We start from the raw sequence: 57671 nt of genomic DNA, 5'->3' as shown, positions 1-57671 counted from the left end.
CCTTGAGCCCCAGCATGGTCGCGACGCCCGCCGCCCCGCCGATCAACGTCGCGCTGGGCGATGCCTCATGCTTGACCTGCGGCAGGATTTCGGTCGCTGCCGCCGCGAACACGACGCCGGCAGCGAGATGCTGTAGGCCCGCCACGAGGCCAGGTTTCAACTTGGTGCGGCTCGCGACAATCGCGCCGAGCACGACCGCCAGCACAGGCGCAAGCGTATAGAGCAGTGCCTGCATTTCCTAGGACTCCTCCGGGGTTCGGTGGCAGACGCGGATCTTCCCGCGTCGCGTGAACGCGATCGATCCGCCCGCCACGACAGCCCGCGAATGGTCGCCGCGAAACTCGTCACCGGTTCGCTGCGCGCGCAGGATCTCGGTCCTGCCCTTCGGCAGCCAGGTGACGGCCATTTTCAAGCCGTCATCGATGAAGTCGACATCGGCGCGTGTGCCGTCGTCGCAGTACATGATGCGCTGCGCGATTAGTTTCGACGTCAGATGCTTTTCATGCGCCGGCTCGGTAGGCTGGGTCGGCGCTGGATTACACGCCCCTATAACCGCCCCGGAGACGAGAACGACGCCGAGGCGCGCGATCGCCAGACCGGCCCGATTCAGGCCGCACAAGGTTGTCACATTTGAAATCGACGTGTCAGACATCGGTCTCTTCCGACGAAGCGCCCTGTGGCGTTCGAAGGCAGGGCAGTTCATCGCGTGCCTTCCTGCTCGCAGATCCGGGTACGGCCATCGCCTTCCACGATGGTGAGCTGCGACCCCTTGAAGGTCGCGGTGGCTGTTTCGCCGACATATTGCAGGCCCTGCGCTGGCGCGGTCAGCATCATCGGCGGTCCCCCGTTGGAGCGCCGCAAATCGATCTGCAGGCCGTTGTCCTTGTAATCGACGAACAGCGGTTCCCCGTCGGAACAGCGATATCTATGCCGCCCCATTTCCCCGGTCGCCACGGCGCTGTCGGACGAATGGATCTGCTGCTCCGTTGGCGGGGCTGGCGGCTTTCTTTCCGAGCACGCCGCGAGCCCGACAACGAGGATGACGGCGGGCAGCACCCGCTTACAGTGCATCATCATCGCGCCTTCCTCCTGCAGCGGAAGGGGACGCGCTGACGATTGATAGCCCGGGCAGGCTGACCTACCCGCCAGCGGAGATAGGTTGCGAGGCGATCGTCAGATTCGACCATCAGGGATCGCAGGCGGCGCAACATCATCGCCGCGAACGGCAGGGAGAGCGCCCCGCGCAGCGTGCAGCTATGCGTTAGCCTGGTGCCGCCATCGTCCCCCGCCAGCTCGTACCGCTCTTCGAGCGTGAACAGATAGGGGATGCCGCAGGACCAAGCGAAGGCGTGCGGTTTATCGAATCGATCAATCCGTGCTGGCGTCCGAATTGGCCGGGTGATGCCCTGGATCGCAAAGGTGCATTCTGTGTCGCCGAGCCGGGACGGATCATCGAGAAATACGAGCGGACTCCACGCCCGGCGATGATCCGGATCGGTGAGTGCCGACCAGATGCGCAGTGGCCCGCCGTGAAGCATCGAGCTGGTTATGGTGCGAGGCATATCCCCATCTCCCAGAGATGGGCGGGGCGATCGCGGATCGCCCCGCCCATCCATCAGGCCAAGTTGTTCACGAAGGTCTGACCGTGGTCGTCCCCTTCATGCTCCTCATTGTAGTGCTCGGGTTTCTCGATCACTTTCTGCCCGAACCGGGCATAGAGTGTCGGCAGCACGAACAGCGTAAGAAGCGTCGCCGAGATCAGACCGCCGATGACGACCGTCGCCAAAGGCTTTTGAACCTCTGCGCCGGCGCCTTCGCCCAGCGCCATCGGCACGAAGCCGAGGCTGGCGACTAGCGCGGTCATGATGACGGGTCGCAGACGCTGCATCGCGCCAACATGCGCGGCTTCCTCGCGGCTCATCCCTGATCGGATCAGATCTTGGATCGAGCTGACCATGACGAGGCCGTTGAGGACCGCGATGCCCGAGAGGGCGATGAAGCCCACTGCCGCCGAGATCGAGAAGTCCATGCCCCGCAGGAACAGCAACAGGACGCCGCCCACCAGCGCGAAAGGCACGCCGGTGAACACGATCGCGGCGTCGCGGACCGATCCCAACGCCCCGTAGAGGAGCAGCAGGATCAAAATGAAGCAAGCCGGAATGACCAGCTTCAGCCGTTCGCTTGCCGATTGGAGGTTCTCGAACTGGCCGCCCCATTCGAGATAGGTGCCGGCAGGCAGCCGGAGTTGGCTGCCGATCGCCGCCTGCGCATCCGCCACGACGGATCCGACGTCGCGGCCACGCACGTTGGCTTGCACCACCACGCGCCGCTTGCCGTTCTCGCGGCTGATCTGGTTCGGACCATCGACCACCTTGATCTCGGCGACGCTGGACAGCGGTACATAGCCGCCGCCTGCCACCGGCACCTGCACCTGTTGGAGCAGGCCGATGTCGGCACGCTGCGCCTCCGACAGGCGGATCACCACGGGGAAGCGACGGTCGCCCTCGAAGATCTGGCCCGATGTTCGCCCGCCGATCGTCGCAGTCACGGTGTCCTGCACATCCTGAGCCGTAACGCCCAACCGCGCCATCGCGTCGCGGTTGACGCGAATGTCGAGCATGGGAAGACCGGTCGTCTGCTCCACCTTCACGTCCGCTGCGCCTTGCGTTCTGCGCAGCACCGCCGCGATTTGCTCGGCCGTCCGGTTCATCTGGTTGAAGTCGTCCCCGAACACCTTCACCGCGATGTCGCCGCGCACGCCGGCGATCAGCTCGTTGAAGCGCATCTGGATGGGCTGGGTGATCTCGTAGGCATTTCCCGGAATCTTCGCGAGATTACCCTCGATCCGGCTGACCAGCTCCTCCTTGGGAAGCTCAGGATCCGGCCAATCCTTGCGCGGCTTCAGGATGACGAACATGTCGGTCGCGTTCGGCGGCATCGGGTCGGCCGCCAGCTCGGCGGTGCCCGTCTTGGAATAGACGAATTGCACCTCCGGCTGCTTCGACATCATCCGCTCGATCGGCACCTGCATCGCCTGGCTCTGCTGGACCGACGTTGCCGGAATGCGGAGCGACTGGATCAGCAAATCGCCTTCGTCGAGCTGCGGCAGGAACACCGAGCCGAGCGTAGTGAAAGCAAGCGCCGCCACCACAAGGCTTCCCACACCCGCACCGATCGTCAGCGTCGGGCGCTTCATGGCCCGGTCGAGACCGGGTTCGTAGCGCTTCTTCAGCCACGTGATGATGCGGCCGTCCTTCTCCTCGACCTTCTTCGACAGCCAGATCGCAATCATCGCCGGCACGAAGGTGAGAGAGAGGATGAAGGCGAAGGCGAGCGCGATGATGACGGTCAGCGCCATCGGTCCGAACGTTTTACCCTCCACGCCGGTCAGCGTGAGCAGCGGTACGTAGACGAGGATGATGATTGCCTGCCCGTACACAGAGGGACGGATCATCTCACGCGCAGCGGCTGCCACGGTCGCGAGCCGTTCCTTGACGCTGAGCAATCGGCCTTCATGATGCTGTTGCTCGGCAAGCCGGCGCAGCGCGTTTTCGACAATGATGACGGCGCCGTCGACGATCAGACCGAAGTCCAAAGCCCCAAGGCTCATCAGATTGGCCGAGACCCCAGCGCGCAGCATACCAAAGCCTGTCAGCATCATGGTGATCGGGATGACCAACGCCGCGATCAGGGCCGCACGGAAGTTGCCGAGCAGCAGGAAGAGCACGACGATGACCAGCACCGCGCCTTCGGACAGGTTTTTCGCGACCGTCTTGATCGTCGAATTGACCAGCTCGGTGCGGTTCAGCACCGGCTGAATTACGACGTCAGGAGGCAGCGAAGCGTTGATCGTCTTCAGTTTCTCAGCGACCGCGGTCGACACGATGCGGCTGTTCTCGCCGATCCGCATGATCGCCGTGCCGACGACGACTTCGGTACCGTTCTCCGATGCCGAACCCATGCGGATCGCCTGACCCGTCTTCACAGTCGCAACTTGTTCGACCGTGATCGGCACGCCGTTACGTGTCGCGATCACGGTCCTGGCCAACTCGCTGGCATTGCGAACGAGCGCATCCGAGCGAACAGCCAGACCTTCGCCATTGCGATTGACGAAGCCACCGCCGACGCTGGTGTTATTGCGCTCCAGCGCATTTCCCAGGTCCGTCAGCGTGATGCCGAGCGAGGCCAGCTTCTGCACGTCGGGCACGACGAGGAACTGCTTGGCGTAACCGCCAATCGAGTCGACACCGGCGAGGCCCGGTGTGGTCTTCAGAAGCGGCGTCACGATCCAGTCCTGCGCGGTGCGCAGGTAGGTCGCCTTGTCCTCTTCGGTCGTCAGTCGCTCGCCCTCTGGCGTGATGTAGCTGCCATCGGGCTGTTGGCCCGGTTCACCGGGCTTGTGCTTGTCGTCCTCGCGATGATCGAGACGAACGGTGTACATGTACACCTCGCCCAGGCCTGTCGCGATCGGACCCATTTCAGGGTTCACGCCGTCGGGCAGATTCTCTTGCACGCCCCGCAGACGCTCGCCCACCTGCTGGCGGGCGAAATAGATGTCCGTCGCGTCCGAAAAGACCGCCGTGATCTGCGCGAAGCCGTTGCGGCTCAACGAGCGCGTATATTCCAGGCCGGGGGTGCCGGCGAGCGCGGTTTCGATTGGAAACGACACCTGCTTCTCGACCAGCTCGGGCGAGAGGGCAGGCGCGCGGACGTTGATCTGGACCTGATTGTTGGTGATGTCCGGCACCGCGTCGATCGGTAGCCGGTAGAGGGAAAAGGCGCCGATGGCGGCGACGATGACGGTGAGGAGCAGGACTAGCCAGCGCTTCTCGACCGCCCAGGTTACGATACGGGCGATCATGGCTTAATCCTCGTGGCTCGCTTCGCCCTTGCCGATCTCGGCCTTGAGCGTGAAACTTCCGGTGGTGGCGATCTGTTCGTTGCCGGTCAGGCCCGACCGGACGATCACCGTGTCGCCCGACGCATCGCCGAGCTGGACCGGGGTCGCCTTGAAGCCGGTGGGCGTGCGCACGAACACGACCGACTTGCCCTCGAAACTCTGGACCGCCGTCGTCGGCACGCGGACCGCCCCGCTCCCGCCGCTGCCCGTGAGCTGCACGGCTGCCGTCACAGGCTCGCCGACCCGCCATTCGCCACCGCGATTGTCGAGGGTGGCGAGCGCAGGCACGAGCCGCGTCTGCGGATCAAGCGCCGGCGACACGAAGGTCACGCGGGCGGTCGCCTGACGGCCTGCCGCCTTCACCAGCACCGTATTGCCGGGACGCACCCGGCCCGCATCCTCGGGCTTGAGATTAAGCGCGATCGACACCTGGCTCAGGTTGGCGATGCGATAGAGTTCGGCATCCGCCGCGACCGTTTGTCCCAGCGTCACGGGGCGCGCAATGATCTGGCCCGAGATCGGCGCGGCAATGCCGAGCCGGTTGAGCCCGCCGCCGCCGACACCCGCCGCCGAAACCATGCTCTGCGCCTGCGTCAGGGCGATCCGCGCCTCCGTCGCCGCTGTGCGGGCGGCGATCAGATCCTGTTCAGGGGAGACTCTCTGCGCGAACAGCCGCTGTTCGCGCGCGAGGTTCGAATTAGCGAGCTGAAGCCGCGCCCGCGCCGCCTCGACCTCGCCCTTGATCTGCGCCGCCTCGCGGCTTTCGATGACCGCAATGGTCTGGCCGCGTCCGACCGATTGGCCGAGGTTACGGGTGAGCGCGACCACGCGTCCCGCAATTGCGGCCGAGACGACCTGCGTTCCCTGTGGGTCGCCCTCGATGATCGCGGGCAGCTCGATCGTCCCGGCCCCGCCGATGATCGGCCGTCCGACCTGGACGCCCGCTGTGGCGATCTGGTCGGCACCCAATGTGACGACGCCTTCACCGGCATGACCGCCTTCAGCACCGCCCTTTTCCGTGCCCGCTGCCGTCTCATTGGCAGCTGCGCCTTCGGCAGTTGCCTCGTTTCCGCCATCCTTGCCGCCGCAGGCAGCCAAGAGCAGGGCGAGCGACGCCGCGCCCGCGAGATAAAAGCTCTTCATCACTGATTCCCCCCATTGGGCGCACGAGCGGTCAGTCGCTCCACTTGCGCGCGGGCATTCTGGTAATTGGCAAGCGCGTCGATCGCGGCGACCCGCGTTTCGGCGAGCGTGCGTTCAGCATCGAGCAATTCGAGCTGGCCGAACTTGCCCTCGCGATAGCCGATCCGCGCGATGCGGGCGGCCTCCTGTGCAGCCGCCAGCGCCGGCCCCGACGCCGCACGAGCCGTCGTTGCGGCATTGGCCGCCTGCGCCTGCGCGTCCGTGATCGCCTGTTCGATGTCGAGCGCGGTCACGCGGCGCTGCGCATCCGCCTGGGTCCGCTGCGCGGTCGCCTGCGCAATCGCGGCGCGACCATTGTTGAACACCGGGATCGGGATCGACACGCTGAACACCGCCGCCATGTCGTTGGTCGCTTCCAGGCGGCGGATCGACGGCCCGACGTTCAGGTCAGGCACGCGATTGGCGCGCGCGAGCCGCACGCCGGCTTCGGCAATGGAGAAATCCGCGTTGGCTGCCGCCAGCGCGAGTGTGCCGGTCGTGTTGACCGGTGCCAACGGCCCATAGACGTTCACATCGGGAAGGCGATCGAGCAGCGTGTCATCGAGCAGGCCGTCGATCGGCCGTCCGATCCGACGCGCCAGATTGGCGCGGGCCGCCTCGGCCAAGCGAAGCTGCCGCTCCACATTGGCGTCGGCATTGATACGCGCGACATCCGCGCGCTGTTGCTCGAGTGGCGATGCCCGCCCTGCCTGCACGCGAACGCTCGCGGCCCGCAGCGCATCGCTGGCGATCCGGGCCTGATCGCGGGCTGTCATTACCCGGCGATCGGCCGCGACCGCTTCGACATAGAGCTGCGTTACCTGAAGCCGGACATCCGCCGCGATGATCGCGGCCTGGATCTCGGCCCGGGACAATTGCGCATTGGCGACCGCGACGCGGGCGCCGCGCTTGCCGCCTAGCTCGATCGGGATCGCAAAGCCGACCGTGGTTTCCGCGCTGCGGACCCCCCGATACGGCCCGGAGCCGATGACATTCTCGACTTGGCCTTGAACCACCGGATTGGGCCGCAAGCCGGCGACTGTGCGACCTGCACGGGCCGCGTCGATTCCAGCTGTCGCCGCTTCCGCAGCAGGGGCCGAACCGCCCGCTGCACTGACCGCTTGGTCAAGCGTGTAGACCGGCGCATCCTGCGCAACAGGCGCGGACGGTCCGACCTGCGCCTGCGCCATCGTGGCGCAAGACGCTGCGGCCAGCATGGCCGCGAGGATACGATTCATGAAAATAGGACTCCTGACGATGATCGACAGGGGCGCGCCAACGCACGCCCAAATCGGACGTCAGGCTTGGGGGGGCCTCAAATGGACCATGCCGGTGCGGCCGTCGAGCGACGCAGAGGCGGAGATTGTCGGCTTGGGCACTGTGAGGACGGGGGTATATTCCATCGTCGTGCGCGCAGGCGCGCCGACGTCGTGTCCGTGACAATAATTGTGATGATGCGGGACATTCTTGTCCGAGTCCGATGGCACCTGATCGATGTCACCGGCGGTATGGACCGTGAACTCAACGCCCGCGATGCTTCCCCCCGCCAGATCGGCGGCATGGGCCATGCCGGAGAAGCTGGTCAGGACCAGCATCAGGCATGTCAGGAAAGGCAAAAAGGCTCGCACTAGCTTGCCTCTATCACGGAAGGGTTTTCATGTCATTGCACTAATTCGAACCAAGGGTCACTGAGCCGGAACCCGAGCGGGATCGGTCGCGCCCGTTCCAGGCGAACCCGACCGCAATGGCGACCGCCATCAGGAGTTGCGCCAGCACCGATTGCCAAGTGGGAAACACGCCGAGCATCGACAGCCGTGGCACGTCCGCGAGCGGTGCGATGTTGATAAGGCCGGCTTCCTGGAGCGCGGCGACGCCTTTACCCGCCAGCACGACGGTCAGGACCGCCATGAGCCAGGAGCTATAGCGGAAGAACTGCGCGATCGGCAGCTTGCGACTGTAGCGAAGCATGGCCCAAGCGATCAGGCTGAGCAGTCCAATCGCCGACCCGGCCCCCGCGAGAAGCATCCCGTTGTCACCTTGCGCCGAAAGCGCGGCATAGAACAGGATCGTCTCGAAGACCTCGCGATAAACTACGACGAACGCCAGCCCGAACAGGAACCAGCCCGACCCGCCCGAGAGCGCCCGCGACATCTTCTCGCGAATATAGCGCTGCCACTGATCGGCCTGCGCCTTGCCGTGCATCCAAATCCCGACCGAGAGCAGCACGACCGCGGCGAACAGCGAGCCAAACCCTTCCGTCAGCTCCCGGCTCGCACCGCTGATCCCGATCGCATAGGTGGCGACCGCCCAGGTGATCCCGCCCGCGATGATCGCGCTGACCCAGCCGCCATGCACGTACCGCAGCGCCTCGCCGCGCTCGGCTTTACGCAGGAACGCGATCATGGCGACAACGATGAGCAGGGCTTCGAGCCCTTCACGCAGCAGGATCGTGAACGCGCCCAGGAACGTGGACGCTTCGGTGGCGGCATCAGGCGCGAGCGCCGCTTCCGCATCGTCGAAAAGGCCGCCCAGTACTGCGACCTTCTCCGCGAGATCATCGGGCGACGCGCCCCGGTCGATCGAGGCGCGGAACTCCCCCATCGCGCCCTCGATTCGACCCATCAGCGTCGCGTCGCGCGCGGTGAGTGTTGGCTCGATCGGCTCGAACCCATCGAGATAGGCCGACAGCGCCAGCTCTTTCGCCATGCGCGCATCGCCGCGCCGCGCAGCCGCCACGCTTTCGGCGAGTTTGGCGCGGGCGACCGCGAGCGAGCCGGGAGCCTGTTGTATCACCTGTTCGGGATGACGACGCAGGAACGCGAGCACTGGGTCAGCCTTGGCGTCGCCGATCGCCGCGCCGAGCGCGGCCGGGGTGAGCGCGACCAGGGTTTTCAGGTCCGGAATGCGCCGGCGAAGGGTCGGGTCGGATTTCCAAAGCCGCTCGCCTTCGCGCGCCTGCGCATCCGTGAAGGCGAAGCTCCCGGCTCGGAATGCTAACGCCCAGCGCTGATCGTTGGGCAGATCGGCGAAGCTCTGCATCGCGGTCCCGTCGATGCCTTGCGTCACCACCTGATAGAGCGCGAACACGCTGCGCTGGCGCGCGCGCTCGGCATCGGTGAAAGCAATCGGGGGCGTAGCGAGCTTGGCGGCGTCAGGGCCACGGCCGTTGCCCGTCATCCCGTGGCAGGACGCGCAGGATTGTCGGAACAGTGCATCGCTGGAGACGAGGTTCGGAGCCTTATCGGGCGCGAGCGGCACCGGGTAGGCGCGCAACAGATCGGCCGCGAGCCCGTGCGCCAATGTTGCCACCTGTTCAGTCGGTCCCTTTTCCGCGATCACCGCCTGGAGGTTGGCAGCCCGCTGGATGAGGGCTTGACGCTCCGGCTTCGCCGGCAGGCCCTGAAGCCGTGTCGAGACCGACGCGGCGAACTCCGTCATCTCGGCATATTCCGACGTGCTCTTGATCCGACCGTTGGCGACCGCGCCGCCATAATCGACGGCCATATAGTCGAGCAGCCGCCATGCGGTTTGCACGTCGCCGGGTTCGGCGATTGCCGCAGCAGGGATCAGCAGCGCCGCGAGCGCGGAGAGCAGCCGCAACGAGAGCATTGCCCGGATCAACGCGAGCAGACGCACTACCGCTCTCCCAATTCGCGCCGAGCGCCAGTGACGATTTCATAAGCGGAGTGGAGGAACAGGAGGGCGATGAGGCCGGCGACGGCGAGGTCCGGCCAGGCGCTTCCTGTCCACGCCACCAGACCGGCCGCGGCGATCACCGCCACGTTGGCGAGCGCGTCGTTGCGGCTGAACAGCCAGATCGCGCGAACATTGGCGTCCCCTTCCCGGAAACGCGCAAGCACCAAGGCGGACACGACATTGATCGCGAGCGCGACAACGCCGATTGTGCCCATCAGTTCGGCATCGGGCGCGGTTGCGTTCAGGGCGCGCCAAATCGCGAAACCGATTACGCCCACGCCAAGCGCACCGAGAAACAACCCCTGCGTCAGCGCGACCTTTGCCCTCGCCCGTGCGGACCAGGCAAGCGCGAGAAGACCGATAAGGCTGATCGACCCGTCCCCGAGAAAATCGAGGGAATCCGCTTTCAGCGCTTGGCTATCGGCGATGAACCCGCCGAACAGCTCGGCGACTCCGAAGCCGAGGTTGAGCACCACGACGGTCAGCAGCGCACGGCGATAGGCCGGATCGGTTTGCGCGCGCGCGGGCTCCCCGTGGCACCCGCAGCTTTCGGTAGAAGCATTCATGCGGCCTTCCTTACCACCTCCAGTCGCTGTAGAAGCAAGCGAAATGTGCGACACGTTCGCATAAGCAAGGATGGCATGATGAAGCCGGTGATGATTGGGCAGCTCGCCAGCGAGACCTCGACGAAGGTGACGACGATCCGCTTTTATGAGTCGATCGGGTTGCTCCGATCCGCCCCTCGCACGGCGTCGGGTCGCAGAACCTACGATGCCAGTGACATTGAGCGTTTGCACTTCATCCGCAACGGTCGCCGGCTTGGCTTCTCCGTCGACGAGATCCGTTCGTTGATGGGGCTGGCGCAGAACCCGGACCAGGATTGTGGTGCCGCCTCAGCTATCGCTGCTCAGCACCTCAAGGATGTGGAGGAGAGACTGGCGCAACTCGCGGTGTTGCGGGATGAGTTGGCAATGCTCAGCCAGAGCTGCACCAAGGCGCGCATGGCCGATTGTCGGATCATGAAGGCGATCGGCAAAGGCCACCCTCAAGCCGATCAATAATAATCGGCCAGCCTGAGCTCGCGCACATCACCCGAGGCCATCGTCAGCTTTACGAGGGTGCCAGCAGGCCGGGAGCGCACTTGCCAGAGCTCCCCACGCGTATAGTTCGCATCGATCGAATGGCCGTTCACCGCCACGATCCGGTCGCCGACCGCCCAGCCAGCCTTTTCCGCGGGACTGTTCGCCGCCACATGAACAACGGTGAGCGCCGTTGGTGAGGCTGCGAGGCCAAGGCCGCTACGGTCCTTCAGCATCGGCAGGCGACGACGAGGACCGAGTGGCCGGAGCCACACGAATCCGGCGGTCACGTCGAACACCACGTCGAATTGAGCGATCAGCGGTAGGCCGACATTGCCAACCGTGCTGGTGGAGAGCCAAGCTCTCATCCCGAGTGTGGGGACGTTCGAGACGCCAAGCCCTTCGATGTTGATGTTCTGGATCGTGAAAGCATCGTTGATACGCACACCATCGACGCCGCCGATCGCCGCGGTCGAGACGAGCTTCCCGTTCAACAGCCCTTGATCGCGGGCATAGGCCGACGAGAGCATCAGCGCGGCCGAGCTGCCAAGATCGATCATCAAGGGCACGGGAGGCAAACCCGAGACGGAAGCTCGAATGAACAGCTCCTGCTTGGCACCGCGCCCGAGCGCGACAGCGCGCCAGTCGGGACCGGCGAGAAACGTGCCTGACTTGACGACCGCCATACGCCTTTTCGCGAAATCGAGCGCGATGCAGCTACCCGTGAACATATCGGCACCGAGGAGGATATCGATCGGTCGTCCGAAGGCCGCCGACACTGAACTCAGATCACCAACGACGGCAAAGGGTAAGCGACGGGTTTCGCGGGCGAGCTGTACGTCGATGTCGCGGACCAGCAGCACCGGGGCCTTGGCGCTCAGCCCGCTAATCATGCGCCGCTCACCATCGTTCAAGCCGAGCTTCGCCGCGAGCGCCGTGCTCATGATCGACGCGCCGCTGCCACTGTCGAGCACCGCCCGCACCGGCACTCCGCGCACTTGTGCCGAAACAAGGAGGGTATCACCCGTGCCGACTTCCAGCGGCTCCCATTCGAGGTGAGCCGCACCGAAGTTCCACGAGCCCGCAGACCGGGAAGTCTGTCGCGCGAGCGTTGGAGAACCGAGCACCAAGCCGGTTCCACAGGCCACCAGCCGCGCCACTAATGAGCGTCGAGACATACCGATTGCTTCAACACGGGCCGTCAAAAAGCCACCTCCAGCCCCCCGTCCGCAGGAGAGCAAATTGCGGTTACATGCTCCAGCCACTGGAGGAGCAAGTGCTTTTGGTGCGCCCGAAAATCCTCAGAAGCGCTTGGAGAACTTTAGATGAAGGATGGTGCAGACCGCTTAGATGCCTTCCCGATAACGAACGGTTCCGGGGGACGCTGGGCCGATCGGGACCGCGAACGGTGTAAACGCTCGCGCTAAGTGGCGGCATTCTGATCGCGCTATTTGTCGGCGAGCGTCGCTACGCGGCTACCGGCTTGGTCTCGGCCGATCGCACATAGGCGTAGAGTTTTGGCTTGGAGATGCCGAGCATCGAGCAAATCTTGGCGATCGGCATCGTGTTCTCGTGGTAGAGCCTGACGGGCAGGTCGCGCTTGTCCTTGCCGAGTGCGGCCGGCCGGCCACCCTTCTTGCCGCGAGCGCGGGCTGCGGTGAGACCGGCCTGGGTCCGCTCGCGGATCAGGTTGCGCTCGAACTCCGCCAATGCCCCGAACAGGTGGAAGGTAAGCTTGCCCGACGTGGTGGTCGTGTCGATCGCCTCGTGCAGGCTCAGCAGCCCGACCTTTTCCTCGTCGAGGTAGGTCATCCATCCGATCAGATCACGGAGCGAGCGGCCGAGCCTGTCGAGGCGCCAGACCACCAGTGTGTCGCCGGCGCGAAGCAGCTCCTTCACCTTTTCCAATCCAGGGCGAGCGGCAGTCGCCCCGGAGGCCTTGTCGGTGATGACCTTCTCGCAGCCGGCAGCCTTCAGCGCATCACGCTGGAGGTCCAGGTTCTGCTCGGCGGTCGATACGCGGGCGTAACCGATTTTCATGCGTAGGGCCGGTGGCGCCCCGATCGGGCGCGGTTTGGGAAGAAAGTCGTCATCGGCAGGTCTATGTTGCCCTAGTTTTCTTTACCGGGTAGATTTACGTCGAACAGGCCGGTTTGGCAACGCGAGCGGACTCGCATGGCGATGGGCAGGCAAATCTCCGTTTTCCTTACCTGCGACACGGACCGTCGGCGGTGACGCATCCGGCGCTTGTCCCGCCGCTGGCGATCGAGCGCTACCGCGTCCTTGAACCGCACCTCGCCGATGGCATCCCGCTCGCGGACCTCGCCCGCACCGGCACGCTGAGCGAGCGGACGTTGCAGCGCTGGCTCGGGCGCTACCGTGCCGAAGGACTTGCCGGTCTCGCGCGTCTGCCGCGCAACGATCGGGGCAGGCTGCACCTGCCGGAACATCTGGTCGAACTGACCCGCACTCTCGCCACCAAGCGCCCGCGACCCCCGGTCGCCGCCATTCACCGAAAGGTGCAGGAACTCGCCATCGCGCATGGACACCGAACCCCCAGCTATGCGGCCGTCGCGCGTGTCGTCAGGGCGATACCGGCAAGCCAGATCGCCGCAGCCTCCGATCCGGCCGTCTACCGCGACCAGTGATCTGCCCCCCGCTGAGTGGCCCAGAGACTATGATAGTCTGGACCACGAAAGGGATGACGAATGCCAAGCAAGAAGCACAAGCCGGAAGAGATTATCGGGAAGCTGCGTGAAGTTGAGATCGTGCTGGCCCAGGGGGCCTCGACGGCGGAGGCGTGTCGCCGGATCGCAGTCAGCGAACAGACTTACTATCGCTGGCGCAAGGAGTATGGCGGCCTAAAGACTGACCAGGCGCGGCGGATGAAGGATCTGGAGAAAGAGAACCAGCGGCTTCGCCGGGCGATCTCGGACCTGACGCTGGACAAGCTGATATTGCAGGAAGCTGCACGGGGAAACTTCTGAGCCCCGCGCGGCGAAGGCGCTGCATCGATCATATACGACGGGATTTGCCAGTCCGGCTATCCGAGCGACGGATATGCCGGGTTCTGGGGCAGCATCGATCGACACAGCGTAAAGTGCCGCGTGGGGCGGATGACGAACAGGCGCTGACGGAGGACATCATCGCCTTGGCAAAGCAATATGGTCGTTACGGCTACCGCCGGGTCACGGCGTTGCTGCGCCATGCGGGGTGGACGGTGAACCATAAACGGGTCGAGCGGATATGGCGGCGCGAAGGGCTCAAGGTGCCGCAGCGCCAGCCCAAACGCGGGCGTCTATGGCTCAACGACGGATCATGCATCCGCCTGCGGCCTGAGTATCCTGGGCATGTGTGGGCCTACGACTTCGTCGAGGGGCGCACGCATGACGGCCGCAAGTTCCGCATCCTGACGATCATCGACGAGGCCAGCAGGGAATGTCTGGCGCTTATCGTTGCGCGACAGCTCAAACATGAGGATGTGCTGGCGGCCTTGGCGGACCTGTTCATCTCGCGCGGCCCGCCTGCACATATACGGTCAGATAATGGCGCCGAATTTATCGCCAATGCCGTCCAGCAATGGCTGCGGCAGATCGGCGTGAAGACGCTCTACATCGCGCCGGGATCGCCATGGGAGAATGGCTATAATGAAAGCTTCAATGGGTCGCTGCGCGACGAACTGCTCAATGGTGAAATCTTCTACAGCCTCGCCGAGGCCAGGGTGCTGATCGAAGCCTGGCGGCGGCATTACAATCCTGCTTCATAACACCCATCTGTCTATGTGGTTGAAGAAAATAGGGTTTGTTGATCGGGATGCGATCCCGTGGGGTATTTTGGATTTTGCCGCGCTCGTTTTGCAAGGTGATGGGCGGCTGATCCGTCGAGTTCGGTGCGACAGAATATCCATGGGCCTTCCGGCAGAGGGTGGATGCCTTTGATCTCGCCGGCTTCGGCGGCGATCCGGAGAGTTTTGGATGCCACGCCGATGTGGCGGGCAGCCTGGCTCAGGTTGAGCCACGGCGCGGGACCGTCAGCGACCGTGCGGAAGACGGGAATCCGGTGATGTGATCGAAGCGCGGTGACCCGCTCGCGAGTCCAGCGGTTGCCGTGCCCCGTCACCAGCCCGTTGCGGTTTAGGATGCCGGCGATCAGATCGTCATTGGCGATGAGAACCAGTTCGCGCACGGCGGCAATGATGTCGGCGGAGGTGCTGTTGCGCTGTCCTTTGCGGCGCCTCGGCAGCCGCAAATCGGTGTGAACACCGCCGACCCAGTGGATCAGCAGCACGATCTCGGATGCGTCGTGATCAATGTCGGCGACCACCTCCTGGATGAGAGTGCGCACGATGCGCTTCTTCAGCCGCGCATCGGACTGCGGGGCGTTCCACACTGCTTCGAGATCGCTGGCAAGACCATCAATATCCTTGAGCGACGGTAAGGCCGGATGTGCTGTCGAGGCATCGTGCGCGACAATCCTGGCTTCCACCTCGCCGGCACGCGTGAGGGCGCGGTTCCATCGCGTTTCCAGTTCGGCTGCCACCAATCGGTTCTGCGGATCGGCGGCATCATATTGCCGGAAAGCCCGGTCGGCTGCGTAGCGTGCCGCCTCGAGATCACGCATCAACACATCACGGACTTGATCGCGGCGATCGGCCGCTTGTGCTTCGGCCTCAACCGAGGCGGCGATCGCTCCGGGTTCAAGAACCTGCAATAGAGCCCGCTCGATCGCATCGTCGACCCGCAATCCGCCGAACGCGATGCAGCGCGGCTCGCCGTTATCGAGCAGGCCCCGCCAACAGGAATAACGTGGGATATCATGCTTGGCGCCGGTGTAGCGCACCGTCAGCTTGCGTCCGCAGCGTCGGCAACGGATGAGCCCAGCAAGCAATGCGTCGCCGTGCTTGGGCGCTCCATGATGCTGACTGGTGGGAACATTATCGCTCACCATCTTCCGGATATCCTCCGAGCGCTCCCAGCTGACGTAGCCTTCGTGCGAGCCGGGGATGAGTGCCAGCCACTCATCCCGCGCCTTACGACGGCTCCTCGACCGCATGGCGGTGCCATCATATCCGGTCGCGGCACGGCTCTTACCATAGGCATAAGCTCCACCGTAGATCGGGTTCTCGATCATTCGGTGAATGGTAGCATAGCTCGGCCTGCGCCATACGACATCACCGTTGTTGCGCTTTGCGGGCAAATCCAGCCCATGTTCGATGAACCAGAGCAGCGCCTGCCGCGCACTGCCGAGTTCGGCCACCTTGTCGAACACAAGGGCAATGGCTTCCTGGACGCGTCGGTCAGGATCCTTCTCGATCCGGTCGCCGGCCTTCACGAAGCCCACGGGGGCGGCAACGACCAGTTCGCCGCGCCGGGCCTTCTCGTAACGGGCCGAGAGCGAACGCTGGCGCAGGAGATCCAACTCATACTCGTTGAGGCTGCCCTTCAGGCCGAGTAGCAACCGGTCATTACCCTGGCGCGGGGCATACACGGTCTCCTGGTCGATCAGCACCGTATCGACCACGCGGCACATCTCGATGAGCTGCTGCCAGTCGCGGCTATTACGGGCGAAGCGGGAGACTTCCCGCGCCGCGACGGCGCCGACCTTGCCCAGGCAAACCTCTGCGACCATGCGGTCGAAACCGGCGCGCGTCACACCGCCCGCCGCGGATCGACCAAGATCGTCGTCGATTGTCTCGATGTGCGACCAGCCCATTGCTGTGAGGCGGCCGCGCATGGCGTATTGCAGGGTGCTGCTCTCACGGTTGTGGAGGACCTGATGGACCGAGGACTGCCGCACATACAGGATTGCCTTGCGCTCGAGATGCTGCGGCCCGATCTTCTCAGAGATCATCTTGCACCTCCCGCAGCTCCGCAACGGGATCGTCGAAGTGCTCGAGCAACAGGCGCACCATCAACGACGTCAACGTCTGGCGTGTCTGCGCTGGCAGGGTGTCCCACCGTGGTGTCTTGGATATCTCGAAATCGCGTGGGCAGGAGAACAGGTCGAGTTGCAACGTCTTGGACTTGCGCGGCATTGAGACCTCCCGAATGTGAGTCGTGAGGGCCCGATGCTGCGCTCGAATCCGACAATGCTGAAACCGGCGCTGCGGCTCGCAATAACTTGACCAAGGCGCTCAGCGCGCCGACATCGACTTGGGGGGACGCACCCATCCGTGCCAGGGCGCACGCAGCAGGGTCGAACATCCACGCCGGAATCTCGAGCCACCGGTCCGAAGTCGCTCCCGTCTTGCTACAGCGCAGATTAACCGAACCGGCTCGTTCGACCTGCTCATGGATGTGGACATGCCAGCCAGCCCAGGGATGCCAGCGATAGAGAACTTCTCGAACTTCGGTCCCGTGGGCGTTGCGTCGCCGTGTTGTACAACCACGTCCGCCCGCACAGCAGTCTTGGCTATCGGCCACCGGCACCAGAAACGGCGACACCGCCATATCCGGCCTCCGGTTCCGCTTCGCTCCACCTCCGTCCGGATATGGCGGCGATGAGCTTAATGCACTAACAAACCAATCGGTCCACTCGGTGGGGGCAGATCATCCTATGCGCACGAGCCTCGATCATCTGCCGCCCGCAAAGCAGCGCGAGCTTGAGCGCGTCGTCGAAATCCTGTTCGAGGAGTTCAATGACGTCCTCGCGCTCGCCAGCACCAGTGGAAGAAGAAGGGCCGCATCACCAAGGTCATTCTCTACGGCAGCTACGCACGCGGCGGCTGGGTCGACGAACCGCACACCGCCAAGGGCTACAAGTCCGACTTCGACCTCCTCGTCATCGTCAACGACAAGCGGCTCACCGACTATGTGAAATACTGGGCGAAGGCCGAGGAGCGTTTCCACCGCGAGTACGGCATCACGAAGAGCATCAAAACCCCAGTCAACTTCATCGTGCACACGCTGCAGGAGGTGAACGACGGCCTTGCCCATGGCCGGTATTTCTTCATGGACGTCGCCAAGGACGGCATCGCGCTCTACCAGAGCGACGACAGCGTGCTCCATACGCCAAAGCCCAAGACGCCGAAGGATGCGCTAAAAATGGCGCGGGAATACTTCGATGAGTGGTTTCCTTCGGCGATGAAGCGCTACAATATCGCCAAGTTTGACGTCGGGCAGGGCTACCTAAGAGATGCGGCCTTCGATTTTCATCAGGCAACCGAGCGACTCTACCACTGCGTGCTTCTGGTCTGCACGTTCTATACTCCACACGTTCACAACCTCGGTTTCTTACGGTCACAGGCCAACCTCATCGACCGGCGCCTGATGTATGTCTGGCCCGAGGACAACCGCAAGCAGCGCGTGATGTTCGAGAAGCTCAAGCAGGCCTATGTGAAGGCGCGCTACTCGAAGCATTACCGCATCAGCGAGGAAGAACTCACGTGGCTCGGCGAGCAGGTCGAGGAGCTCGGCCGCGTCGTCCACGCTGTGTGAAGCGAGCGGATCGCCGAGCCTGAAGTGGCCGCCAAGGGCTGATTTAGGCCGATAGCGACAGGTACGGTCTCTCGCAGTGCAGCGTGACAGCGGCGATAGCCGCCGACAAAACGGTCGTTCCGCCACCAAAAACCGAGATTTGTTAGCTGCCTTTGTTTCATGCGCGAATGCCGGCTTCCGAAAACGTCGAGAAGCCGGTGAGGGATCAAATTTCGGTCCGTTCGGACAGCGTGAGAGGATCATCGACATCTACGCCGAGGTATCTGATTGTATTCTCGATGTTGGTATGGCTGAGCAGGATTTGTACGGCGCGGAGATAGCCTGTGGCTTTGTAAATCAGCGAAGGCTTCGTTCTTCGCATCGAGTGCGTGCCACATTCCCGACTGTCGAGACCAATCGTTAACACCCATTTGTCGACGAGACGTGCATATTGCCTTGCGCTCGAGTGACCGAGACAATCGATCCTGCTTGGGAATACAAAATCACGGGTCGTTCCGCTACGCCGCTCAAGCCATGCGTTTAGGCTCTTGCGTGCCTTTCCCGAGTTTCATGCACTGTTCTCGGCTGTGCAGACGGAACCTAGCAGGTGAGAGCGTGGCGGTCACTTGCAATCCCGTGCGCGGTCATCGCAGGAGCTCATCCGGAAGGTCAGCAAAAAGCGCGGCGGTGCGACGGACATGCGCTCGCATTCGCTGTTCGGCGGCCTCACCGTCACCTTTCAGAATGGTGTTGAGGATGCCGATGTGATCTTCGCGCGAGTGGCGCCATATGGTCGGCGACATTAGCCTGAAGAATATCGAGCTCAGCTCGGGAAGCTGCATTTGTACCAGTACGCGCTCGATGACGGGGCTTTCCGCCGCGTCGACGACAAGTTGGTGCAGATGCTCGTTTGCCTCCATCAGGATAAGGCCGCTGTCGTCGACATTCCGCAGCGATTCCTCGTCAAGCGCGCGCTCTATTGATTCGAGGTGAGGCGAGGTGGCCGCACGCAGCGCCGCGCGGCGCGCCGCAAGACCTTCCAGAAGTTCGCGAACTTCGAAAACCTCGACCATCATCGCCTTCGAGGCTCGCGCCACGACAGCACCTTTGTTGCGCTCGATCGCAACCAGACCTTCAGCGGCCAGCAAGCGCAGCGCTTCGCGTACAGGCCCTCGGCCAAGGCCCGTGAGGCTGCTGAGCTCGCTTTCCACAAGGCGCTGGCCGGGCGCGAATCGTGCTTCGAGAATCGCACCGCGGATGAAAGCTGCAGCCCGGTGTGCCGGCGATTCTTCCTTGTCGAGCGAAGTCATGGTCGTTGAAATCATGCGCCAATTTTCTCCTAGCCACCCACAAATAAAAGTGGGTTGACGATTGTTTTGAAGATTGTTAGCAATCTCGTCAACAATAACGTTGGGATTTTATAGGACGTGGCTAACCAACCATCAATCGCCGAGCGCAGAACCAAGGTTTGGGAGCCTTATATCCGTGCGAAACTCGGGTTCCGAAACCATTGGTATCCCGTTCGCCTCGCGAGCGAAATCGCCGAAGGTACTCCCGTTCCCGTCAAGCTCCTGGGAGAGAAGATTCTGCTCAATCGCGTGGGCGGCAAGGTCTATGCGATCCAGGACAGGTGCCTGCATCGCGGTGTAACGCTTTCCGACCGGGTCGAGTGCTATTCCAAGAACACCATATCCTGCTGGTATCACGGCTGGACATATCGCTGGGACGATGGCCGCCTCGTCGATATCCTCACAAACCCCGGCAGTGTGCAGATCGGCCGGCGCGCTTTGAAGACGTTCCCGGTTGAAGAGGCCAAAGGTCTTATCTTCGTTTACGTAGGCGACGGCGAACCAACGCCGCTTATCGAAGATGTGCCGCCCGGCTTCCTTGATGAAAACCGCGCCATTCACGGCCAACATCGGCTCGTGGCCTCGAACTGGCGCTTGGGTGCGGAAAACGGCTTTGATGCGGGGCACGTCTTCATTCACAAGAATTCGATCCTGGTGAAGGGCAACGATATCATTCTGCCGCTTGGCTTTGCGCCTGGCGATCCCGACCAGCTTACGCGTTCCGAGGTTGCTGCGGGCAAGCCCAAAGGTGTTTACGATCTGCTTGGCGAGCATTCGGTGCCGGTTTTCGAAGGCATGATCGAAGGCAAACCTGCAATCCATGGCAACATTGGCAGCAAGCGCGTCGCCATCAGCATATCGATCTGGCTGCCGGGCGTACTCAAGGTCGAACCGTGGCCGGATCCCGAGCTCACGCAGTTCGAATGGTACGTGCCGGTCGATGAGACCAGCCACCTCTACTTCCAGACGCTGGGCAAAGTCGTGACGTCAAAGGAAGCGGCAGACTCCTTCGAGCGAGAATTCCACGAAAAATGGGTAGGCCTCGCGCTTAACGGCTTCAATGATGACGACATCATGGCACGTGAATCGATGGAGCCGTTCTACGCTGATGATCGCGGTTGGTCCGAAGAAATCCTGTTCGAGCCGGACCGCGCAATCATCGAGTGGCGGGGGCTTGCCAGTCAGCACAATCGCGGCATTCAGGAAGCACGTTGATGGGCACGACCGCCTCCTATCCAGTAAACCGGCTGATGCAGGAGCTCTTTACAAACCCCGGCAATGTCGAATTGTTCAGGGCGGACAGAGAGGCGCTATACGAGCGCTATGGTCTTTCGAGCGCACAACGCGCAGCGCTTGACGAGGGCGGATTTGGCGCTCTCACCGCAGTCGGTCTTCATCCGGTTTTGCAGATGCATCATTTCATGCTGACAAATCCGATGGCGCCAGACTTCGTCAGCGTTAAGGCGTACCGGAAAATGGTCGATCGCAATGGCTGAAATCGTTGGAGTATTCGCCACCTCGCATGTTCTATTCGGTTCGCCCGATGGAGATGCCCAGGCGCTTCGTGTCGTCGAGGGCATGAACGAGATCGGCAGGCGTGTTCGCCTCTTGCGGCCAGACCTGCTGATCGTCATCGGCTCGGACCATCTTTTCAACATCACGACGCGTCTTCAGCCGCCCTTCACGGTTGGTGTTTCGGATACGTTCACTCCGCTGGGCGATATGGACATTGAGCAGCGGCCTTTTGCCGGAAACCGGGCCTTCGCGGAATCGCTGTGCGCGCGAGCGGCCGATCGCTTCGACCTCGCGCAGGGCGAAGAGCTTCGCCCGGATCATGGCGTGATGGTGCCGTTAATGTTCATCGACCCCGATGGCAGGATTCCGGTCGTCCCAATCTACGTCAACGCCAACATGACGCCGCCGCCGACTGCAGCGCGCGCGGCACAGCTTGGTGATATCGTCGCCGAAGCAGTCGGGCTCGACCTGCCTTCGCATCTGCGCGTTGTCGTGGTTGCAACAGGCGGTCTCAGCCATTGGATCAACATCCCGGGACATGGTGAAGTCAACGCGGAGTTCGACCGCCGCGTTATCGCCGCGTTCCAATCGGGCGATATGCGCTGGCTCAGGGCTATCGATACTGAAACGTTGCTCAAAAACGCGGGTAACGGCGGTCTGGAAATCGTCAACTGGGTGATGGCAGCGGCCACCTTGCCGGGCCGGAGGGCTGAGAAAATCTATTACGAACCGATGCCTCAATGGATGACGGGGATGGGCGGAATAGCAATCGTTTAGGCGTTTGGCGGCGGGTTCGCGCGCCTCAAGGGAGACAAGAACATGGTTTTGGCTGCAACAGCCGGACGGTCGGTGACCGTTCGCGGCATGGAGACGTATTACCACGAGCAAGGCAGCGGCGATGTCGTGGTGCTGGTTCATGGCGGCGGCGCTGGTGCCGACAGTATGGGCAACTGGCGCGGCGTTATGCCGGTCCTGGCGGATCGCTATCGCGTGATTGCGGTCGACATGCTTGGATTTGGACGCACTGCGAAACCCGCCGATCCATTCGTTTTTTCACAAGCGGCGCGAACCGATCACCTTGCAGGCTTTCTCGATGCGCTCGGGCTTTCAAATGTCGCGCTTGTCGGCAATTCGATGGGTGGCGCATCGGCGCTCGGCGTCGCGGTCGAACGGCCGGGACTCGTTCGCAAACTCGTCCTGATGGGCAGCGCCGGTCTGGTGTCGAAAATCGATCCTGCGCTCGAACCCGTGCTTGGATATGATTTCACGCGCGAAGGCATGATCCGTCTCGTCCGTGCACTAACGACCGACAATTTCCAGATCGACGATGCGATGATCGACTACAGGTATGCACTGTCGGTAGATCCGGAAACGCGCCGCGCTTACAGCGCCACGATGCAGTGGATCCGCGACCAGGGCGGCCTCTACTACGAAGACGATTATATCCGGCGCATCACCGCGCCGACTCTCATCGTAAACGGCAAGCTCGACAAGGTTGTTCCGCTCGCCAACGCATACAAGTTCCTTGAGCTAATTGGTCCGAGCTGGGGCTACATCATGCCCGACTGCGGGCACTGGGCGATGATCGAACATCCGGTCGATTTCGCGCGCACGACGGCCGCATTCATCGAGGCTGCGCAGTGATTGGCGGAAACGTCGGCGTTCCGGCGAAGGAGGTGACGCAATGACCGCAAAGGTCCGCGTGATCTTCCGCGCAGCCGGCGGCTTCGAGCATCTGGTCGAAACCGAAGCGGGAGTATCGCTCATGGAAGCGGCCGTTCTGAACGGCGTGGACGGTATCGAAGCCGTTTGCGGGGGCGCCTGTGCCTGCGCCACGTGCCACGTTTACGTTGGCCCCGAGTGGCTAGATGCGCTGAAACCGCCGAGTGAGACCGAAGACGAAATGCTCGATTGCGTAGCGGAACGTGCGCCGCATTCGCGGCTGTCCTGCCAGATCCGCCTTACCGACCTGCTCGACGGCCTGACCCTGGAACTGCCGAAGGCACAGTCATGAAACACAAGAAGAACACCAAAATTGTCGAGGGGAGAGAGATCATGTGCAAGCTTCTTATGGGCTCCGCGCTTGCGGTATTGGCCAGCGCATCGGCTCCAGCGTTCGCGCAGCAAACGGACGGTGTTGAAGTCGATGCGTCCGAGCTGGAGATTATCACCGTTACGGCGCGGCGCGTCAGCGAAAATCTTCAGGATTCGCCCGTCGCCATCTCAGCGTTTGGTGAGAACGCCATTCGCGAGCGCGCGATCAACAATGTGTCGGACATCGGCAAGTTCACGCCGAGCCTCAGCTTCGATTCCGCAGCGGCAGCTTCGGGATCGAGCAACTCGGTCACTGTGTTTCTGCGCGGTATCGGGCAGACCGACTTCAATATGACGGTAGATCCTGGTGTCGGCATCTACCTCGATGGCGTCTACATCAGCCGCTCGGTTGGCGCGCTGCTCGAGACGCGCGACGTCGAGAGCATTCAGGTGTTGCGCGGTCCGCAGGGCACACTGTTTGGCAAGAACACCATTGGCGGCGCTGTTATCGTCACGTCACGGCGCCCGGACGAACAGCTTGGCGGTAACATTGAGGCCACGACCGGCTCGTACAACCGGATTGACGTCGGCGCACGGATCAACGTGCCGGTATCCGAAGATTTCCGTTTCTACGTCAGCGGCCTTGCGCTGACGCGCGACGGTTATGTCGAGCGACTTGTCGATGGACAGAAGAAGGGCAACCAGAACAGCTACTCAGGCCGTTTCGTCGCCGAGTGGGATGCAACGCCCGATTTCAACCTTCTCTTGTCCGCCGATTATACGCGTACGCGTGAGCGCGCTGTTGCAACAACGCTTCTCGATGTCAATGAGAACGCCATTTTCCCTCTGTTTCACAACGTTTTCCTGAATGCGCCGGGCTGTCTGCCGCCATCACCAACCTCCAATCCTAGCTGCTACAACGCGCAGTGGCTTACTGGCGACAAGGATAAAACCAACGAAAGCGGCCCAAACCGTTCGGTGTCGGACGTGTGGGGCGTATCGCTGAATGCTTCGTGGGATGCGGGACCGGTGACCATCAAGTCGATCACCGCCTACCGTGAGCTCGATAGTGCGTTTGCGGTCGATATCGACCAGTCGCCGCTTGCCATACAGCGGACCGAAAACGACTACACGCAAAATCAGTTTAGCCAAGAATTCCAGCTTCAGGGCGACGGGTTCGGCGAAAAACTGAACTATACGCTTGGCCTATATTACCACCACGAAGGCGGCACCGATATCAACTCGCTGTTCACTGCGCCGACCGATTTCCGGAGCGGCGGTAGCGTCAAGAACGACAGTTATGCGGCCTTTGCTCAGTTCATCTTTCATGCGACTGACAATCTCAATCTGACGCTTGGCGGCCGCTATACAAGTGAGGACAAGCGGTTTTCGCCCGACCAAGAGGTGCTGCGCGTACATCCGGCTGCGCAGGCGCCGCTGCCACCGGGCTTCCCGACGCCGTTCTTCCTGACGAACCCGGTGACCAGCATGGCCGCCGGTTCACCACAGCCGCTGCGGGTGGGGGATATCGTCATGCCTGCAGTGCAGCGTACGACGTCGGCGAACGAGTTCACGCCGTCAGTGACGCTCGACTACAAGTTTACGCCCGACATGCTTGGGTATTTCACCTTCTCGCGTGGCTTCAAAAGCGGCGGCTTTACGCAGCGCGTGTTCCCGCCCGAGCCGGAAGCACCTGCGTTCGAGCCAGAATTTGCGCGTGTGCTCGAAATCGGCGTGAAGGTTGAGCTGTTCAACCGCCACCTGCGGTTGAACAGCGCCCTATTCGACACGAAGTACAGCGACCTGCAGATCATTGTGAATGACGGGTTTGCACCGAAGGTGCGCAACGCCGGAAAAGCGCGAATCCGTGGCTTTGAATCGGAAGCCCAACTGGTTGTGACGGACGCTTTCCGGCTGACCGGAGCGGTCAGTTATCTTGACGCCGAGTACCGCGAAGTGGATGCCCGCGCGGCGCCGGTGACGGTGGACAGTGCGCTGGCCAATACGCCAAAATGGACAGCAAATGCTGGGATTACAGTTGAGCCTTACGATGGTGAGGCAGGGCGCGTGGTGCTGCAGGGCGACTGGTCGTATCGAAGTGCGACGTACAAGGACGCGATCAACACACCTTCGCTGAAACAGGACGGCTACAGCGTCTTCAACATGTCGGCGACGTTCGATGCTGCCCAAGGCTGGTCGGTGACGGGTGGAATCACCAACCTGACCGACAAGCGCTACATTATCTCGGGATACTCGGACCTCAATTTCATCGGATCGACGTATGGGGTCTATTCGCGGCCGCGCGAATGGTACTTGAAGCTTGGGTATTCGTTCTAGGGCTTCAGGTGATCGGACGGTGACACCGAGAGCAAGCCGGCAACGCCGTGCCGCTCACCGCGATCTTCTGGCTCCTATGCTCGCTGGTCATGCTCGCCGCCGCCTTCCGCCCCAAGCCGCGACCGAAGCATTTGCTTCTAAGGCTTTTGGTCGTCAGCCTGGTGACCTGCCCGATAGACTTCCACTCGGTACATCGCGGAGGTGCGGCTTCCTGATCACTGCCGGCTCTTTAGCTTCGATAACCGATGCCTGGCGGCGCCATCCGCCGCCAAACCGGACGTTCACAGCCTGAATTGCGCCCGTCGAAACTTGCCATACATTCAGGCGCTGGTTGAGTAGCGCGAATGGCAAAAATGGGGAGATACCGTTGAAAAAGTCGCCTTCTCGGCGAAGCGGAGGGTACGGATCGAAACGGCTGAGCAGAGTCGCCTGACCTCATGTCATCGCCATCTGCCTGGCGATGCTGATCTTGGCGAGCTTGCGCAGGTTCTGGGCGGCAGCGGCGAGGTGGAACTCATCCTGGGCACCATTGGGTCCGCGTAATCGCAGCCGGTCGAGCCGCATGATGCGCTTCAGGTGGGCAAACAGCATCTCGACCTTCTTGCGCTCGCGGCGTGAGGCGATCCATTCATCTTCCTGCGACAGGGCCCGAGCGAGATCGCGAGCGCCCTCGTGGATGGAGCGGGTCACCTTGCGAGCCGGCAGGATGGGTGTGCATTGTGGCTTGAGCGCGCAGTTGCTGCAGTCCTGCTGCCGCGCTCGGTAGCGGATGAAGCCGTCCTGGTCGGCCTCCGGTCGCGGCGAGGTGAAATTGCGGTTACGCGGTCGCAGACGCTTGCCGGCCGGGCAGATATAGCTGTCATCCTTGTGATCGAAGGTGAAGTCGCTGCGCTCGAAAGCGCCATCGCTCCTGGCGGACTTGTCGAAGACGGGCACATGCGGCTCGATGCCACGCTCGTGGACGAGCCAGGCGAGCATGCCCGCAGAGCCATAGCCGGTGTCGCCGATCAGCTTGCGGGGCCATAGACCATGGCAATCGGCTGCCCGCTCGATCATCCGTTTGGCGGCGGTCACCTCGGCCTGGCGCACCGCCGTGCTCGCCTCGACATCAACGATCACCGCATTGTCGACGTCGATCAGGTAGTTGGTGGCGTAGCAGAAGTCGGCGCGGTTGCCGTGCGCCTGGGTATAGCGGGCCGCAGGATCGACAGGCGAAACGCGTTTGGGATCAACCGGCGTTGCGCCGCCGAAAACGGCATCGTCGAGTACGGCGAGATACTCCTCGACGGCACGCCCTGCCCGAACAGCGCCAAGCCCCTGCGTTCCCTCGACATAGGTCTGCCGGTTGGCCTCGGCGCGGATCAGGCTGGCATCGACAGCGAAGCCGTCGCCGCCGACCAGTCCTTCCTCAATGCAGCGCCGCACGGTGGCTTCAAACAACTGGCGGAACAGATCACTCTCACGGAAGCGCCCATGCCGGTTCTTCGAGAAGGTCGAGTGATCCGGCACGTCGCCGTCGAGACCCAGGCGGCAGAACCAGCGGTAAGCTAGGTTGAGGTGCACCTCTTCGCACAGGCGGCGCTCCGACCTGATGCCGAAGCAGTACCCCACGATCAGCATCCGCAGCATCAGCTCAGGGTCGATCGAAGGGCGACCAATCGCGCTGTAAAAGCCGCGCAGGTGCTCGCGCATCCCCGACAGGTCCACGAACCGGTCGATTGCCCGTAGCAGATGATCTGCCGGAACGTGTCGATCCAGACTGAATTCGTAGAACAAGGCCTCCTGCGCCACTCGGCGCTCGCCCATCATCGCTTGGCGTCCTTCAGCATGCTGATGCTGAATCAGACCGTCACCCCGACTGCAAGACCGACTTTTTCAACGGCATCGGGACAAATCTGCCGTTCATTGCAGCTCCCCTCTATGCCGGCTTCCGGTGCATGACCTGCCACTGGTTAGCGAAGCGCCCGCGCGCGCTATGCTGATGTGTTGACCTCGCCGCCCTGATCGGGCCTGTTCGCGAGATGCAAGAAGCTCCTCGACTATTCATCTCTTACTCCCACGATGACCAAGCACACAAAGATTGGGTGCTGATGCTTGCCACCCGGCTCGTTGCGAACGGTGTCGACGTTCTACTCGATCAATGGGACATGCGCCTGGGCTCCGACCTGTCCGCCGTCAGCACCAATGGCGCAGATTTGAGGTTGTGATTTAAGGAGGGTTTGGGTCTCGTCGTAGTGACGAAGGAACGAAGATGAGACCCAAACCCTCAAGCGCCAAAAAGCCTGCGGAGCAGGTGGTGAAGGACATCCGGCGGGCGGCCCGGCGGCACTTCTCGGCGGAAGACAAGATCCGGATCGTGCTCGATGGCCTGCGCGGCGAGGACAGCATTGCCGAGCTTTGCCGCAAGGAAGGCATCGCGCAGAGCCTGTATTACACATGGTCGAAAGAGTTCATGGAAGCTGGCAAGCGCCGCCTGGCCGGCGACACCGCGCGTGCCGCGACCACCGACGAGGTGAAGGATCTGCGCCGCGAGTCCAGTGCCCTGAAGGAATGCGTCGCCGATCTGACGCTTGAGAACCGGCTGCTCAAAAAAAGCATGATCGCGGATGGGGGCGACGACGAATGAGGTATCCCGGATCGGAGAAGCTCGAGATCATCAGGATCGTCGAACAGTCGCACCTGCCGGCCAAGCGCACGCTGGACCAGCTCGGCATCCCCCGCCGGACGTTTTATCGCTGGTATGACCGCTACCTCGGAGGCGGACCGGAGGCGTTGGAAGATCGGCCATCGGCGCCGAGCCGGGTGTGGAACCGCATCCCGGCGGGCATCCACGACCAGATCATCGAGCTGGCGCTGGAACAGTCCGAGCTGAGCCCTCGGGAGCTGGCCGTGCGCTTCACCGACGAGCAGCGCTACTTCGTGTCCGAAGCCACGGTTTACCGCCTTTTGAAGGCCCACGACCTGATCACCAGCCCGGCTTATGTCGTGATCAAGGCCGCCGATCAGTTCCACACCAAAACCACCCGGCCGAACGAGATGTGGCAGACTGATTTTACCTACTTCAAGATCATCGGCTGGGGCTGGATGTATCTGTCGACCGTGCTCGACGACTTCTCGCGCTATATCATCGCCTGGAAACTGTGCACCAATATGCGCGCCGAGGACGTCACCGACACGCTCGACCTCGCGCTCAAGGCCTCGGGCTGCGACAGCGCCACCGTGCTGCACAAGCCCAGGCTGCTCAGCGATAATGGCCCCAGCTACATCGCGAGCGAACTGGCTGAATATATCGAGGCCCAGAACATGAGCCATGTGCGCGGTGCTCCGCTGCACCCACAAACGCAGGGCAAGATCGAGCGCTGGCACCAGACCCTGAAAAACCGCATCCTGCTGGAGAACTACTTCCTGCCAGGTGATCTCGAGGCTCAGATCGAGGCCTTTGTCGAGCACTATAATCACCAGCGCTACCACGAGAGCCTGAACAACGTGACGCCCGCCGACGCCTACTTCGGCAGGGCCGCAGCCATCATCAAACAGCGTGAAAGGATCAAGCGGCAGACCATCGAGCATCGGCGCTTGCAACACCGCAAGCTCGCCGCGTAACATCAACCCCCAGACGAGGCCCGCACTCCGCTAATTTACGCCGCAATCCGTGCCGAATGTTCTGACGACGGACAGAATGCATCGCAGGTACAGCGGGCGCCTGGCATTTTAAGGTTCACGATCAGAAAATCACCCATCGCCCGAAGGGACGTTTCGGGTGCAATAGCGGGCATGCGGTCATGGAGGCCTGCGTTTCAGGTCTCGGTGACTGTCAGCTTCCCGATTTCTACGTCATGCCTTTTCTACAGCACGGTATGGTAGAGCTGTTGCTGGAATATGCTCAGCCCGATGACGAACCGATCTGGGCTGTTTATCCACAGCGCCGACATCTTTTGCCGAAGGTTCAGCAGGTAGTCGATTGCCTTGTTCAGGAACTCGGTCCTGCGATGAATAGCCGAAAGTGACAGCAAGATGCTTGGGGATGGGCGCCTTGCTAACTGCGATTAATCACTGCCGCATGTGACCTGTGATCAACTTAACGAACTCAGTGTCACATGCCCAGCTTTACTTTGAACTAAGCATAGGGGAGTTAATGAAGTGCCGGATTGCACCCCAATGTTCCTGCCGGTTAGAATATACACTTTCTGTCCCCGATAGAAATGACATCCTTTTGAGGACAGCAGGGTTGCGTGGAACCTTCGGGATAGCGCAATGCAGACCCTGCTGATGGCGTGACGTTTGAGTTGGCGCCGTCGAGCCGGCGTCCATTGATCTTCGCGGGAGCATCCGGCATCGGATAGCCTGGGGCGCGCGGGCTGATCCTGGCGGGCAGGGGCATAGGTGTTCCGCTGCCGGTGATGCGGCGCATTCGCCTGGATCTGCTTTGCCGCCCACCTACAATGAATCGATGCCGACGACAGTTTCAGCCCGCAGAAAGTCCGACACCTGCGTACCGAATTCGGCGGGGCGCTCCACATTGGCGAGATGCGCTGTGTTCAGCATGGCGAGCCGGCAGCGGGGGATCGTGGCGGCCAATGCTTCGCTATGCGGTGGCGGCGTGGCTGGATCTTGGCTACCACCAATGATGAGGGTTTCATTCCGGATCAGCGCGATAGTGGAACGCATGTCCATGTCCCGTATGGCGGCGCAACAGCCAGCATAGCCCTGGCTATCGGTCGATTGGAGCATCGCGACTATCGGCGCGATGGCGTCGGGTGAGCTTGCCACGAAGTCGGCGGTGAACCATCGCTCAAGCGACGCCGAGGTGAGGGGCGCCATGCCGCTTTCGCGCACCAGGGCGATCCGGGCGTCCCATGCCGAAGGCGGCCCCATGAAACTTGAGGTGTTGGCCAGAACCAGCCGGCGGACCCGATGTCCTTCGCGGATGCCCAGCCATTGGCCGGTCATGCCGCCAAGCGAAAGGCCGCAAAAATCAATCGTTTCTATCTCCAGCTGGTCGAGAAGTTCGATGACGTCTCGACCCAGCCGATCGAGCGAATAGCCGCCGACGGGCGCATCCGACGCGCCGTGGCCGCGCTGATCATAGCGCAGCATTCTGAAATGGGCGCTCCAGGCGGCAAGCTGCGGTTCCCACATCTGCATGTCAGTGCCCAGGGAGTTGGACAGCAGCAGGATCGGGGCACCTTCTTTACCATCGAACCGATAGGCGATGCGGCAGCCGTCTCCCGTAATAATGAACTGCTTTTCCATCGCCTTCGCCCTATCAATTCCGTTCGTGCTTAACCGCCCCTCCCCACAGATGGGGAAGGGCGGCTTTTGTTAAGGTCGCTTGTCAGACGGCCAAGCGGCTGCGAGCGGAGAAGCTTTCATCCGTTGCCTCAGCAGACTTCTGCAACTGGAAGTCGAACGCGATATGGACGGTGTCGCCCTGACGGTTCGGGACTGGCAGCAGACCTTCGCGGGTGCCGAACGCAAAGTCGTCGGCTGCGAACGGATCGTCACCGAAATTGATCTGCGTCGTCAGCGTGCGATAGCCCGGCGCTTCTACGAAGAAATGCACGTGGGCAGGACGGTTGCCGTGACGGCCGACGGCTTTCATCAGCTGATCGGTCGCGCCGCCGGGGGGCACGCTGTAGCCATTGGGCATCTTCGAATGGAAGGAATAGCGCCCGTCCTTGCCGAGCTTGATCCGGCGGCGGTTATTGAACGGCGTCTGCTCGCGCGTGGGGTCGAAATGCGAATACCAACCCATCGAATTGGCGTGCCAGACATGCAGAATGGCATCGGTGACGGGCTCACCATTCGGGCCGGTGACGGTGCCGGACATGTACAGCGTGCCGGTATCGTCCGCGTCGTCGGAAAGGTTGACGTCACCTTCGACCAGCGGCGCGCCCGCGACATAGAGCGGCCCTTCAATGGTGCGCGGCGTGCCGCCCGACAGCCCGGCTTCCGCGTCCTTGGCATCCATGTAGAGGTCAAGGAAATGTTCCAGGCCAACGCCCGGCACGATCAGGCCGAATTCACCGGCGCCCTTCTGGAAAAAGTCTATCGCTTTCCAGAATTCGCTTTCGTTGATGTCATGCTTGACGATGACCGTCATCACCGCTTCGACGAGGTCGCGGGTAATGGCCTTGAGCCGACGGTCGCCGCCCTCCACATCGACGCCGCTGGCGCGGTCGAGAAGAGTTTGGACGGGTTGAGTCTTCACAAAATCAGTATTCATCTGATCTCTCCTGGGAATATGATTCTTAGCGATCGTCTTCATGAATCGACGAAGGATGTCGGCACAGCGGCGCCACGCGGATATCCATGAACGGAAACAGAGGCAAAATCATCAGCAGATCGTGAAGTTCTGCATTGCTTTCGACATCGAAGATACTGACATTGGCATATTGCCCGGCAACGCGCCAGATGTGCCGCCACTTACCGGCACGCTGAAGCTCCTGAGAAAGCGCCTTTTCAGCCGCCTTCAGTTCGTCAAGCCGCGCCGGATCGTAATCCAGCGGAATATTGACATCCATTTCAACCTTGAAAAGCATTTCAACCAGCCTTTGCTGTAGGAATCGATATGGTGGCGCGGGACGCGTCGCGCCGCAGGAACGACAAGCGATCATCGTCCAGCTCCACGCCAAGGCCCGGCCCCTTGGGCACGGCCAGCGAGAAGTCCGAATAATCCAACGGCTCTTGCAGAATTTCCTCCGTCAGCAGCAAGGGGCCGAAAAGCTCCGTGCCAAAGGACAGTTGCGGGAAGGTTGCGAAGACATGGGCAGACGCGATCGTGCCGATGCCCGCTTCCAGCATGGTGCCGCCATAGAGCGCGATCCCGGCCGCGTCGGCGATCGCCTGCACCTGCTTTGCGGCGAAAAGACCGCCCGACTGCTCGATCTTCACGGCAAAGACATCGGCGGCTGCCTGGTTGGCATGATCATAAGCGGTCGTAGGGCCTTGCAGCCCTTCATCGGCCATGATCGGAATCGCCGACCGCGCGGCCAGGCGTGCCATGCCGGCGAGATTATGCCGGATAAGCGGCTGTTCAACCAGGTCGCAGCCGACTTCCGCCAGCATCGCAACGCCGGTGCGTGCCGTGGTTTCATCCCACGCCATGTTGACATCCACGCGAACGCTGGCGCGGTCGCCAAGCGCTTTCTTGATGGCGCCGACATGGGCGACATCGTCCGCCACGGGCCGCTTGCCGATCTTCAGCTTGAAGGCATTGTGCCGTCCGCTGGCGATCATCTGCTCGGCTTCTTCGATATCCTTGCCGGTGTCGCCGCTGGCGAGGGTCCAGAGGACGGGCAGGCGATCGCGGACGCGGCCGCCGAGCAGTTCGCTGACCGGCAGGCCCGCACGCTTGCCCTGCGCGTCGAGCAGCGCGGTTTCGACGGCGCATTTGGCGAAATTATTGCCGACGACATGCTTGGCGATTTGCGCCATCGCGATGGCCGGCCGGGTGGGATCGCAGGCCTGCAATATCGGGGCGATATAGGCGTCGATGTTCGTCTTTATGCTTTCGGGGCTTTCAGGGCCGTAAGCCAAGCCGCCGATCGTCGTTGCCTCGCCCGTGCCGACGATGCCGTCGGAACAGTGGACGCGCACGATGCAAAGCGTCTGCCTGTGCATCGTCGCCATTGCCAGCACGTGCGGCCGGATAGTGGGTACGTCGACGATGAACGTGTCGACGCGATCAATTGTCACCATTGTCGGGTACCTTTCCATGAATGAAATAGCGGGTTGAACGGGATTCCAGAAAGACTTAGTCCGCATCCTATGATACCGGAGTAGTATAGTATGGAACTGCGCCACCTTCGATCGTTCATGGCCGTCGCGGCCGAGCAGAATTTCACCCGAGCCGCAGACCGCCTTGGTATCGCGCAGCCGCCGCTGAGCCGGCATATCAAGGAACTGGAGCAGGACCTGGGCGTGGCGCTGTTCGACCGGGGTAGCCGGCCGGTGCGCCTGACCGAGGCGGGCCGCATCCTGCATCAACAGGCAGCGCAGATATTGGCGAGCATCGACCAGATCCCCAAGACCATGCAGCAATATGCGTCCGCGCAGCAGCCGCGCTTCGTCATGGGCGTGGTGGGATCCATCATGCACGGCGCGCTGGCCGAGATGGTGCGGCGGTTCCGCGCCCATGCGGCGGACACGGACGTCGAGCTGGTGGAGATGACGACGATCCAGCAGGTCGCGGCGCTGAAGGCGGGCCGGATCGACGCCGGCCTTGGCCGCGTGCGCGTGGACGACCCGGCGATCCGCCGCGAGATATTGTTCCAGGAACCGCTGGTGGCGGCGCTTTCGCCCACCGACTTGCCGGCGCAGCCGGACACCGAGGTCAGCCTGGAGGCGCTGGCCGCCGGCACGCTGATCATCTACCCCAGCCAGCCGCGCCCCAGCTATGCCGACCAGCTGCTGACGATCATGCGCGACCATGGATGCAACCCCCGCCGGATCATCGAAGTGCGCGAAGTGCAGACCGCGCTGGGCCTGGTCGCCGCCCAGTCGGGCCGCGCCATCGTCCCGGCGTCGATGCAGAACATCCAGCGCGCGGACATATGCTATGTGCCGATAGCCGAGCGGCCAACATCGCCGATCATATTGAGCCAGCGCCACGCCGATACGACCGACCGCGCGGTGCTGATCCGGGATATCGGCCATGCGATCTTCAGGGAGATCGAGGCCGAGACGGCGCGATCCTGAGGATCAGGCCGGGCGCAGCAGCCCGGCGGTACGTCGCAGCGCCGGCAGCAGGCGCGCCTGCACATCGTCCATCGACACGCGCGCCGCCGACATGCCGACGTTCAGCGCCGCCATCACCCTGCCCCGGTCGATCACCGGAACCGCGATGGAGCGTAGCCCCAGTTCCAGTTCCTGATCGACCAGCGCGTAACCGTCCGCCGCCGCCCGCCTGATCGTCACCAGCAACCGGGGAATGTCGACGATGGTATGCGGCGTCAGCGCGCGCACCTGCGTCCGGGCGAAATAGGCGTCCTGCTCTTCATGCGATCGCCCGGCCAACAGCACCCGGCCCATGGAGGTGGGATAGAGTGGCAGGGTACTGCCGACCTTCAGCCCCACCGCCATGATGCGGGACGCTTCGGACCGCGCCACATAGCAGAGGGCGTCATCCTCCATCACGCCCAACGAACAGGATTCCCCCAGTTCATCGCGCAGCGAATCGAGCAGCGGCTGGGCGCGCACGGCAAAGGCGGTCAGCGAGAGGTAGGGATGGCCGAGCGCCGTCGTCTTGCGCCGCACCGAATAGCCGCGCAGATCATGGCCGACATAGCCAAGCTGATGCAGGGTATAGAGGCACCGCCGCACCGCCGCGCGGCTGAACCCCAGCGCCCGGCTGGCTTCGGCGATGGACACCGGCCGTTCACGTTGCGCCACATATTGCAGCACGGCGAGGCCACGGGCGAGTGAGGCCATATATTCGGGATCACCCGGCCTTTCGATGTCGCGCGGCGCTTCCACGGCAGCTCCAAAAATAACCGATTATCGGACAGGACGCCGATTATCGGTTGACTCAGGCGCGCGCAACCTCTGTTTCGCGCGGGAGCATCCGCACGGAGTTGAAGAGCGTGATTGACAAGAGCATGAGTTCCGCCGCGGCGGCCGTGGCCGACATTCGGGACGGCGCATCGGTAATGATCGGCGGCTTTGGCACGGCAGGCATGCCCGACGAACTGATCGACGCGCTGATCGCGCGCGGCGTCGGCAACCTGACCATCATCAACAACAATGCCGGCAATGGCGAAACCGGCGTCGCCGCGCTGATCAAGGCCGGGCGCGTGCGCAAGATCATCTGTTCCTTCCCGCGCCAGTCGGATTCGCACCATTTCGACGCGCGCTACCGCGCTGGCGAAATCGAGCTGGAACTGGTGCCGCAGGGCAATCTGGCCGCGCGCATCCAGGCCGCCGGCGCCGGGCTGGGCGCGATCTTCACGCCGACCGGATACGGCACGTTGCTGGCAGAGGGCAAGGAAACCCGCGAGATCGACGGCAAGCAATATGTGCTGGAACATCCCATCCAGGCCGATTTCGCGCTGATCAAGGCGCATCGCGGCGACCGCTGGGGCAACCTGACCTACCGCAAGACCGCCCGCAATTTCGGCCCGATCATGGCGATGGCGGCGAAGTGCACGATCGCGCAGGTGGCGCAGATCGTACCGCTGGGCGGCATCGACCCGGAAATCGTCGTGACACCGGGCATCTTCGTCCAGCGCGTGGTCGAAATCGCGCCCGCCAACGCCACAGCTTCGGCCTGATCAGGAGCCTGCACCCCATGCAACGTCTGAACCGTGAACAAATGGCCGCCCGCGTGGCGAAGGACATTCCTGAAGGCGCCTATGTCAATCTGGGCATCGGCCTGCCCACGATGGTCGCCAATTACCTGCCCACCGACAAGGACATCTTCCTTCAGAGCGAAAATGGCCTGCTGGGCATGGGCCCCGCCCCGGCGAAGGGCGAAGAGGATTGGGAACTGATCAACGCGGGCAAGCAGGCGGTGACGCTGCTGACCGGCGGCTGCTTTTTCCACCATGCCGACAGTTTCGCGATGATGCGCGGCGGCCATCTGGACATCTGCGTGCTGGGTGCCTTCCAGGTGTCGGTGAATGGCGACCTGGCGAACTGGCACACGGGTGAACCGGGCGCGATCCCGGCCGTGGGCGGCGCGATGGACCTGGCGATCGGCGCCAAGCAGACCTTCGTCATGATGGAATTGCTGACCAAGCAGGGCCAGAGCAAGCTGGTCGAAAGCTGCACTTACCCGCTGACGGGCCTCGCCTGTGTGTCGCGCGTCTATACCGACCTCGCCGTGTTCGAAGTCGGCGCGGCGGGCGCGAGCGTGGTGGAAATGGTGGACGGCCTGTCGCTGGATGAATTGCAGGGGCTGGCCGGCGTGCCGCTGCGCGCGGCTGAGGGAGCGCGTAACTGATGGCCGAAGCCTTTATCTGCGACGCCGTCCGCACGCCGATCGGCCGTTATGGCGGCATATTGGCCGGCATCCGGGCGGATGATCTGGGCGCGCTGCCGATGAAGGCGCTGATCGAGCGCAATCCGGGGCTGGACCCGGCGGTGATCGACGAGGTCTTCTACGGCTGCGCCAACCAGTCGGGCGAGGATAATCGCAACGTCGCGCGGATGAGCCTGTTGCTGGCGGGCCTGCCGCATGGGGTGGCGGGCGTGACGCTGAACCGGCTGTGCGCGTCCGGGCTGGAATCGGTGGGCGCCGCCGCGCGCGCGATCCGCACGGGCGAGATGGGCGTCGCTATCGCCGGCGGCGTGGAAAACATGACCCGCGCGCCCTTCGTGGTGGGCAAGGCGGGCAGCGCCTATGGCCGCGCCCAGCAGATGGAAGACACGACCATGGGCTGGCGCTTCGTCAACCCGGCGCTCGACGCGCTCTATGGCACCGAAACGATGCCGCGCACGGCGGAAAATGTGGCGCACGACCATGGCATCAGCCGCAAGGATCAGGACGCTTTCGCGCTGCGCAGCCAGCAGCGCGCCGTCGCCGCGCAACAGAACGGCTTTTTCGACGAAGAGATCATCACCGTCGTCACGCCCGGTCGCAAGCGGGGCGAGACGGTGGAGGTCCGCACCGACGAGCATCCCCGCGCCGACACGACGATCGAGGGGCTGGGCAAGTTGAAGCCGCTGTTCGGGCCCGAGGGCACCGTCACCGCCGGCAACGCGTCGGGCATCAATGATGGCGCGGCGGCGATGATCATCGCCAGCGAGGCGGCGGCCAAGGCCCATGGCCTGACGCCCCGCGCGCGCATCCTGGGCATGGCGTCGGCCGGCGTCGAACCCCGCGTGATGGGTATCGGCCCCATCCCCGCCACGCAAAAGCTGATGGCGCATCTGGGCCTGACGATCGGCGATTTCGACGCAGTCGAACTGAACGAAGCCTTTGCCAGCCAGTCGCTGGCGGTCGTGCGGCAGCTGGGCCTGGCCGACGATGCGGACCATGTGAACCCCAATGGCGGCGCCATCGCGCTGGGCCATCCGCTGGGCATGTCAGGCGCACGGTTGGCGATGACGCTGGTGCATCAGCTGGAAAAGAGCGGCGGCAGGCGCGGACTGGCGACGCTGTGCATCGGCGTCGGCATGGGGCTGGCGTTGGCGGTCGAGCGGGTCTGACGTGCGCCCCGCCCCTCGCTTGTCCCATCGAAAGGCATAGGCTATTGTCCACAGTGAGGACTTATCCTTATGACCCAGCGAGGGCCGAGGCGTCAGGCATGTCTGAACTTCAAATGATGGCCGGTTCACCAGGCAAGAGCTGGCGCCTGTTTGAGTCTTCGGACGTCGATGAAACGCGCGAGAAGATTTCGCGCGTGCTGCAACCGCATCGGCTGGCGCCCCTCAATCGGGGCAAGCATCAGGGGTCGATGAACTATGTCTCGCTCGGCAGCATCGGGATCGGGACGATTCGCTTCGGCGAAATGGCGATCGATCTGGACGAGGTCGAAGGCTATCATCTGTTCATCTTCTGCCTGTCCGGCAAGGCGGAACTCAACATCCATCGCGAAACCATGGACGCAAGCGGCACGCAGGGCGTCTATGTCGCGCCGGGCACCCCCCTGCGCGGGCGGTTCAGCCATGATTGCGAACAGCTGGTCCTGCGCGTCGACAAGCGGGCGCTGACCGCGGCCAATGAAGGCAACCTGCCGCATTTCCGCACCCGCATCGACATGAAGGCGCCCCTGTCCTCGCCTTGGGCCAGTATCCTCAATTCCCTGATCGGCGACGACAGCGCCATCGGCATGGTGCAGGGCGACGAACGCATCGCCCGCAATTATGAGCGGTTGCTGCTGAGCCTGCTGCTGGCGGGCGAGCAGGACGGCGCGCCGGCCCGCGCCAGCATCGCGCCGGCGGCGGTGCGCAAGGCCGAAGCCTTTATGCGGGAACATTTCGCATTGCCCATCACCCTGGGAGATATCGCCACGGCGGCCGGCGTGCCGGCGCGAACGCTGCTGGACAATTTCCGCAAGTTTCGCGACGAAAGCCCAATGAAGGCGCTGCGGCGATATCGGATGGACCATGCGCGGATGTTGCTGGAAACGGGCGAATGCAGCAGCGTCACCGATGCGGCGCTGGCGTCCGGGGTGTCGCATCTGGGCCGGTTCTCGCGCGATTTCCGGGAGCAATTCGGCCGGTTGCCGTCCGAGATCCAGATGAGCGACGCCTTCGCCTGCATCGGCGACAGCTGAAGATCCCGCGACCGACGCGCCTTTGAAAGGGACGACATATTTCGCGGCTAGGCTGACGGAGGTCCTTTGCAGGCCTATCCGAAAATATCTGCCATAATTGGATAATGCGCCCCAGAGGCTCGCGCTTGGCGGATAGCGGCGAAAAAGCCCAGGGCGTAGCGTCGGGATCATAAATTCACTGATGCGAGTCTGCTATCATGATCACTGAGAAAACGGCGCCATTCGAGGCTGACGGGTTTTTCGCCGAAGCCGACGGCTCACGCGTGCCCTATGCTGTCTTCAGTTCCCAGGAAATCTACGATCTGGAGCAGGAGCGCATCTATCGCGGCCCGACCTGGAACTTCCTGGGCCTGGAAGCGGAAATCCCCCATCCGGGTGACTACAAGAGCACCTTCGTAGGCGACACGCCCGTCGTGATGACGCGCACCGAAGAAGGCGGCCTGGCCGCATGGGTCAACCGCTGCGCGCATCGCGGCGCCATGGTCTGCCGCACGCTGCGCGGCAATGCGACGTCGCACAACTGCGTCTACCACCAGTGGAGCTTCGACACCAAGGGCAACCTGCTGGGCGTGCCGTTCCGCCGCGGTCAGAAGGGCCAGGCGGGCATGCCCAAGGATTTCAATCCCAAGGAACATAATCTGCGCCAGCTGCGCGTCGACAGCTATTGCGGTCTGGTCTTCGCGACCTTCAGCGAAGAGGTCGAGCCGCTGGACGAATATATCGGCGAAACGATGGGCGGCTACATCAAGCGCGTCTTCCACAAGCCGGTGGAATATCTGGGCTGCACCCGTCAATATTCGAAGTCCAACTGGAAACTTTACATGGAAAATGTGAAGGATCCGTACCACGCCAGCCTGCTGCACCTGTTCCACACCACCTTCAACATCTTCCGCGTGGGCATGAAGGCTCACTGCGTGACCGACGATAGCCATGGGCTGCACAGCATCATCATGGCGATCAAGGAAGGCCAGGACGAAACCGCCGGCGGCGACTACAAGGAACAGAATATCCGTTCCTACGACGAAGGCTTCCACCTGGAAGACGACAGCATTCTGGCGCTGGTCGAGGAATATGACATCGTCGCGACCAACCACATCCAGCCGATCTTTCCGCAGCTGGTCGTGCAGCAGATCCACAACACGCTGGTCGCGCGCCAGCTGTTGCCCAAGGGTCCGAACAATTTCGAGCTGATCTTCCACTTCTTCGGCTATGCCGACGATACGCCGGAACTGCGCAACCTGCGCATCAAGCAGGCCAATCTGGTCGGCCCGGCCGGCTACATCTCGATGGAAGATACCGAAGCGACCGAACTGGTCCAACAGGGCACCGTTCGCGACGGCCGGGAGACGTCGGTCATCGAAATGGCCAAGCATGAACCCGATCAGAGCAACACGCTGATCACCGAAAAGCTGATCCGCTCCTTCTGGCGCGGTTATCGCAAGCTGATGAAATTCGACCAATCTTCGGCTCAGGGGGCCTGAACATATGTCACACGCATTGCGCGCGGAACTGATGGCGTTGCAGGATGAGTATATCTCGACGCTCGACACCGACCGGCTGGAAGACTGGCCGACCATGTTCGTGGAAGATTGCTTCTACGAAATCATCCCCAAGGAAAATGTCGACCAGGGCCTGCCCGCGCCGATCATCTATTGCGACAGCAAGAAGATGCTGCGGGATCGCGTCGTCTCCCTGCGCCACGCCAACATCTATGCGGCGGTCATCTACCGGCATTTCGTGTCGGGCCTGACCTTTGCCGAACAGCCCGACGGCAGCATCGAAATGCAGTCGAGCTATCTGGTGATCAACACCAGTCAGCTGGGTGAATCGGTCGTCTACCAGACGGGTCGCTACAATGATGTGGTGGTGCGCGAAGACGGCCGGCTGCGCTTCAAGAAGAAGCAGTGCGTTTACGACACTTCACGTGTACAGACCCTGCTCGCGCTGCCGATCTGAGGAAAAGGATTAAATGACCAACTGGATTGACGTCGCCTCCGTCGAAGATGTGCTGGAGGACGAACCCTTTGCCGCCAATGCCAACGGCACGCCGCTGGCCCTGTTCCGTGTCGAGGACGAGTTCTTCGCGCTCTACGACCTGTGCTCGCATGGCGCGGCCAAGCTGTCGGAAGGGTTCATCGAGGATGGCTGCGTCGAATGCCCGTTACATCAGGGGCTGGTCTGCATCACCACCGGCGAACCCAAGTCGGCGCCGATCACCGAGGCCGTGCGCACTTTCCCTGTGCGCAGGAATGGAGACCGGATCGAGGTGGAACTTTAGAGCGGTTTTCGATCTGATTGCATCAGATCGCTGCTCTAAGTCTTTTGTTTACCGCGATTTCTTAACCAACGATCGATTCCGATCGCTTCGAAATCGCTCTAAGTGATCGGATGGGATGCGATGACCCTATCAACCCAATGTTTCGTGATCGTGGGCGGTGGCCAGGCGGGGGCATGGATCGCGCGCACGCTGCGGGCCGAGGGTTATGACGGCCGCATCCTGCTGATCGCGAAAGAAATCCACCTTCCCTACGAGCGGCCGCCGCTGTCCAAGGACATATTGAGCGGCAAGACGGAAATCGCTTCCGCCGCTCTGCTGACCGCCGACAGCGTCGCCACCCACCAGATCGAGGTGTGGACCGGCACCGTCGCGACGGAGATCGACCGGGATGCGCGGATCGTCCGCTGCGCCGACGGGCGATCGGTCACCTATGACCATCTGTTCCTGACCACCGGATCGCGGGTGCGCACCCTGCCCTTCACGCAAAAAGGCGAAGGGCCGAAGCGCGTGCATGTGCTGCGCGACCTGGACGATGCGCAGGGGTTGCGCACGGCCATGAAATCGTCGCGCCGCATCGGCGTGATCGGCGGCGGCTGGATCGGGCTGGAGGTGGCCGCCACGGCGCGCCAGATGGGCCTGGACGTCATCGTGTTGGAAGCCGCGCCGCGCCTTTGCGGCCGTTCGCTGCCCGAAGAGATTTCCGCCTATCTCGCGCTGATGCATAAGGACCATGGCACCGACGTCCGCACCGGCGCCGCGGTCGAAAAGGTGACGGCCACCGCCGATGGCGTGCAGGTCGATGTCGCCGGCGAAGCGCTGCATTTCGACCATGTCGTCATCGGCATCGGCATCGTGCCGGAAACCGACCTTGCCGCCGCCGCCGGCCTTGCGGTCGACAATGGGATATTGGTCGACGAATGCGGCCGCACACTGGACCCGCACATTTCGGCTGCGGGCGACGTCACCAGCCATCCCAACGCCTTCATGGGCGGGCATGTGCGGATGGAATCCTGGGCCAATGCGCAGAATCAGGCGATCGTGGCGGCCAAGGCGGCGATCGGCGCGGAAGCGGTGCATGCCGACATCCCCTGGGTCTGGTCCGACCAATATGACGCCAACTTCCAAATCATCGGCATGCCCGAGCGCGCCGCCACGCTGCACAAGCGCGGCAACGAGGCCGACGGCAAATGTTGCTGGCTGGCGGTCGACGCCGCCGGCAAGGCGATCGGCGCGGTATCGCTCAACATGCCGCGCGAACTGCGCCTCGTCCGCAAGGCGCTGGAACAGGACAAGACACCTGACCTCGACCAGTGGCAGTCGGACAAGATCCGGATTACCGAAGTCGCGCTGCTGCCGGCCTGAAGATGGGCTGCATTTCGAGAATAGCTTGGGCCTGGCTGCCAACGGCGGTCGGGCTCATCGCGTTGCGGGACGACCGATGGACCAAGTAACGACGCCTTTCCGGACGCGATCTGACAACTTTAATGTCTTCACCGACGATTAGGCGGCATCTCAGCATTCAGCCAATTGGCGGGGGTGATGGCGGCCGGGAAAGGTCCCGTGCAAATTGCATGGCCTGCTGGATGCGCGGTTGAAAGCTACCGCCTGATCCGTACACTGCGCGATCAACTATAATCGGAGAGCCCTGACCTTGTATCTGTTCACTTTTCTCTATCCCCGCCCGCAAGGCCGTGCATTCGGCTATGAGGGCTGACGACACGAAAGTGAATTTTACGTACGCTAAGGGAGAACCTTTAGCGAACGCTACTGCTGGCATTATGCGGCCAGGAGCGATGAAGGCGTGCGCAGCGGGCGAAGCTTTCCGGGATCGGGGCGGCTTTCAACATTCCAGCGATAGTCGCCGGTGAGCGAGATATGCTCCCATCCCAGAGGGGCGATATGGCGAGCAATGTTTCCTGGGATCGACAGCGTGCCGACCGCCTGTTCGAGATAGCGGGTGTTCCACAGGATGATGGCGGCCACGAGCAGATTGAGGCCGGAGGCGCGATAGGCCTGGTTCTCGAACCGCCGGTCGCGCAATTCGCCGAGCTGGTTGAAGAAGAGCGCGCGGGCAAGCGCGTTGCGGGCCTCGCCCTTGTTAAGCCCAGCCTGGGTGCGACGGCGCAGGTCGAGATCGCGCAGCCAGTCGAGCATAAAGATCGAACGCTCGACCCGTCCGACCTCGCGCAGGGCCAGAGCCAGTCCGTTCTGGCGCGGATAGGCGGACAGTCTGCGTAGTATAGCCGAAGCGGTGGTGGTGCCGCTGCGGATCGAGGTGGTGAGGCGCAGCAGTTCGTCCCAATGGTCGGCGACATGCCCGATGGCGACCGCATCTCCGGTCATGCCGGCCAGCAGCGGCCCCGCTTCCTGCCCGGGCAAAAGATGCAGGCGCCGGTCCTTCAGGTCGCGCAAGCGGGGCGCGAAGCGGTAGCCGAAGAAGGGCATGAGGCCGAACACATGATCGGAGGCGCCGCCTGTATCGGTGTAATGCTCCTCGATCGACAGGCCAGTGGCATGGTAAAGCAGCCCGTCAAGGACATAGGGAGCCTCACCGGCGGTCGCAGCGATCACGCGGCTCGCGAACGGATCATATTGGTCTGACACATGGGTGTAGAAGCTGACACCCGGCTCATTGCCGTTACGGGCATTGATGTCGCCGATCGAGGCGCCGCGCCCGCCCGAATGGAAGAGCTGGCCGTCGCTCGAAGAGGTGGTGCCGTCGCCCCACAGCGCGGACAGCGGCACGGTGCGGTGGACGTCGATCAACCGTCCCAAGGCCTCGCCATAGGCGGCTTCACTGATGTGCCAGTCGTGGAGATGGGCGAGCTGGCGCAGGGTCGCGCCCTGACAGGTCTCGGCCATGCGAGTCAGCCCGAGATTGATGCCGTCGGCCAGGATCACTGTCAGGAGCGCGTTTCGATCATCCGCCACGCGACCCGAGCGGCGATGGGTGAAGCATTCGGAAAAGCCGGTCCAGCTATCGACCTCAAGCAGGAGATCGGTGATCTTCACGCGCGGCAGTCGATCATAGGCGACGCGGCGCATATCTTCTGCATCGGGCGGTGTGATCGCCTTGAGCGGGGATATAACGAGGCCGTTGCCGTCAAGGCGCACCTGGGGCAGCTCTCCCTGCCGGGCGAGGATCGTCACTCGCTCGAGTGCGGTGTCGAGGCTGGCACGGCGTCCAGCGATGAATTTATCGAAATCGGTCTCGATCGCCAGCGGCAGCGGTCCTCGCGCGCGCATCGCTTCGAAGGTGGCAGGCGGCAGAAGGTAGCTGTCGAAGGCGCGATACTGGCGACTTTCTGCCACCCATATGTCCCCACCGCGCAATCGGTCACGCAGTTGGGTCAGCACGCACAGCTCATAGGCCGCGCGGACGACCTCACCGTCGCGCAGCACGAACGGCCGCCATGACGGTGGCACGAAGCGAAGCGGCGGTTTGTCGGGGAAGCGGCGGCGTCCGGTGCGATAAATATCGGCCACGAGGCGGGCAGCATCGAGCAGCCCTTGCACCGCGCCGGCACCGCGAAACTCGAAAGCGTTGAGGAACGGCCCGATCACGGAGCGCAGCGAGCGCTGTCGCTCGATCAGTTCGGCCGTGCGGTCGATCGTTTCCGGCGCGATCAGTAGCTCGGCGTTCACGACCGCCGTTCCCAGCCTTTCCCAGTCGATTGAACCGATGGCAGCAAGAGAATCGACGCCCCGCGCCCGCGCGTCGAGTAAGGTCCGGCATGAGCCGGTGATCAGGCGAAGCTGCGCCTGAAGCGAACGGATCGTACCGATGGCCTTTTCTTTGGTCCGGTTCTCGGCCCGGCGCATCATGCTCCCCAGGAACTTGTCCATCATCGTGAGAACCGCATCGGTCAGGCTTTCCTCAAGTCGGATGCCGGCAGCGGCAAGGATCGCATGGCGGCGCTTGTCGGGAAGTTCCGCAAGATGCTGCGGCGTGATACGCGCCGCTTCGTCTGCGATCCGATCGAACGCCGCCTGCGGGATCGTCGCGGCACGCGAGGCCGCAATTCCCAATGTACGAACATGGTCGAGCCGTTCGATCAGGCGCAGGATATTGCGTGGCGCAGGCGACAAGGGTGGGTTGCGCAGCCATGAGAGCCAGGTCGCGCTCTTGTCGTCGCGCCGCGACAACAGGGCGTCGAGCCGTGTGCGTTCGGGTTCGCCGAGATCCCCCGCGAGCACGTCATGGATCATATCCCCGGCCTGCTGCCGCGCTCGCCGCACGATCGCCTCGATGATCGTCACCGGCGGCAGCAGCAATCGCCGGCGCCGCATTTCGTCCATGATGATGCCGGCAAGCCGGGAGGGCTGGGTGACGGTCTGCGCGATCGGCATGGCGAAAGCGACCAACGTGTGAAAATCCGCACGGCCAAAAGCGCCATGACCGAAGCGTCGCGACAGGTCGGCAAGGTGCGTGCGCCGCGTCTCGTCGCGCCGGGCATAGTCGCGCCATGCCGCCGGCGAAACATTCAACTGACGGGCCACGAACGCCAGAATAGGCATGGGTGGTGCTTCGCCAGCTTCCAGCACGCGCCCGGGCCAGCGGAGATACAGGAGCAGCATGGCATAGCCGAGACGGGTGGCGTCGCCTCGCCGGGATGCGATCAATTCGAGGTCGTCGCGGGTCAAGGTGAAGTGGCGCGCAATCTCACGTTCATCAAGCGAGGGATCAAAATGCTCAGCAAGCATCTCGCGGGTCAGCAGGTGTCTTCTGGCCAAGGGCGAACCCCTCCATGTCGCTGTCCGTAAGACGTCCGTTGAACGGCCACCCGGATTGTGTCCGTCAACTCTGGACCTTCGATGGCGATTCGGACAAGATCACATGATGATGGTAAAACGGACACTATCGAGCAGCTCATGGCGCTGATCGGCTATGCGCGGGTCTCTACCCCCGACCAGAAGCTTTCGCTCCAGCACGATGCATTGGAGCGGGCGGGGTGCGAACGTGTCTTCAACATCTTCGGCTCGCGCGCGCAGTTCGAAGGCGACCTGATCCGCGAGCGCACCCAGGCAGGCCTGTGCGCCGCGCGCGAGCGAGGCAGCAAGGGCGGTCGTCGCCCCGTCGTCACACCCGACAAACTAAGTAAGGCGCAGCCGCACATCGCGGCAGGTCTAACCGTGCGCGAGGCCGCTGCGCGCCTAAAGATTGGAAAGACCGCCCTCTACAAGGCGCTCGAACAGACCACCGCGAACAACCAAACCTGATGTTCCCCGTTTGCTCGCCCTTAGCGTACGTAAAACTCACTTTCGTGTAGTCACCCCTCAATGGATCACGCCTTGGTCGGTTGCCGGCGGCGAAGTCGAGTTCGGTGGCGATCTCACCTATACGGCCCAGTCGGCCCGAAGCTGCGATTTTGGTCATCTTGGAGAACACGTCGGGAACGGGCTGGTTGTTGTTGACGATCGCCCATGCGAGGAACGACGTTCCGCTCCGATAAGGGAGCGGCGTTATGAGCCTTGGCGTTTCGAGTGGGGATCTGATCGGCTCCTGGAGCCTGAGTTTTTCGGACATCGCGTTCGTGACCGGCAAAGCGGAGACGGCACGACTGGGATTGGCGGTTCAGCTTAGATTTTTCGCCGGGCATGGCTTCTTTGTGCCGGATCATGCGTCGATACCCTCCGACGGTGTCTTGTATCTGGCGGAGCAACTTGGTCTCGATGCCAAATCCGTGAACCACTATGATTTTTCCGGGCGCACCGCCCGCCGGCATTGCGCGGAGATTTTGCGGCATCTCGGGTTCCGCCGTATGACGCAGACGGATCGCAGGGCGTTGTCGAGGTGGATTTCCGACGATCTTTGTGCGGGCGGGCAGCCGATCAATGCCATGCTCGAGCATGTTTTCCTGTGGTGCCGCGACCGCCGTATCTATGGGCCGTCGCGCAAGGAGCTGGAACGCCTCGTCCGTTCGCAACGACACCTCTATCTGGAGGCCCTGTTGGCCCGAGTCCGCGATCGGCTTGCGCCGGATGCGGTCGCCTTGCTGGAAGCCTCGCTCGCCGATCCCGATGGCCCGACCGGCTTCAACACGATGAAGGGGGATGCAGGTCAGGCGACGCTCGAAAACATTCTTGGCGTGACCGCCAAACTCGCCTTTATCCAACGGCTTGCTCTTCCCCGAGATTTCCTATCGGTCACGGGCAAGGCATGGGTCGATCAGATCGTTCGCCGGGTTGCCGGCGAGAAAGCCTCGGAGATGCGCCGGCATGTACCGGCGCGCCAGCTCGGGCTCTATGCCGTTTATCTGATGGCGCGGGAAGCTCAGCTTACGGATGCGATGGTCGACCTGCTGATCGAGACGGTCCATAAGATCGGATCGCGCTCGAAACGCAAGGTGGTGGGCGATATCGCGAAAGACATCGAGCGGGTCTATGGCAAGGAGCGACTCCTGGTCGAGATTGCCAGCGCTTCGATCGACGATCCATCCGGGCGCATCTGCGATGTCATTTTCCCAATCGCCGGCAAGGACAAACTGGCGGCGATCATCAAGGAAAGCCAGGCAAAGGGCGCCTTGGATCGGCGGATCTACAAGGTGATGCGGAGGTCATGGGCCAATCATTATCGCCGTATGCTGCCAAGCCTGCTTTCGGCACTGGAGTTCCGGTCGAACAACGCCGTGTGGCGTCCGGTGCTGGCGGCCCTGGACTGGATCAGAAGCAAAGTGGATGATGGATGCCGCTACGTGCCGCCGCACGCAGTGCCGGTCGACGAGGTCATTCCGGCGAGATGGCGCAGTTCCGTCATTGATGAAGAGGGGCGCGTAAACCGGATCAGTTATGAGCTTTGTGTCCTCGCGCAACTGCGCGATCGCATCCGTTCTAAGGAAATCTGGGTTGTCGGGGCGGACCGATACCGCAATCCCGATGACGATCTTCCCAAGGACTTCGATGCGCGGCGAGAAGCATATTACACAGGATTGAACCTGACGGCGGATGCGCGTGCATTTTCAAGCGCCATCCGGGAAGAGCTTGCTCAGGAACTGTTGCTCCTCAATGCCAATATTCCCCGGAACGACAAGGTTCGGCTGCTGTGGCGCGGCGAGAACCGTATATCTCTCACCCCGTTCAAACCCTTGCCCGAACCCAGGGGTCTCGCCTCGATCAAGACCGAGATCGGCCAACGCTGGCCGATGACCGGGCTGCTCGACGTACTGAAGGAGGCTGCCCTTGATACGGGACTTCTCGAAGCGTTCGAAACATCGGCCTCGCGTGTTGCACTGCCGAAAACCGCGCTGGATCAACGTCTCCTGCTATGCCTCTACGGCCTGGGAACGAATGCCGGGCTCAAGCGGATCGCCGGCGCCACCCCCGATGTCAGCTATGAAGAGCTGCTGCATGTCCATCGCCGCTTCGTTCATGCCGCGGCGCTCAAGGAGGCGTGTGCCAGGGTTGCGAATGCGACCCTGGCAATCCGCAATGCTGCAGTCTGGGGGGACGCCGGCACGGCCTGTGCGTCAGATTCCACAAAGTTCGGAGCCTGGGATCGCAACCTGATGACGGAATGGCATGCGCGTTTATGGTGGACGGGGCGTCATGATCTACTGGCATGTCGAACGACGCGCGACATGCGTCTATTCCCAGCTCAAGCGCTGCTCTTCCTCCGAGGTCGCCTCCATGATCGAGGGCGTGCTGCGCCATTGCACCGACATGGAAATCCAGCGACAATATGTTGATAGTCATGGCCAAAGCGCGGTTGGCTTTGCATTTTGCCGGCTTCTCGGATTTGAGCTTGCACCCCGCCTGAAAGCGATCGCTCGCCAGAAGCTGGCTCTTCCCGATGTCGGCATGCGAACGCGGCTTCCCCACTTGCAGCCGATCCTCTCCAGTCCGATCAACTGGGATGAGATCGAGCAGCAATATGACGAGATGGTCAAATATGCAGCCGCGATGCAGACAAAAACCGCCGACCCGGAGGCGATCCTGCGCCGGTTTAGCCGCTCCGAGGTGATGCACCCGACCTACAAGGCGTTGAGTGAGCTGGGCCGCGCGGTCAAGACGATCTTCCTGTGCCGGTATCTGCGCGAGGAGTCCTTCCGCCGCGAAATTCATGAAGGCCTGAATGTCGTTGAAAACTGGAACAGTGCCAATGGGTTCGTTTTCTTCGGCAAGGGCGGCGAGATCGCCACTAACCGCATCGATGAGCAGCAGCTCTCGGTCCTGGCGCTACATTTGCTGCAAGCGTCGCTTGTCTATGTGAACACCCGAATGCTTCAGAGCGTGCTGGTGGAACCGAAATGGACGGGCCGGATGACGCCGGATGATTATCGCGGCCTCACACCGCTGATTTACAGCCACGTCAATCCTTATGGCCGCTTCGACCTCGATCTGAATAGCCGGATCGATTTTGGGCGGCTTGCTGCCTGACCGGGGCCTTTCCGCTCGCACCATTTGGGTGCACCCGAACGTGACGATCGGAAGTGACATATACGACATGTCACAAAAGGGTGGTTCCGTCACCAATGTTACTGTACGAGGGCAAAGCCACCCTAATGTGACGGATTTGCCCATGACCCGCGTCGGCTACGCCCGCGTCAGCACCATCGACCAGGATCTCGACATCCAGGTTGCCCGGTTGAAGGCAGCGGGCTGTGAAATCCTCCGCTCCGAAACAGGCTCGGGCGCATCGCGCACTGGACGCACGGAGCTTGAGACGATCATGCAGTTCCTGCGCGCCGATGACGAACTCGTCGTCCTGCGTCTCGATCGGCTCGGTCGCTCCACACGCGATGTTCTCAATCTGGTTCATGAACTCGACCAGAAGGGAGCCTCATTGCGGGTGCTTGAGCCGGAGGTGACGACGGCCGGAAGCATGGGGCGGATGGTGATCACCATGGACTTGTAACGGTTTTGTGCCGGTCACTTGAGAGTTTAAGGCTCGTTCAAGGAGACCGACGAGATGATGAAGCATAGTGAAGAGTTCAAGCAGGAGGCTGTGCGCATTGCGCTGACCAGCGGGTTGTCGCGCGGACGCGTCGCGTCAGATTTGGGTGTCGGCAAGTCGACGCTGAACAAATGGGTTTCGCATTATCGTCCATCGGACCTGGTGGCAGCGCCGCAGGCAGATCTGGCACGAGAGAATGAACGGCTTCGCCTTGAGAACCGCGTGCTTCGGGAGGAGAGGGAAATCCTAAAAAAGGCGACTCAGTTCTTCGCGAGCCAAAGGCCGTGAGGTTCGCCTTTGTGCACAGCTGGCGGCATCGGTGGCCGGTGGAGCTGATGTGCCGTGTCCTTCAGGTGAGCGAGCGCGGTTATCGTTCCTGGCGCTCGCGTCCAGTAAGTCATCGGGAGCGGACAGACATGAGGGTGCTGGCCCATATTCGGGAACAATATAGCCTGAGCCTTGGCAGCTACGGTCGTCCGAGGATGACGATGGAACTCAAGGAGGCGGGCCTTGATGTTGGTGAGCGTCGGGTCGGCCGCCTCATGCGGATCAACGGGATCAAGCCGGTCCGCACACGCAAACACAAGGTGACGACGGACAGCCACCATCGCCTGGGTGTCGCAGCGAACTGGTTGGATGGCGACTTTGCCGCCGATGCGCCAAATTGCAAATGGGCTGGCGACATCACCTATGTCTGGACATCGGAAGGCTGGCTCTACCTTGCCGTCATCCTCGACCTGCACAGCCGCCGTGTCGTTGGCTGGGCTGTCAGCGATAGGATGAAGAAGGATCTGGCCATCCGGGCATTGGATATGGCGGTGCGCCTGCGCAATCCGCCGCATGGCTGCATTTTTCATTCCGATCGCGGCAGCCAATATTGCTCCTATGACTACCAAAAGAAGCTGCAGGCCTACGGCCTGCGTCCATCCATGAGCGGCAAAGGCAATTGTTACGACAACTCCGCCGTCGAGACATTCTTCAAATCCCTGAAGGCGGAAATGATCTGGCGGCAGAGCTGGCCAACCCGGCGGCAAGCAGAGGCCGCCATCTTTCAGTACATCAATGGCTTCTACAACTCACGGCGGCGCCATTCATATCTGGGCGGGATCAGCCCACTCGCCTTTGAGGCCAAGGTGGCATAATGAGATAGGGGACCGGCGCAAAACCGTTACAAGTCCACCATTCTGGGCATGGTCGCGGACATGGAACTGACGTTCATCAAGGACCGGCAGCGCGCCGGGATCGAGGCGGCGCGCGCCGAAGGCGTCTACAAAGGCCGGAAGAAAAACATCGATGACGATGAAATCCGACGCCGGATCACCGCCGGCGCGAGCAAGGCCAGCGTCGCGCGCGACCTCAAGATCTCAAGAATGACCGTCTATCGGGCGCTTGACGTCATTCCTTCAAGGATCGGGCTGCCGGAAAAGCCGCCTTCTGTCACCATCGCCCTGCATCTGACCATCGAGAACTTCAACAAGCATGGTCGTGGCAGAAAGCCCGCTCGCGAGCGCATTGAGGCGATGCTGGAGCGGGATTACCAGATGCAAAAGACCGGGAACTGCGATTACACGCTGACCGTCGCCTATGATCAGGGTGCCGATGGCGTCAGCCTCGATGATGAGATCGCATCTCTCCAGACAGAGATGTTCAACATCGCAGAGAGCTACAGGTGCTCGATCGAGACCGATGTTTACGAGATTGGAGGACAAGAGCGAGCCTGGTAGATCGCCATGTTCAATCTTTGTTCTTCAACATGGCCAAAATCGCAGCTTCGGGCCGACTGGGCCATATAGGCAGGCGAAGCGCGGCCTTCCCTGACATATTGCCGAAATCGGTCGGCATGGATGCGGCCAGCCACGTCCGGGGAGATGCCGATCTTCCGCACTTGCCGCAGGCGGTCGAGAATCTGGCGGATGTGATCGGGCCTGGCCGCAACGGGAATGGTCTTGAGCGAAGCGAGTTGGCTCATGCCGCCGGCGTCGTCAAAGACCTGGTCGAGGGCGTGGACCTGTTCGGCGCTAAGATCAGCGATCAGGGCGTAGGCAGCCTGCTTGCGGGCACGCGCGCGTCCCGCACTACTGGCGCGTTCGATGGTGGAGATGGACGGCAGTAGAATCCGGGCCTCGCGAAGGGCGGTGACAACGCCGATCGCTATCGTCATCCCCTTGTCGGTCGCCCATGCCGTTTTCGCGGCCGCTTCGATCATGAAGGGAATGTCGGCGCGGGTTGGTCCACGAAGGCCCGCTCGCATCGCCAGCTCGCGGGCATGGTCCGTCATCGTCTGATCCCGCGCTGCATAGTTGGCCAGGTCGGTTACGTGTAGACCAAGTTGTTCCGCGACGAAGGCGGCGAGATCATGGGGTATCGCTCCCTTGTCCTGTATCAACTGCGCCAGTGTGATGCCCGGGTGCCGCAAGAGCGCGAGTTGCAGCGCGACACCCAACTGGTTCCGTCGCTCCCGTCGTGCGCCGATGATCTCGATGTCCGAAGGCTCGAAGGTGTAGAGCCGGGCTAGATGGTCGCGCTCGCTCGGGATGGCGAGGATCTGATCGCGTTCGCTCTCGGTCAGGAGTTGATGCTTACGCTTCGTCATTCCGATTCCCGTCCACAAAAGGTCATCTGGGCCTATGGACAGCCATGAGTAAAGAGACATAGTATGTGGACGGATATGGATGGGGCGAAGCGATCGCCCTTCAGATCGTCCACAGAACGACCGTTTGGGAGACGTGCGGCATGGGTGATATTCTGGGCTATGCCCGCGTCAGCACCGGCGATCAGGACGTTGCGGGCCAGACCATGCGTCTGGAGAAGGCTGGCGCCATCAAAATCTTCACCGATGTCATTTCAGGTAAGAGCATGGAACGGCCCGGTCTGGCTGAGCTAATCGCCTATGCCCGCAAGGGTGACACGCTGGCGGTGGTCCGCCTCGATCGGCTTGGGCGCTCGCTTGCCGAACTTCTCACCACGGTTGAGACGCTACGCGGTCAGGGCATCGCGCTCCTGAGCCTTGAAGAAAAGATCGACACTTCGTCAGCTGCCGGCGAGCTCATCTTCCATGTGTTTGGGGCCATCGCCCATTTTGAGCGACGGCTGATTTCTGAGCGAACCAGAGATGGTATTGCCGCCGCCCGTGCTAAGGGCAAACAGCCTGGCCGTCAGCCGCTGGACATGTCCAAAGTGGATGCGGCCATCAAGCTGGTCGAAGCTCGTATCTCGCCTACCGAAGCAGCGCGGCAACTCGGCATCGGCCGATCGACCATTTATCGCGAAATGCGTAGGATGGGAATCGAACGGCCCGCCTGATTAAGCGCCCGTCCGTTCGCATCGAGCGTTCGCCATGCGTTCTCGCTTAGCGTTGTTTAGCGTACTTTCCACGCTATGCCCTCTGATAACCCGAGATCGAGCCGGCCGGAACCCGGCGGGATAGTTGGGAAGGAGAAGACTTGGGGGCCCGATCGGATCAATCTCTCGCGCAGCGCGCCGCCGACCTCATCAGGGAGGGGGTGCGGAACGGCGAGTTCGCCCCGGGCCACCGCCTCGTGGAGGGCGATCTTGCGCGGCTGCTCCAGCTGGGCCGCGGCCCGGTCCGCGAGGCGCTGCGTCTCCTCTCCGTCGATGGCCTCGTCACCCTCGAGCGCAACAAGGGCGCCGTGGTCTCGCGCGCCTCGAGAGCGATGCTGCTCGAGATCTTCGAGGTGCGCGAGCTCCTGGAGGGACTCGCGGCGAGGCGGGCGGCCGCCAACGTGGCGACGCGTGGCCCGTCCGACGTGATGCACGAACTCCTCCGCGAGGAGCGCGAACGCGACACGGACCAGAACCCGCAGGTCCTGATACAGGCGAACGAGAGGCTGCACCGGTCCATCGTCGAGGCCGCCGACGCGGTCACGCTCGGCCGGGTGCTCGGACTGCTGGACCTGCCCGACATGCGCTTGGTGTTCTTCCGGATCGTCTCCCCGGCGGTGTGGCGCTCCTCGCGCGACGAGCACATCGCCATCCTCGAGGCGATCGTCGCGGGCGAGCCCGAACGCGCGGAGGAGGCGATGCGCGCCCACGTGCGCCACACGGCCGCGCTGTCGGACCAGCTGCCGTCCTCGTCCATCGCCTGACGGCGCGTCGGCGGGGACGCGCCGCGGCCGGCGGGGAACCCGCCCTCGCCCACTCCACCCGCCCGATCGGACGACGGGAGCATCCCGACCAGGGATCCCGACGGCGCGGCGGGCGGCTCGGGGCCCTCCGAGCCCGGCCTCAGAGCTGACTGGCGGGCAGGTTCACGGCGAGTCCGTCGAGCGCAGCGGAGAGGCGGATCTGGCACGACAGGCGCGAAGTCGGCCGCGGCTCCTCCACGCACTCGAGCATGTCGGTCTCGGCCTCGTCGGGCGGGGGCAGCCTGGAGAACCAGTCCACCGGGACAATGACGTGGCATGTCGCGCAGGCGCAGGCGCCCCCGCACTGCGCAACGATGCCGTCGACGCCGTTGCGGACCGCCGCCTCCATCAGCGAACCCGTCGGCGGCACGTCGACCTCCCTCGCCGCGCCGTCTGCAGCCACGAAGCGGAGCCGGATGGTCTCCGACACGATCAGCCTCGCGGGGCGTGCCGGCCGGCCGCACGGCGGCACGGGGGCGGACCGTCACGCATCGGCGAAGCTCCTCGTGATGCGCGCGAAGTCGTCGGGGTGCTCGATCATCGCCCAGTGCCCGCAGTCCGGGATCAGGTAGCCCCAGCTGTTGTCGATGAGCTCCAGGAAGCGATACGCCTGGCCGACCGGCACGACCTTGTCGCACTTGCCGTTCACGACCAGCGTGGGCACGCTGATCCGGCGGATGTAGTCCTCCTCCCAGAAGAGGCCGCCCTGCTCGGCGATCCACGCCATCGTGGCGGAGTATGCGCGCCGCGTGTCGTCCTGGACGGAGAGTTCGTATCGGTAGTCGATCATCTCGTCGTCGATTCGGAAGCTGTCGGTCGTCAGCGCCCGCACGAGCCGCACCATGCCTTCGCGCGTGAAGTCGTACTTCAGGATCGGTGCCAGCGCGGGATCGATGCGCGTGACCAGGCCGGCGCTCCCCATGAGGATGAGCTTGGAGACGAGATCGGGACGCTCGACCGCGACGCCGATCGCCGTCGCGCCGCCCATGGAGTTGCCCACCAGCGTCGCCGGACCGACGTCGAGCGCGTCCAGGAACGCGATCATGTGCCGCACGCGCGCCGGCTGCGAGTAGACGAAGTCGCCGTTCGGCTTGGCGGTGTGGCCGAAGCCGACCATGTCGACCGCGATCACCCGGCGATCACTCGAGAGGTGGGGGATGACGTTGCGCCAGTTGCCCCAGCTGTCCGCGCCGGCACCGCCGCCGTGGATGAGCACGATCGGGGGTCCGGCCCCCTCCTCGAGGTAGAACGTGTCTATCCCGCCGGCGTCGGCCCGCCGGCCGGCCTCCTGAACCGTCTGCATCAGAACCTCCAATCCTCGTTGGCCTCGCGCCCGAGCCGGACGCCGCGCGGCTAGCGGAACGCCATGCCGCCCATCCCCGTCATCCACTGCGGCATCGGCTCGTAGTAGATCCGCTCGCCGCGCCAGCCGCGGCCGGCCGCCATCGCCGCCACCATGATCCAGTTCACGATCTCGAGGCCGCCGTTGCCCGCCTGGTCGAGCAGCTCGGGCACGCCCATGCCGGACAGGTCGCCGAGGTCACCAGAGGCGAGGGCCTCGATGACGCGCTCGTCGAACGCCGCGTTGACCTCGCCGTGGCGGGGTAGGTTGATCCAGTGGCTGAGGCCACCGGTCGCCAGCGCCACTACGCGGACTTCGGCCGGCAGGTCCTCGGCCACGGTCCGCGCCACGACCTCGCCGAGCGCCGCGCAGCGCGCGGGCGACGGCGCCGGATCCATGTTCGTGTTGACCAGCAGCGGCACCACGGGCGTCGTGCCTTCGGGGTTGACAAACATCAGGGGCACCATGACGCCGTGGTCCGGGCGAAGCTCTTCCGCCTGTGCCAGGTCGAAGCTGTCGGCCGCGCGGCGGCAGAGGGCCTGGGCGAACGCGCGGTGCCCGGGGAACGGCCGGCGTTCGATGTCCATGTCCCCGAAGGGTGTGAAGGTATCCGAGACGCCGACGGTGAACGGCGGCTGCAGCTTGGTCGTGATGTTGAAGAGGTGGTCGGATCCGACCACGACGAGGAGGTCGGGATCAAGCGCGCGCACGCGCCGTCCGATCTCGTTCATCCCGTCCACGACGCGCAGCGCCTGGTCGTCGCCCACGGGCGAGCCGAAAAGGACGTGGGATGTCGCGAAGGCGCCGACGAGCTCAGCCATGACCCTTCACCAGTCCGCGGTAGGCCTTGATCGACACGAAGTCGGGCGCGGCCGGGTTCGTCGCCATGAAGTGGTGCATCTGGAGCACCGGGTGGAGACCCGCCCCGGTCAGGGCCTCCTGCCCGCCGGCGTCGATCGCCGCCCGCTGTTCGCGCGACAGGCCGTAGCGGTCGTAGAGCGCTTCGCGGTCGTTCGCGAACGCCTCCAGGTTGGCCGGGTCCGCGAACAGCTCCTGGACGAGCTGGTTCACCCGGTAGCTGTCGACGCCGGTCATCGGACGTCCCTCGTCTGGATGCCGCGGTTGTACTGGCTGGCGAGCCGCCGCCACTCGATGATCGCGCGGTCCGACTCGAACAGCACCTCCTCGCGCCAGCCGCGGTCGTCGGCGTAGAACGGCTCCATCGACCGGCGCGCGAGGATGTCGTCGTCGTTGAACCCGTTCAGCGCAAGCTCGACCCACTTCTCGCGGAACTCGGCCTCGAACGACCGCGCCTCCTCCTCCGAGCCGACTCGGCGGCCGAGCATCTGGAGGTAGAGGTGGTGCCCCTCGTCGATCGGCACGTACCACTCGAACTGGGTGAGCGTGGGGTCGGGGAACGGGTCGACCTTCAGCACGCCGGGCAGCCAGACCGAGATGCTGATCGCGACCATCTTGCTGCCCATGTGACCTTGGATCGCCGGCTGGCCCTCGATCGTCGCCTCGAAGATCGGCACGCTGTGCTCGCCGAGGAGGTCGAACACGCCCTTGGGCGCCCCCTCGCCGGTGACCGACCGCGTCAGCTGTTCGGGATCGCCGGGCGCGAAGCCCAGCGGGAGCGCGATATCGTTCCCGTCGAGCAGGATGGACGACTTGTGGATGAAGACGTGGCCCGCGTCGAAGCCATTCTCGACACCCATGCGCCAGTTGGCGTCGACCACCCGGTGCTGCCCGTGGACGGCCAGGTCGGCATCGAGGAAGCCCGGGGGCACGTCCTCCGCCAGGTCGTGCGGTTCCTGATCGCCGACGAACAGGAAGACCAGCCCCTTCTCCTCGCGCACCGGGTAGGTCTTGAGCGCGTGCCGACCGATCTGGACGCTCGTCGGGTTGGTGAGGATGTCGACGAGCTTCCCGTTGTCCCAGCGGTAGGTCCAGCCGTGATACCAGCAGGAGATCGTGGCCTTGGAGTAGCACTCGACCTTGTCCGACAGGGTCACGCCTCGGTGCAGGCAGCGGTCGGCGATGGCGTGGACGACGCCGTCGACCCGGTTGAGCAGCACCTTCTCGCCCAGCAGCTGGACCGGCACCGGGCTCGCCTCGGCGACCTCAGCGGACAGGCGGACGGGATACCAGTGGTTACGGAAGCCGAGCTTGGCGTCGATGTACGGTGCCCAGGCGCGTGTCCGCCGTTCGGCGATTCCCGCCGGGACGCTTGCCGTCTGCATGGTCGCTCTCCTGTGTTGTTGACGGAAATGTTAGCAATCATGT

Annotated in this window: 51 protein-coding genes and 8 pseudogenes (1 of these 59 running past the window's edge); 30 read left to right on the top strand and 29 right to left on the bottom strand. The window is 62.9% G+C overall.

Features of this window, described 5'->3' with window-relative positions:
• From CA833_RS25790 to CA833_RS25745, 10 genes are all read right to left on the bottom strand, one after another.
• Positions 1-235, bottom strand: partial view of a ZIP family metal transporter gene (locus tag CA833_RS25790; RefSeq protein WP_004212882.1) — the beginning only. 452 nt of this gene lie to the left of the window's left edge; 235 of the gene's 687 nt are visible here — the first part of the coding sequence; it begins with the start codon at positions 233-235; its stop codon lies beyond the left edge, outside the window.
• A 3-nt stretch (positions 236-238) separates the two neighbouring features.
• Positions 239-652 (bottom strand): hypothetical protein, encoded by a 414-nt coding sequence (locus CA833_RS25785; RefSeq protein ID WP_004212881.1) that lies wholly within the window; start codon positions 650-652, stop codon positions 239-241.
• A 47-nt stretch (positions 653-699) separates the two neighbouring features.
• Positions 700-1077: a hypothetical protein gene (locus CA833_RS25780; RefSeq protein ID WP_009824022.1), complete on the bottom strand. Its 378-nt coding sequence runs from the start codon at positions 1075-1077 to the stop codon at positions 700-702.
• Entirely contained in the window at positions 1074-1562 is a 489-nt protein-coding gene (locus CA833_RS25775; protein ID WP_013849881.1) for an SRPBCC domain-containing protein, read from the bottom strand. The genes CA833_RS25780 and CA833_RS25775 overlap by 4 nt, the downstream gene beginning before the upstream one ends.
• Positions 1563-1615: 53 nt before the next feature.
• A complete protein-coding gene (locus tag CA833_RS25770) occupies positions 1616-4861 on the bottom strand; it encodes an efflux RND transporter permease subunit (protein WP_004212878.1) in 3246 nt (1081 codons plus the stop codon).
• A gap of 3 nt (positions 4862-4864) precedes the next feature.
• A complete protein-coding gene (locus CA833_RS25765; protein ID WP_004212877.1) occupies positions 4865-6043 on the bottom strand; it encodes an efflux RND transporter periplasmic adaptor subunit in 1179 nt (392 codons plus the stop codon).
• Complete coding sequence (locus CA833_RS25760; RefSeq protein WP_013039111.1) at positions 6043-7320, bottom strand: TolC family protein; 1278 nt, start codon at positions 7318-7320, stop codon at positions 6043-6045. The genes CA833_RS25765 and CA833_RS25760 overlap by 1 nt, the downstream gene beginning before the upstream one ends.
• Positions 7321-7380: 60 nt before the next feature.
• The gene (locus CA833_RS25755; protein ID WP_007406840.1) at positions 7381-7677 is read right to left on the bottom strand and encodes a hypothetical protein; all 297 of its coding nucleotides are present in this window, start codon (positions 7675-7677) and stop codon (positions 7381-7383) included.
• A 73-nt stretch (positions 7678-7750) separates the two neighbouring features.
• A complete protein-coding gene (locus tag CA833_RS25750) occupies positions 7751-9718 on the bottom strand; it encodes a cytochrome c/FTR1 family iron permease (protein ID WP_004212871.1) in 1968 nt (655 codons plus the stop codon).
• Positions 9718-10344: a cation transporter gene (locus CA833_RS25745; RefSeq protein WP_004212870.1), complete on the bottom strand. Its 627-nt coding sequence runs from the start codon at positions 10342-10344 to the stop codon at positions 9718-9720. The genes CA833_RS25750 and CA833_RS25745 overlap by 1 nt, the downstream gene beginning before the upstream one ends.
• Before the next feature lie 75 nt (positions 10345-10419).
• Between CA833_RS25745 and CA833_RS25740 the strand changes: the two genes are divergently transcribed.
• Positions 10420-10839 carry a helix-turn-helix domain-containing protein gene (locus CA833_RS25740; RefSeq protein WP_007406847.1) on the top strand — a complete coding sequence of 140 codons (420 nt, stop codon included), beginning with the start codon at positions 10420-10422 and terminating at the stop codon, positions 10837-10839.
• Here CA833_RS25740 and CA833_RS25735 read toward each other — a convergent pair.
• Together CA833_RS25735 and CA833_RS25730 are read right to left on the bottom strand one after the other, a co-directional pair.
• Complete coding sequence (locus CA833_RS25735; RefSeq protein ID WP_013039112.1) at positions 10833-12035, bottom strand: aspartyl protease family protein; 1203 nt, start codon at positions 12033-12035, stop codon at positions 10833-10835. The genes CA833_RS25740 and CA833_RS25735 overlap by 7 nt on opposite strands.
• A 289-nt stretch (positions 12036-12324) precedes the next feature.
• Entirely contained in the window at positions 12325-12897 is a 573-nt protein-coding gene (locus CA833_RS25730; RefSeq protein ID WP_009824027.1) for a recombinase family protein, read from the bottom strand.
• 191 nt (positions 12898-13088) lie between these two features.
• Between CA833_RS25730 and CA833_RS25725 the strand changes: the two genes are divergently transcribed.
• Entirely contained in the window at positions 13089-13505 is a 417-nt protein-coding gene (locus tag CA833_RS25725) for a helix-turn-helix domain-containing protein (protein ID WP_011607959.1), read from the top strand.
• Between the two features lie 60 nt (positions 13506-13565).
• Positions 13566-14611: pseudogene (locus tag CA833_RS25720) on the top strand (IS3 family transposase); the annotation flags it as partial.
• 23 nt (positions 14612-14634) lie between these two features.
• Here the strand turns inward: CA833_RS25720 and CA833_RS25715 are convergent.
• On the bottom strand, positions 14635-16707 hold the full coding sequence (locus tag CA833_RS25715; protein ID WP_011607957.1) for a recombinase family protein: 2073 nt from the start codon (positions 16705-16707) through the stop codon (positions 14635-14637).
• The gene (locus tag CA833_RS25710; RefSeq protein WP_176705047.1) at positions 16697-16891 is read right to left on the bottom strand and encodes a hypothetical protein; all 195 of its coding nucleotides are present in this window, start codon (positions 16889-16891) and stop codon (positions 16697-16699) included. The genes CA833_RS25715 and CA833_RS25710 overlap by 11 nt, the downstream gene beginning before the upstream one ends.
• 318 nt (positions 16892-17209) lie before the next feature.
• Between CA833_RS25710 and CA833_RS25705 the strand changes: the two are divergent.
• A pseudogene (locus CA833_RS25705) lies at positions 17210-17374 on the top strand (integrase core domain-containing protein); the annotation flags it as partial.
• A 38-nt stretch (positions 17375-17412) separates the two neighbouring features.
• Positions 17413-18293: pseudogene (locus CA833_RS25700) on the top strand (HEPN domain-containing protein).
• Positions 18294-18498: 205 nt separating this feature from the next.
• Here CA833_RS25700 and CA833_RS25695 read toward each other — a convergent pair.
• A pseudogene (locus CA833_RS25695) lies at positions 18499-18828 on the bottom strand (tyrosine-type recombinase/integrase); the annotation flags it as partial.
• An 88-nt stretch (positions 18829-18916) separates the two neighbouring features.
• Positions 18917-19582, bottom strand: a complete 666-nt coding sequence (locus tag CA833_RS25690; protein ID WP_207081340.1) for a GntR family transcriptional regulator — start codon at positions 19580-19582, stop codon at positions 18917-18919.
• Between the two features lie 117 nt (positions 19583-19699).
• On the opposite strand from CA833_RS25690, the gene CA833_RS25685 reads away from it, so the two are divergent.
• Genes CA833_RS25685 through CA833_RS25660 form a run of 6 tightly spaced genes read left to right on the top strand, consistent with a single transcriptional unit; the run spans position 19700 to position 25507 of the window.
• A complete protein-coding gene (locus tag CA833_RS25685) occupies positions 19700-20836 on the top strand; it encodes a Rieske 2Fe-2S domain-containing protein (protein ID WP_011607952.1) in 1137 nt (378 codons plus the stop codon).
• Positions 20836-21117, top strand: a complete 282-nt coding sequence (locus CA833_RS25680) for a subunit of meta cleavage enzyme (RefSeq protein ID WP_010335604.1) — start codon at positions 20836-20838, stop codon at positions 21115-21117. Before CA833_RS25685 ends, CA833_RS25680 begins: the two co-directional genes overlap by 1 nt.
• Entirely contained in the window at positions 21110-21913 is an 804-nt protein-coding gene (locus CA833_RS25675) for a subunit of meta cleavage enzyme (RefSeq protein ID WP_011607951.1), read from the top strand. Before CA833_RS25680 ends, CA833_RS25675 begins: the two co-directional genes overlap by 8 nt.
• A gap of 42 nt (positions 21914-21955) precedes the next feature.
• Positions 21956-22780 carry an alpha/beta fold hydrolase gene (locus CA833_RS25670; RefSeq protein WP_010335601.1) on the top strand — a complete coding sequence of 275 codons (825 nt, stop codon included), beginning with the start codon at positions 21956-21958 and terminating at the stop codon, positions 22778-22780.
• Between the two features lie 40 nt (positions 22781-22820).
• Positions 22821-23150, top strand: coding sequence for a 2Fe-2S iron-sulfur cluster-binding protein (locus tag CA833_RS25665; protein ID WP_010335600.1), 330 nt, complete (start codon positions 22821-22823; stop codon positions 23148-23150).
• Positions 23147-25507 carry a TonB-dependent receptor gene (locus CA833_RS25660; RefSeq protein ID WP_142639540.1) on the top strand — a complete coding sequence of 787 codons (2361 nt, stop codon included), beginning with the start codon at positions 23147-23149 and terminating at the stop codon, positions 25505-25507. Before CA833_RS25665 ends, CA833_RS25660 begins: the two co-directional genes overlap by 4 nt.
• 435 nt (positions 25508-25942) lie before the next feature.
• On the opposite strand, the gene CA833_RS25655 is transcribed toward CA833_RS25660, so the two are convergent.
• The gene (locus CA833_RS25655; RefSeq protein WP_011607949.1) at positions 25943-27316 is read right to left on the bottom strand and encodes an IS1182-like element ISShsp2 family transposase; all 1374 of its coding nucleotides are present in this window, start codon (positions 27314-27316) and stop codon (positions 25943-25945) included.
• A gap of 212 nt (positions 27317-27528) precedes the next feature.
• Here CA833_RS25655 and CA833_RS25650 point away from each other — a divergent pair, with 212 nt between their 5' ends.
• From CA833_RS25650 to CA833_RS25640, 3 genes are all read left to right on the top strand, one after another.
• Entirely contained in the window at positions 27529-27714 is a 186-nt protein-coding gene (locus CA833_RS25650; RefSeq protein ID WP_142639542.1) for a toll/interleukin-1 receptor domain-containing protein, read from the top strand.
• A gap of 44 nt (positions 27715-27758) precedes the next feature.
• A protein-coding gene (locus CA833_RS25645; protein ID WP_076611857.1) for an IS3-like element ISSsp2 family transposase occupies positions 27759-29110 on the top strand; the annotation gives its coding sequence in 2 pieces (ribosomal slippage) (positions 27759-28095 and positions 28095-29110; 1353 coding nt in all).
• Positions 29111-29190: 80 nt separating this feature from the next.
• A complete protein-coding gene (locus CA833_RS25640) occupies positions 29191-29514 on the top strand; it encodes a LysR substrate-binding domain-containing protein (protein ID WP_084691069.1) in 324 nt (107 codons plus the stop codon).
• A 430-nt stretch (positions 29515-29944) separates the two neighbouring features.
• Here CA833_RS25640 and pcaD read toward each other — a convergent pair whose 3' ends face one another.
• The 4 genes from pcaD to CA833_RS25620 all read right to left on the bottom strand — a co-directional run bounded on the left by pcaD (position 29945) and on the right by CA833_RS25620 (position 33208).
• Complete coding sequence (pcaD, locus tag CA833_RS25635; protein WP_011607945.1) at positions 29945-30760, bottom strand: 3-oxoadipate enol-lactonase; 816 nt, start codon at positions 30758-30760, stop codon at positions 29945-29947.
• Between the two features lie 82 nt (positions 30761-30842).
• Positions 30843-31733 carry a dioxygenase gene (locus CA833_RS25630; RefSeq protein ID WP_011607944.1) on the bottom strand — a complete coding sequence of 297 codons (891 nt, stop codon included), beginning with the start codon at positions 31731-31733 and terminating at the stop codon, positions 30843-30845.
• 25 nt (positions 31734-31758) lie between these two features.
• Complete coding sequence (gene catC, locus CA833_RS25625) at positions 31759-32049, bottom strand: muconolactone Delta-isomerase (RefSeq protein ID WP_011607943.1); 291 nt, start codon at positions 32047-32049, stop codon at positions 31759-31761.
• 1 nt (position 32050) lies between these two features.
• Positions 32051-33208: a muconate cycloisomerase family protein gene (locus tag CA833_RS25620; RefSeq protein WP_032073060.1), complete on the bottom strand. Its 1158-nt coding sequence runs from the start codon at positions 33206-33208 to the stop codon at positions 32051-32053.
• Positions 33209-33298: 90 nt separating this feature from the next.
• Here CA833_RS25620 and CA833_RS25615 point away from each other — a divergent pair, with 90 nt between their 5' ends.
• Complete coding sequence (locus tag CA833_RS25615) at positions 33299-34207, top strand: LysR family transcriptional regulator (RefSeq protein ID WP_011607941.1); 909 nt, start codon at positions 33299-33301, stop codon at positions 34205-34207.
• A gap of 3 nt (positions 34208-34210) precedes the next feature.
• Here the strand turns inward: CA833_RS25615 and CA833_RS25610 are convergent, their stop codons facing one another.
• Positions 34211-34984: an IclR family transcriptional regulator C-terminal domain-containing protein gene (locus CA833_RS25610; protein ID WP_011607940.1), complete on the bottom strand. Its 774-nt coding sequence runs from the start codon at positions 34982-34984 to the stop codon at positions 34211-34213.
• A gap of 107 nt (positions 34985-35091) precedes the next feature.
• Here CA833_RS25610 and CA833_RS25605 point away from each other — a divergent pair, with 107 nt between their 5' ends.
• From CA833_RS25605 to CA833_RS25570, 8 genes are all read left to right on the top strand, one after another.
• The gene (locus CA833_RS25605) at positions 35092-35778 is read left to right on the top strand and encodes a 3-oxoacid CoA-transferase subunit A (protein ID WP_011607939.1); all 687 of its coding nucleotides are present in this window, start codon (positions 35092-35094) and stop codon (positions 35776-35778) included.
• Between the two features lie 17 nt (positions 35779-35795).
• Positions 35796-36449 carry a 3-oxoacid CoA-transferase subunit B gene (locus CA833_RS25600; RefSeq protein ID WP_011607938.1) on the top strand — a complete coding sequence of 218 codons (654 nt, stop codon included), beginning with the start codon at positions 35796-35798 and terminating at the stop codon, positions 36447-36449.
• A complete protein-coding gene (gene pcaF / locus CA833_RS25595; RefSeq protein ID WP_011607937.1) occupies positions 36449-37657 on the top strand; it encodes a 3-oxoadipyl-CoA thiolase in 1209 nt (402 codons plus the stop codon). Before CA833_RS25600 ends, pcaF begins: the two co-directional genes overlap by 1 nt.
• Before the next feature lie 98 nt (positions 37658-37755).
• On the top strand, positions 37756-38727 hold the full coding sequence (locus CA833_RS25590; RefSeq protein ID WP_080572766.1) for an AraC family transcriptional regulator: 972 nt from the start codon (positions 37756-37758) through the stop codon (positions 38725-38727).
• Positions 38728-38924: 197 nt separating this feature from the next.
• On the top strand, positions 38925-40208 hold the full coding sequence (gene andAc / locus CA833_RS25585; protein ID WP_010335332.1) for an anthranilate 1,2-dioxygenase large subunit AndAc: 1284 nt from the start codon (positions 38925-38927) through the stop codon (positions 40206-40208).
• 4 nt (positions 40209-40212) lie between these two features.
• Positions 40213-40683 (top strand): anthranilate 1,2-dioxygenase small subunit AndAd, encoded by a 471-nt coding sequence (andAd, locus tag CA833_RS25580; protein ID WP_011607936.1) that lies wholly within the window; start codon positions 40213-40215, stop codon positions 40681-40683.
• Between the two features lie 13 nt (positions 40684-40696).
• The gene (gene andAb / locus CA833_RS25575; protein WP_010335334.1) at positions 40697-41005 is read left to right on the top strand and encodes an anthranilate 1,2-dioxygenase ferredoxin subunit AndAb; all 309 of its coding nucleotides are present in this window, start codon (positions 40697-40699) and stop codon (positions 41003-41005) included.
• A 120-nt stretch (positions 41006-41125) separates the two neighbouring features.
• Positions 41126-42367: an NAD(P)/FAD-dependent oxidoreductase gene (locus CA833_RS25570; RefSeq protein ID WP_010335335.1), complete on the top strand. Its 1242-nt coding sequence runs from the start codon at positions 41126-41128 to the stop codon at positions 42365-42367.
• A gap of 414 nt (positions 42368-42781) precedes the next feature.
• On the opposite strand, the gene CA833_RS25565 is transcribed toward CA833_RS25570, so the two are convergent.
• Positions 42782-45739: a Tn3 family transposase gene (locus CA833_RS25565; protein WP_255535897.1), complete on the bottom strand. Its 2958-nt coding sequence runs from the start codon at positions 45737-45739 to the stop codon at positions 42782-42784.
• Positions 45740-45877: 138 nt separating this feature from the next.
• On the opposite strand from CA833_RS25565, the gene CA833_RS25560 reads away from it, so the two are divergent.
• The 5 genes and pseudogenes from CA833_RS25560 to CA833_RS25540 form a co-directional block, all read left to right on the top strand.
• Complete coding sequence (locus tag CA833_RS25560; RefSeq protein ID WP_011607933.1) at positions 45878-46225, top strand: recombinase family protein; 348 nt, start codon at positions 45878-45880, stop codon at positions 46223-46225.
• Between the two features lie 245 nt (positions 46226-46470).
• A pseudogene (locus CA833_RS25555) lies at positions 46471-49381 on the top strand (Tn3 family transposase).
• Between the two features lie 142 nt (positions 49382-49523).
• Positions 49524-49850 (top strand): annotated as a pseudogene (locus tag CA833_RS25550) (recombinase family protein); the annotation flags it as partial.
• A gap of 63 nt (positions 49851-49913) precedes the next feature.
• Positions 49914-51040, top strand: a protein-coding gene (locus CA833_RS25545; RefSeq protein WP_202981374.1) for an IS3 family transposase whose coding sequence is annotated in 2 segments (ribosomal slippage) — positions 49914-50145 and positions 50145-51040 — 1128 coding nt in all. Because the reading frame shifts where the segments join, the coding sequence is not laid out codon by codon here.
• A gap of 36 nt (positions 51041-51076) precedes the next feature.
• Positions 51077-51622 (top strand): annotated as a pseudogene (locus CA833_RS25540) (helix-turn-helix domain-containing protein); the annotation flags it as partial.
• A 56-nt stretch (positions 51623-51678) separates the two neighbouring features.
• On the opposite strand, the pseudogene CA833_RS25535 reads toward CA833_RS25540, so the two are convergent.
• A pseudogene (locus tag CA833_RS25535) lies at positions 51679-52491 on the bottom strand (DUF4158 domain-containing protein); the annotation flags it as partial.
• A 140-nt stretch (positions 52492-52631) separates the two neighbouring features.
• On the opposite strand from CA833_RS25535, the gene CA833_RS25530 reads away from it, so the two are divergent.
• The gene (locus CA833_RS25530; RefSeq protein ID WP_011607925.1) at positions 52632-53201 is read left to right on the top strand and encodes a recombinase family protein; all 570 of its coding nucleotides are present in this window, start codon (positions 52632-52634) and stop codon (positions 53199-53201) included.
• 140 nt (positions 53202-53341) lie between these two features.
• The gene (locus tag CA833_RS25525) at positions 53342-54004 is read left to right on the top strand and encodes a GntR family transcriptional regulator (RefSeq protein WP_011607924.1); all 663 of its coding nucleotides are present in this window, start codon (positions 53342-53344) and stop codon (positions 54002-54004) included.
• 139 nt (positions 54005-54143) lie between these two features.
• On the opposite strand, the gene CA833_RS25520 is transcribed toward CA833_RS25525, so the two are convergent.
• The 5 genes from CA833_RS25520 to CA833_RS25500 form a co-directional block, all read right to left on the bottom strand.
• The gene (locus tag CA833_RS25520) at positions 54144-54461 is read right to left on the bottom strand and encodes a 2Fe-2S iron-sulfur cluster-binding protein (RefSeq protein ID WP_066713172.1); all 318 of its coding nucleotides are present in this window, start codon (positions 54459-54461) and stop codon (positions 54144-54146) included.
• Between the two features lie 66 nt (positions 54462-54527).
• Positions 54528-55346, bottom strand: coding sequence for an alpha/beta fold hydrolase (locus CA833_RS25515; RefSeq protein ID WP_011607922.1), 819 nt, complete (start codon positions 55344-55346; stop codon positions 54528-54530).
• Positions 55347-55396: 50 nt separating this feature from the next.
• Entirely contained in the window at positions 55397-56206 is an 810-nt protein-coding gene (locus CA833_RS25510) for a subunit of meta cleavage enzyme (protein WP_011607921.1), read from the bottom strand.
• Positions 56199-56480 carry a subunit of meta cleavage enzyme gene (locus CA833_RS25505; RefSeq protein WP_011607920.1) on the bottom strand — a complete coding sequence of 94 codons (282 nt, stop codon included), beginning with the start codon at positions 56478-56480 and terminating at the stop codon, positions 56199-56201. Before CA833_RS25505 ends, CA833_RS25510 begins: the two co-directional genes overlap by 8 nt.
• Positions 56477-57628: a Rieske 2Fe-2S domain-containing protein gene (locus CA833_RS25500; protein ID WP_011607919.1), complete on the bottom strand. Its 1152-nt coding sequence runs from the start codon at positions 57626-57628 to the stop codon at positions 56477-56479. The genes CA833_RS25505 and CA833_RS25500 overlap by 4 nt, the downstream gene beginning before the upstream one ends.
• Between the last annotated feature and the right edge of the window lie 43 nt (positions 57629-57671).

The sequence above is a fragment of the Novosphingobium sp. KA1 genome (assembly GCF_017309955.1).
Classification (GTDB): domain Bacteria; phylum Pseudomonadota; class Alphaproteobacteria; order Sphingomonadales; family Sphingomonadaceae; genus Novosphingobium.
Note: the sequence above shows the minus strand (reverse complement) of the source record. Positions and strands in the feature narration are given on the sequence as shown.

Coding starts and splice junctions, on each gene's coding strand:
- CA833_RS25680 (WP_010335604.1), top strand. CDS start 20,836: ATGGGCACGACCGCCTCCTATCCAGTAAACCGGCTGATGCAGGAGCTC.
- CA833_RS25615 (WP_011607941.1), top strand. CDS start 33,299: ATGGAACTGCGCCACCTTCGATCGTTCATGGCCGTCGCGGCCGAGCAG.
- andAc (WP_010335332.1), top strand. CDS start 38,925: ATGATCACTGAGAAAACGGCGCCATTCGAGGCTGACGGGTTTTTCGCC.
- andAd (WP_011607936.1), top strand. CDS start 40,213: ATGTCACACGCATTGCGCGCGGAACTGATGGCGTTGCAGGATGAGTAT.
- CA833_RS25735 (WP_013039112.1), bottom strand. CDS start 12,035: ATGTCTCGACGCTCATTAGTGGCGCGGCTGGTGGCCTGTGGAACCGGC.
- CA833_RS25755 (WP_007406840.1), bottom strand. CDS start 7,677: ATGCTGGTCCTGACCAGCTTCTCCGGCATGGCCCATGCCGCCGATCTG.
- CA833_RS25740 (WP_007406847.1), top strand. CDS start 10,420: ATGATGAAGCCGGTGATGATTGGGCAGCTCGCCAGCGAGACCTCGACG.
- CA833_RS25730 (WP_009824027.1), bottom strand. CDS start 12,897: ATGAAAATCGGTTACGCCCGCGTATCGACCGCCGAGCAGAACCTGGAC.
- CA833_RS25620 (WP_032073060.1), bottom strand. CDS start 33,208: ATGGTGACAATTGATCGCGTCGACACGTTCATCGTCGACGTACCCACT.
- pcaF (WP_011607937.1), top strand. CDS start 36,449: ATGGCCGAAGCCTTTATCTGCGACGCCGTCCGCACGCCGATCGGCCGT.
- CA833_RS25510 (WP_011607921.1), bottom strand. CDS start 56,206: ATGGCTGAGCTCGTCGGCGCCTTCGCGACATCCCACGTCCTTTTCGGC.
- CA833_RS25745 (WP_004212870.1), bottom strand. CDS start 10,344: ATGAATGCTTCTACCGAAAGCTGCGGGTGCCACGGGGAGCCCGCGCGC.
- CA833_RS25600 (WP_011607938.1), top strand. CDS start 35,796: ATGCAACGTCTGAACCGTGAACAAATGGCCGCCCGCGTGGCGAAGGAC.
- CA833_RS25765 (WP_004212877.1), bottom strand. CDS start 6,043: ATGAAGAGCTTTTATCTCGCGGGCGCGGCGTCGCTCGCCCTGCTCTTG.
- CA833_RS25760 (WP_013039111.1), bottom strand. CDS start 7,320: ATGAATCGTATCCTCGCGGCCATGCTGGCCGCAGCGTCTTGCGCCACG.
- CA833_RS25655 (WP_011607949.1), bottom strand. CDS start 27,316: ATGATGGGCGAGCGCCGAGTGGCGCAGGAGGCCTTGTTCTACGAATTC.
- CA833_RS25630 (WP_011607944.1), bottom strand. CDS start 31,733: ATGAATACTGATTTTGTGAAGACTCAACCCGTCCAAACTCTTCTCGAC.
- CA833_RS25530 (WP_011607925.1), top strand. CDS start 52,632: ATGGGTGATATTCTGGGCTATGCCCGCGTCAGCACCGGCGATCAGGAC.
- CA833_RS25710 (WP_176705047.1), bottom strand. CDS start 16,891: ATGCCGCGCAAGTCCAAGACGTTGCAACTCGACCTGTTCTCCTGCCCA.
- CA833_RS25670 (WP_010335601.1), top strand. CDS start 21,956: ATGGTTTTGGCTGCAACAGCCGGACGGTCGGTGACCGTTCGCGGCATG.
- CA833_RS25515 (WP_011607922.1), bottom strand. CDS start 55,346: ATGCAGACGGTTCAGGAGGCCGGCCGGCGGGCCGACGCCGGCGGGATA.
- CA833_RS25780 (WP_009824022.1), bottom strand. CDS start 1,077: ATGATGATGCACTGTAAGCGGGTGCTGCCCGCCGTCATCCTCGTTGTC.
- CA833_RS25570 (WP_010335335.1), top strand. CDS start 41,126: ATGACCCTATCAACCCAATGTTTCGTGATCGTGGGCGGTGGCCAGGCG.
- CA833_RS25500 (WP_011607919.1), bottom strand. CDS start 57,628: ATGCAGACGGCAAGCGTCCCGGCGGGAATCGCCGAACGGCGGACACGC.
- CA833_RS25690 (WP_207081340.1), bottom strand. CDS start 19,582: ATGACTTCGCTCGACAAGGAAGAATCGCCGGCACACCGGGCTGCAGCT.
- CA833_RS25715 (WP_011607957.1), bottom strand. CDS start 16,707: ATGATCTCTGAGAAGATCGGGCCGCAGCATCTCGAGCGCAAGGCAATC.
- CA833_RS25665 (WP_010335600.1), top strand. CDS start 22,821: ATGACCGCAAAGGTCCGCGTGATCTTCCGCGCAGCCGGCGGCTTCGAG.
- CA833_RS25650 (WP_142639542.1), top strand. CDS start 27,529: ATGCAAGAAGCTCCTCGACTATTCATCTCTTACTCCCACGATGACCAA.
- CA833_RS25560 (WP_011607933.1), top strand. CDS start 45,878: ATGGCGCTGATCGGCTATGCGCGGGTCTCTACCCCCGACCAGAAGCTT.
- CA833_RS25775 (WP_013849881.1), bottom strand. CDS start 1,562: ATGCCTCGCACCATAACCAGCTCGATGCTTCACGGCGGGCCACTGCGC.
- pcaD (WP_011607945.1), bottom strand. CDS start 30,760: ATGGAAAAGCAGTTCATTATTACGGGAGACGGCTGCCGCATCGCCTAT.
- CA833_RS25660 (WP_142639540.1), top strand. CDS start 23,147: ATGAAACACAAGAAGAACACCAAAATTGTCGAGGGGAGAGAGATCATG.
- andAb (WP_010335334.1), top strand. CDS start 40,697: ATGACCAACTGGATTGACGTCGCCTCCGTCGAAGATGTGCTGGAGGAC.
- catC (WP_011607943.1), bottom strand. CDS start 32,049: ATGCTTTTCAAGGTTGAAATGGATGTCAATATTCCGCTGGATTACGAT.
- CA833_RS25785 (WP_004212881.1), bottom strand. CDS start 652: ATGTCTGACACGTCGATTTCAAATGTGACAACCTTGTGCGGCCTGAAT.
- CA833_RS25590 (WP_080572766.1), top strand. CDS start 37,756: ATGTCTGAACTTCAAATGATGGCCGGTTCACCAGGCAAGAGCTGGCGC.
- CA833_RS25770 (WP_004212878.1), bottom strand. CDS start 4,861: ATGATCGCCCGTATCGTAACCTGGGCGGTCGAGAAGCGCTGGCTAGTC.
- CA833_RS25675 (WP_011607951.1), top strand. CDS start 21,110: ATGGCTGAAATCGTTGGAGTATTCGCCACCTCGCATGTTCTATTCGGT.
- CA833_RS25505 (WP_011607920.1), bottom strand. CDS start 56,480: ATGACCGGCGTCGACAGCTACCGGGTGAACCAGCTCGTCCAGGAGCTG.